We start from the raw sequence: 57238 nt of genomic DNA, 5'->3' as shown, positions 1-57238 counted from the left end.
CACCGGTCCCACTCCGCTTCGAGCGCAGCCCGCGCGCCGGCGGACACACGAAGACGATACGTGTACCGGGCATGCCCCGCATCCCCATCCGTCATCGCGTCCGTCGCCATGAACCCGAATCCATCCGGGAGGACCGACAGTTGAGAGCTCCTGATCAAAGCGGGCCTGCTCACCCCGCCCCGTGGTCGACGGCCAATCACCCCGGCGGCGATTGCCCTTTCCCCGCCCTGCTCCGCAGGAGCCCGATTCCTCCCCGACCTGAAGGCCGGGGAGGAATCGGAGGAACCCGGTGAATCCCTACGGCCGGTTCGAGCTGGACATGAACAGACGCCTCGACCTGGACCTGACGGCCCGGGACGCCGTGCCCGGGCCGCGCGCCCCCCAGGGCAGACCGGCGGCGGCCCTGGGGTGAAGAGCTGGGCTCCGATCGCCTACGAACAGCATCTGGTCACCAGTACCCTCGCCGCATAACGACACGAATAGGTGTCCGCTTCACGGGGGCAAGGCCCGACCCGAACTTCATGGTTCCGCGCCTTACTGCGTCCATGGCGGATACCTCAGGTGATCAGACCGGCGCTGGTCAGCCAGATGTGTTCGCAGGTCGAAGATGCCTTTTGCAACTCCTCGCGGGACTCTTGCGAGGCGTGGTAGAAGGTCCGCTCGATCATCCAGCACAGGGCGCGTGCCATCGCTGTGGCCTGTTCTGGTTCGGTGCCGGCCTGGATGCCGGCGCGTTCCAGGACGGCGGTGATGGCCGTGATGAACAAGTCGGCCGTGTGGTTCCACAGTTCGCCGATCTCCGGCACGGTCAACGACAGGTCGATCGCTGTGCGCATGACCAGGCCGTGTTCGTTCCACAGCTCGACCGTGCGCTGCATGGCTGCTGCGATGGCCTGGCGTGGCTCGTCGGTCTGCGCGGTGGCCCGGGACCGCTCCCACAGGTGCTCGACGGTCCGGGCCACGAGCGCCGTGACCACTTCTTGCTTGGAGCCGAAGTAGAAGTAGAGAGCGCCACGTGTGATGCCGGCGCCCTGCGCGATGTCGCCAACGGTCATGGCGTCGTAGCCCTGTTGCGCTAGCAGAGCTTCGCAGGTGTCGAGGATGGCCCGCTCCCGGACATCACCCTTGCGTTCGGTGGTGCGTCGGCTCCGCGCGGGGTGGTGGCCGGGCATCAGAGCTGAGCGCCCTCGGCGAAGTCGGTGGTACGGGAGAGGGGCTCCCATGCGCGGATGTCCTCGTCCACGGCCGTGCGGGCGGCGGTGACCAGTCGCAGCGCGTCCGAGCCCAGGACGAGGTGGGCCGGCGGCTGGTCGACCGACGCGATGTGCACGAGGGCGTCGCCGGCTTTGGCCGGATTGCCCAGCTGATTGCCGCTGGCCTTCTGGCGCGCTTCGCGGATGGGGGTGAACAGCTCGTCGTAGTCGTCGACGGTCCGTGCGGCACGTGTCATGGACCGTCCGGCCCAGTCGGTGCGGAAGGAACCGGGCTCGATCGCCGTCACGTGGATTCCGAACTGCGCGACTTCCTTGCCCAGTGCCTCGAGGATGCCTTCCAGGGCGAACTTGCTGCCGCAGTAGGCGGACATGCCGGGCACGGCCATGAGCCCGCCCATGGAGGTGACGGCCATCAGGTGTCCGCGGCGGCGCTGGCGCATGTGGGGCAGCGCCGCCTGCAGGGTGGCCACTGCACCGAACACGTTGACTTCGAACTGCCGTCGCACATCGGCCAGCGGGGTTTCCTCGAAGGTGCCCTCCAGGCCGTAGCCCGCGTTGGCGACAACGACATCCAGGGGGCCGACGCTCTGCTCCACCTCCGTGATGACACTCGAGACGGCGGCGTCGTCGGTCACATCCAGGATGCGGCCGTGCGCGTCCCCGGGCTTGAGCCCTTCGAAGGCCCGCAGGTCCTCCTCGGAGCGGACCGTGCCGACGACGGTGTGCCCGGCGGTCAGGGCGGCTTGGGCGAAGGCACGTCCAAGGCCCGTGCTGACGCCGGTGACGAGCCACTTCTGCTGCTGCACTGCTCCTCCAGAGAGGTCTCGCGAGGAGCCGGGTCGCTCCTCCAGCAAAAGTCTACACAGTGTCGATTTTTATCGTTACCACGTCGATTCTGGTAGTGCTCACGGGATGGAGTCCTGAAGGTCATCGGCGTGCCGCGCATCGCCCGGATCGGCGCCGTCGGGGCCCAGCAGCCAGGCCGTCGACCAGAGCCGCACCCCGATCATCACAGGGGCACCCAGCGAGGCCTGAGAGAAGATGCGGGGCTTGACCACCGGCAAGCTGCCATTCGCCTGTCGTCAAACGAACGAATGACGACAGGCGCGGCGGGCGCCCAATGGACCCGGGTATTGGGCGACTCGGAACGACACGAGGGTGATGTGGAAGCCGGGCGTGAAGGCCATCTGCTGCCGGGCGGGCAACAGTTGGGACGGATCGCCGCACTCCGCGCCGGGTGCTCGCCGCTCGGGCATTCGAGGCCAACACCGCCCTGCTCGCCCTGCTGACGGGCCAACTGGCCCCGGCCGTCATCCGTCGTCTCGACACGGGGCGGTTGGACATCGGGCTGCGTCAGTGCTGCGCGGCCTCCCCTTCGGCCGGCCGGGGGACGGTGTCGCCGATGACGCCGGCGAGGCGCTCGAGCTGCGCGGCGAGTTCGCGGCGTTCCTGAGGGGTGAAGTGCGACAGCGCCTTGGACTGGCGCGCCCGCAGTTCCGCCCGCATCGACGCGAGCCGGTCGGCGCCGTCCTCGGTGAGGCGGATGAGGACCTGACGCTCGTCGTGCGGGGAGCGCTGCCGCGTGACCACGCCCACCGCTTCGAGCTGCTTGAGCATGCGGGTGGCGGTGGGGACGCTGACCTCGGCGGTGACGGCGAGCCTGCCGACCGGTAGGCCCTCACTCCGAGCGTCCGCAGCGAGGGGCTCCAGCAGGGTGAGCTGCGCCATGGAGAGCCCTGCCCCGGAGCGGCCCATCGTGGCCGCCCGAGAGCGGCGCATGGCATAGAACAGCCGGTCGGCGGCCTGCGCCAGCTCCGGGATGCCCGCCTCGTCTCCGGCTGAGTCCTGGAGGTCGTTCTCTTCGTGCTTGCTCGACTCTCGCATGACTGTTAGCTTACTAAGAGACTTCGTTAGCAAGCTAAACTTTAGGAGGCTTGGAGTCGTGGATTTCCCCGCACGCATCGATGTTCACCAGCACATCGTCCCGCCGGTCTGGGCCGACACCCTGGCCGCGCGCGGCCTGAACTCCGGCGGCTGGGCCATCCCCGCCTGGAGCCCGCAGAGCGCGATCGCGATGATGGACCAGCAGGGCATCGCCACCGGCGTCATGTCCGTCACCTCGCCCGGCGTCCACCTCGGCGACGACGCGGCCGCCCGCGATCTGGCCCGCGCCGTCAATGAGCAGGGCGCCGAGGTCGTCAAGGACAATCCGGACCGGTTCGGTCACTTCGCCAGCATCCCCCTGCCCGACGTCGACGCTGCCGTCGCCGAGGCCGTCCATGCCCTCGACGTCCTCGGGGCCGACGGCGTTGTCCTGATGTCCAACGCCCACGGCAAGTACCTCGGCGACCCGGACTTCGAGCCCCTGTGGGCCGAGCTGGACCGCCGCGCCGCGAACGTCTTCGTCCACCCCGCGCAGCCGCCGATGACACTGCTGCCCGGCACTCCCGCCCCGCTCGCGGACTACGTCTTCGACACTACCCGCACCGCCCTGAACATGGTGCTGAACGGCGTCATGGACCGGTACCGCGACGTGCAGGTGATCCTCTCCCACGGCGGCGGCTTCCTGCCGTATGCCGCCTACCGCATCTCCGGCCTGACCTCCACCGTCGTGGACCGGGACCGCAAGGCGGACGACATTCTGCGCGACCTGAAGCGGTTCTACTTCGACACCGCCCTGTCCGCGAGCCCCTCCGCCCTGCCGGCCCTGCTCGCCTTCGCCGAACCCGGCCACGTCCTCTACGGCAGCGACTGGCCCTTCGCCCCGCAGGAGGCCGGCACCTACTACAACGACTTCCTGGAGACCTACCCCGACTTCACCACGGGCCAGGCCGAAGCCATCGACCGCGGCAACGCCGAGGCACTCTTCCCCCGCCTCGCCCGCTAATCGCCCCGTCCTCGCGCACGCGCCACATCAGCGCAGTGCCACGATGCCCCGCACCGACGGTGCGGGGCATCGGCGCGGCGCACGGGCCGGAGCGGCGTTTGGTGCACCCGCCCGTGTCAGGACAGGCGCGTGAAGTCCTCTGTGGCGAGCGTGAGGTCGGGCCGGCGGGCCATGCGACCGGCGAGGCGCAGGCCCTCGAACGCCTGCGGGCTCAAGCCTGCCGGAACAGGCCGGTGGGGAAGGTGAAGGTGCCGGGGTGGACTCGGTCGAGCTCGCGGCGGACGGTCGGCCAGGTCGCGCCGGCGGTGTCTCGAAGATGCAGACCAGGAGGAGGGCACCGGCCGTGATCGGGGTGCGGCATGTGATGCGCAGTCTCACGTTGTGTCCTTTTGGGTAAACGGTGCGAGGCAGGGCCGGTCTACGTCTCCGCACTTCCGCCCGCGCAACGGCCCGATGAGACGCAGAAGCGCTTTTGCTTTGACTGGCTTTCAGGTGCTTGCGCAGTGTGTTGCTGGACGGCGCCATGACGTCCCTGGAGTCTTCCCCTCACCAGATAGGCGACGGTCTCTCATGGCTGCCACCGGGTTCAGGCGCTGTCACCACGTTCAGCCGGCAGGATTCGGAGTACAGAGCAGCATCGCAGCCAAGTCGCTGGTGGCTTCGCACACGGCCGCCTGGCTCCTCCGGGAGCTGCCGTCGCGCAGTCGGTCATGGAACGAACGCGGTTCCCGTTCGCCTACCGCCAGCCAGAGCCGGTACGGGTGGGGCCGATGGGGCGTGGTAACGCCAGCATGCGCTCATTCTCTACGGCAGGTGCGGGGCGATATGGTCGGCGATTGTCTGGAGGATGCGCGTGTTGTAGTCGACGCCGAGTTGGTTCGGGATGGTCAGGAGGAGGGTGTCCGCGGCGGCGACGGCCGCGTCGGCGGCGAGTTCCTTCGCGATGACGTCTGGCGGGCCGATGTAGCTGCGGCCGAACCGGGATATCGCTCCGTTGAGGATTCCGACCTGGTCGCGGTTGTTCGCTGTGCGGCCGTCCCCGAAGTACAGGCGGTCCTCGTCACTGGTGATGGGCAGGACACTGCGGCTGACGGACACGCGCGGGGTGTGTTTGTGGCCCGCCGAGTGCCATGTCTCGCGGTAGATGTCGATCTGCTCGCGCTGGAGTTCGTCGAAGGGCGTTCCGGTGTCCTCGGACAGCAGTGTGCTGCTCATGAGGTTCATGCCCTGCTCGGCAGTCCAGACGGCGCTTGCGCGCGTCGAGGAGCCCCACCAGATGCGTTCGGCGAGGCCCGGCGAGTGGGGTTCAACTGGAAGTCCGATGGAAGGGCCTGCGGCCGGGTCGGTCGATGCGATGGGGTGTCCGGCGATGGCGAGGCGGAACTGGGCGGTGTAATTGCGCGCCATGTCGGCGTCGCTCGTCCCCTCTGCGGGGACGTGCCCGAATGCCTCGTATCCGCGGAGCGCCACCTCCTGTGATCCGCGGCTGAGTCCCAGTTGCAGTCGTCCTCCGCTGATGAGGTCTGCCGCCGCGGCTTGCTCGGCCATGGCGTAGGGGCTCTCGTAGCGCATGTCGATGACGGCCGTGCCGATCTCGATCCGGTGTGTGCGTGCGGCGATGGCGGCGAGCAAGGGAAAGGGGGTGGACGCTTGGCGGGCGAAATGGTGTACGCGCACGCCCGCCATGCCGATCCCGATCTCCTCGGCGGCGATCGCCAGCTCGATGGTCTGAGTCAACGCGTCGCGGGCGGTGCGGGTGTGTGAGCCCGGTACGGGCTGGTAGTGGCCGAAGGAAAGGAAACCGAGAGTCTTCATCGTGGTGTCCCGTGGTTGTTTTGGGTTGCAGAGGACCGGCGCCCTCGCCGTGTGTCTGGTGGGTTGACGGTGAGGGCGCCGGGGCGCTCAAGCGCCGGCCGTCTGTGCGTGCCGGCGTGCGTTGAGGCCGAGGGCGGCGATTGCGCTGGCGAGGGCGAGCGCGGTGGCGGTCCACCAGGAGATGGCGTAGCCGTGGTGCGGGTCGGAGTTGGGCAGAGCGAGGAAGATGACGAGAAGGCTCACACCGAGGACCGAGCCGATCTGGCTGCCCATGTTGACCACGGCGCTGCCGGTGGCTGCTTGGTGCGGGGGAAGGTCGCGGGTCGCGGAGGAGAACATGGTGGGCAGCGCCAGACCCATTCCGAAGCCTCCGATGAGCCAGCCGGGGAGGATACCGGAGGCGTAATGGATGGCGTGCCCGCCGGTGGAGACGGTGATCAGGGCGATGCCGGCACCCGAGAGCAGGGCGCCGACTGCGGCGATGGTGCCGACGGGCAGCCGGTGGGCAAGTCGCGCGGCCAGCAGGGAGGCAACGAACACCATGCCTGGTCCGGGTGCCACCGCGAACCCCGTCTTGACCACCGACCAGTCGCCCTGCTGCTCCAGCCACTGGATGACGCCCAGCAGTTGGAGTGTGAACGAGGCGTAGAACAGGACGACCGCCGCATTCGCCGAGGAGAACACCACGTTCCGGAAGATGCTGAGTTCCACAATCGGCACGTGCGCGCGGGACGAGCGGACGACGAACGCCATGAGCGACACCGCGGCCAGGATCAGGCTGCCGAGCGTGGACGCCGCACCCCAGCCCCAATCCGGGGCCTTCACCAGCCCGACGGCGAGGGCTCCGACGGCGAGGATGATCAGCAATCCGCCAAGCAGGTCAGGGATGCGGGTGGCAAGGTCGTGGCGGACGTTGGGGATCAGGGGGATCGCCATGGCGATGGCGGCCACGCAGAGGGGGATGTTGATGAGGAAGATCCACTGCCAGGCCGCGTTCGCCAGGAGACCCCCGGCCGCGGGGCCGGCCGCGGCGGCGAGTGACCCGCTGGCCGCCCAGATCTGAACGTACTTGTGCACCTTCGCAGGCGGGGCCGTCGCAAGGACCAAGCCAAGGCTGGCGGGGGTGAGCACCGCCGCCCCGGCGGCCTGGATGACGCGGAACACAACGAGGAGCCATAGATTCCCCGACAGCGCCGCACCCAGGCTGGCGGCGGCGAACAAGCCGAGGCCGAGGATGAAGGCGCCCTTGCGCCCGTAGCGGTCTGCCAGTCGGCCCGCGGGGACCAGCAACGCAGCGAAGACGATGGCGTATGCGTTCAGGATCCAGCTCAGGTCCGACAGGTCGCGTGTGCCGATCCCACGCCCGATCGGGTCGAGGGCGACGTTGACGATCAGCAGGTCGAGCGAGGCAAGGAAGGTCGCCGTCGCCAGCAGCGCCAGGACGAGCCCAGGCCTGCCAACGCTCGGTCCCGGTGCGCCAGAGGGGGCCGCGGAGGTTGTGTCCTGGCCTGGAGGGGAATGGACGAGGGTCTGGTCGGGCGGAAGGCCGTCAGGCATGGCTCCTCTTTTCACCGGGTCTGTGGTGGGTGCTCGACATCCGTGGCGTCGACACACGGGGCATAAGTAAACGGAAACGTTTACCTAGGGAGCGTAGCACGCCACACCCGGCTAAGTGGCCGCGCGCGTATACTTACGGCATGATTCAGGAGCCGGAGGTCCGTCGCCGGGGCAGGGCGGCACGCGAGCGCATCCTTACGGCGGCGGCGACGCTGTTCGAGAGACAGGGGATCAACCCCACCGGCATGGAGCAGGTCGCGGCGGCAGCGCCCGTGTCCAAGCGAACCCTGTACAGCCATTTCCCGACCAAGGACGACCTCGTCGTGGGCTACCTCAGGCACCTCGAAGAAGCCGGGCTGACTCTCGAAAGCATCCTCGAACGCCAGGACCTCTCACCGCGGGACCGACTGCTCGCGCTGTTCTCCGCCCCCGTCGAGGTGAGCGGCCCGATCCGGGGCTGTCCCTTCATCGACGCCGCCGCCGAGTTCCCTGACCCCAGCAGCCCTGTCCACAGGTACGCGAGCGAACGGAAGGCGCGTCTCGCGCAGCGCCTCGCCGAACTGGCACGAGAAGCCGGGGCCGTCAACGCCGACATCCTTGGTGAACAACTCGCCATCCTTTCGGACGGCGCCTCGAGCCGGGCGATGGTCCTCAACGACGCCCGGTGCACGAGCTACGCCAGAATCGCGGCCGAAGCACTACTCGACGCGGCCACCACCGTGTCGGCACCCACCTAGCCAAGAGCCATCACGTAATGCGGGTCGGGGCCTACTGCCCCGCCAGGGGTGCCTGTTTACGGGATGTCGATCTTGAGGTTGTGGAGTGCGGCGACGCCAGCGACGGCGTGGTTGACCGCCTCACCCCGGCGCCTGCATTGGCGACCCGCGGGCGGCTCGCCATGGGTGAGCCGGACTGGGACACCCTGACCGTCGACCATCCGGACAGCGACCTTTCGCGCGCCTACACCCGGTGCGTCACAGACAAAGTCGTCCGCAACTCCCGCCCCGCCGTCAGCAGGACGCCGCCACCCCGTATGCCGCGATGCCCAGTCAGCGGCGGTGACGTAGCCGAGTCGTAGTTGCCAGTCCGGCGACGACAACCCGCCGGGCACAGCTCCCGGCGGGCACGGACAGTGACCAACCCCGCTTGCACTCATCCCGAACTCGCGACACCTGAATACGCGCGCCCACCAGTATCAACCCCTGCTACTGCGGTCCTGTGAGATAGAACGTTCTGCCTTGACAGGGTCAGTCGGATACCTCTAATTGAGACCAAACGTTCTCCCTTGGATGGTTTGACATGCGTATCTGTATCCCGCCTCGCGTCCGACAGGAGAAAGAACCGACGGCTGCGATCGAGACCCGAAGGCACACCCCATGGATACCGTCGCCACCGGACTGACCTTCCGCGACGCCACTGACCCCGACGTCGACACCCTGGTGGCGCTGATCAACTCGGCCTACCGAGGGGAAGCCAGCCGGGCCGGGCGGACCAGCGAGGCGGGCATCCTCGAAGGGCAGCGGACGGATCCGGAGGGCGTGCTGGCCGTGATCAAGTCGCCCGACAGCAGGCTGCTGACGGTGGAGCGGGACGGTCGCGTGGTCGCCTGCTGCCAGCTCGAGCACCGCGGCGACCACGCCTACTTCGGCATGTTCGCGGTCAATCCCGCCCTGCAGGGCGGGGGTCTCGGCAAGCTGATCATCGCGGAGGCGGAGCGGCAGGCCCGCGAGACCTGGGGCGTCAAGGAGATGCACATGACGGTGATCTCCGTACGCGAGGACCTGATCGCCTGGTACGAGCGCCGCGACTACCGCCGTACGGGAAGCATGACTCCCTTCCCGTACGGCGACGAGCGCTTCGGCATCCCGCAGCGAGACGACCTGCAGCTCGAGCTGCTGGTCAAGGAGCTCGCGTAGGCGGCACGCTTCCCCCTCGGAGCGGGGAAGCAGCGGACGGCCCGCGCACAGTGTGCGCGCCGAGGAACGCGACCTGTCCACCAGCAGCACGCTGACGTTCAGGTCCCATCCGACCAGATCACGCCGCCGATCAGGCCCTGGCCGACCCGGTCGGCGACCCGAAAGCAGTTGGCCCACCATGAAAGGAAGCCCTCCCATGACAGCCGCACCCATCGTGCTCGCCGCGACCCGCTCACCGGTCACGTCCGGCCGGTCCTGAACCTCGCCCGTCACCTCGTCGCCGCCGGACGTCGGGTCAGGGTCGTCAGCAGCAGCCGGTTCGCGCCGCAGGCCGAAGCGGCGGGGGCAGCGTTCGTCCCGCTGGCCGGAACGGCCGACTTCGACGACCGCCGCCTCGGTGAGCTGCAGCCGTGGCTGCACGAGCTGGCACCGGGCCCGGCGTTCCTGCAGACCATGTTCGGCTGGTTCACCGATATGGCGCCGGCGCAGAACGCCGTGCTGCAGGAGGTGTTGGCGGAGCAGCCGGACGCCGCCGTCGTCCACGAGGCCGCCTTCTACGGGACGTGGCCGCAGTTGCTGGGCGCGACCGGGATCCGACGGCGGCGCACCGTCGGCCTCGGGGTGTTCCCCCTGACCCTCAGCGGGGCCGAGCTGACCATGATGGGGCCTCCTCCCCCGCGCGCCGGGCTCGACGTGCGGGGAGCGGCTGCGGCGTTCAACGCCGAACTCGCGACGCAGCTCGCCGGCGCCACCGCGCACGCCCAGCAGGTCATGGCGGAGCTGGGCGCGACGGCCACGCTGCCGGTGATCAGCGACGCTCAGGTCCTGCTTCCCGACGTGTTCGCTCAGCTCACCGTGCCGTCCTTCGAGTACCGCGTATGACGACGCCCTCATGGAGTCGACGATCGGCCTGTACAAGCAATGCCGCGGAGTTAAGTCGTCCCGCATCACGTCAAGTTGATTAGCTTCCGGTCCAAGGCGACCACGAAGAACGGGACCTCTGTTACAGAGGTGAAGCCGACCAAGGTCTTCACTGCTCCGAGCGGAGGTCCCGTTGCCCGACCAGTCTGCCACCACGACGGTGACGCAGAGCATCACCGTCGCCTCGGGCATCTTCGCGCCCGGACATCTGGGGGAGCTCACGCAGCTTCTTCCCTTCGAACTGATCGACGATGTGCTGGAACACACCAGGGCGGTGCAGCGCAGGTTGCGCCTCATCCCCTCCCGCGTTGGGGTGTACTTCGTCCTGGCGATGTGCCTCTTCCCGGAAGCCGGATACCTGCGCGTCTGGAGCAACCTGATTGCCGGGGTGCGGACCCTGGCCTCGAGGGTCCCCTCGGAGAAGGCACTGCGCGAGGTACGCAGACGTCTGGGGACGGCTCCGTTCCAGGAGTTGTTCGAGACGGTGGCCGGCCCGCTCGCCCGCCCTTCGATGCCCGGAGTGAGCTACCGGCGATGGCGTACGGTCGCCTTCGACGGATGCAGCTCGCTGCAGGCTCCCGACACCTTCCGGATCCGTGAGGTGCTGGGAAAGACCCGCCGCCACCGAGGCGTGGAGGGATACCCACACGTCCGGCTGATGGCTCTGTGTGAGACCGGCACCCGCGGTCTGCTCGGGGCCGTGTTCGGGCCGACGAGCACGGGTGAGCCCGGATACGCCAGACGTCTGCTACCACTGCTGGACGAAAGCATGCTGTTGCTCACCGACCGGAACTTCTCCGGCGACGAGTTCTTGAACGAGGTCGCCGACACCGGCGCCCAGCTCCTGGCATGACTTACCTACCGCCGTCGCCCGGCTGTGATCTCCGTACTGCCGGACGGTTCCTACCTGACCCGGCTGCGCGGCCGCACCTTCCGGATCATCGAGGCCGAGGTGACGGCGAACTGCGCCGACGGGAGCCGCGCCACGGACCGATACCGGCTGGCGACGACGCTCCTGGACCACCAGACGGACCCGCCCGACCGACTGGTCGCGCTCTACCACGAGCGCTGGGGTGCGACACGAAGTCGCACGAGATTGAGTGAACTGCCTGACAGAGGATCGACTTGATGTCGACAGCGTAGTTCCGGGCCAGTGCTCAAGGCCCGTCCCCACTTCGACATGCGTCGCCGGTAACGGCGGGGTGTGAAGCTCGGAGGAGAAGCCCAAGGACTCTCGTTCCATCCGGGAGTTACAGGCAAAGGGGAAGACCGGACGGGTGAACGCAAGTGAACCCCTGATGATGCTTCGTAATCGTGACCCCCGCCGATGGGTTGTTCCAGCGGGGTGCAGGACTGGCCGTTGAGAAGCGGCAGGCGCCGGCTGAATCCCCATCGTCAGCCGGGAGAGCATCGCCGTCCCGGAGTTTAGGGGGCACCCACCCCGGTCGTATCTCACTCGTGTGGAACGTGGAAACCCCGTTGGGGTCCGGTGCCGGAGGGCGCCGGTCAGCCGACCGCAAGGAAGGCCCAACTCCCCAGCGGGAACAGGATGACCCAAGAAGCGAACGCCGGTGGCCGAAAGGCAACGGGAACCCGCGGCAGATGATCAGCACCTCTGCTGGTCGCCCCGGACAACCGGCCGGATACGGGCACTGCCCGGACCCGAAAGGGCGCTGACGTGGGCCAGGTGGGCCTGTGAGGAATCGATGACCATCAGCACCGGAACCGAAGGGCAAGTTGGACACCATGACGATACGAACAGTCGAGGCGCGAACCGCTTCGGATGTCGACGGCGTGGTGAACGGACCGGAGGGCGACTCCACCGATTGGCAGTCGATTGACTGGCAGCGCGCGGAGGAGGAAGTACGGCGGCTGAGGCAGCGGATCTTCACGGCGTCACAGGCAGGGGACCTCAAAAGGGTCCGTAATCTCCAGAAACTGATGCTCCGTTCCCGTTCCAACACGCTGGTGAGCGTGCGGCGGGTGACGGAGGTCAACGCTGGCCGCAAGACGGCAGGTGTCGATGGGCGGGTTGTCCTGCTGCCCCAGGGGAAGGCCGAGCTGGCCGACTGGTTGCAGCACCGGGTGACCCCCTGGAAGCCCTTGCCTGTCAGGCGGGTGTTCATCGACAAGGCCGATGGCCGCCAGCGCGGTCTGGGAATTCCCGTGATCATCGACCGGTGTCTTCAAGCCGTGTCGCTGAATGCGTTGGAGCCAGAATGGGAGGCACGGTTCGAGCCGAGATCCTATGGATTTCGGCCCGGCCGAGGCTGCCACGACGCGATAGGAGCGATCTTTCTGGCCGCCAAGGGCAAGGACCCGAAGCGGCAGTGGATCCTCGACGCGGACCTGGCAGCGGCGTTCGACCGAATCGACCATGATCGCCTACTGGCCGCCATCGGACAGTTCCCCGCCAGGGGACTGGTCGAGCAGTGGCTCAAGGCCGGAGTGATCGATCGCGGCTGCTTCGCCCCGACCGAGGAGGGGGTCCCGCAAGGCGGGATCATCTCCCCCGCGCTGATGAACGTGGCCTTGCACGGAATGGAAGAGGCCGCCGGAGTCCGCTACCGACCCACCGGTCCGCGTGCCGGTGAACTGGCAGTAGGCTCACCGACCTTGATCAGGTACGCCGACGACCTGGTGGTGCTCTGTCACAGTCATGTGGAAGCCCAACAGGTCAAGGAACGGCTCGCCGTGTGGCTGGCGCCCAGGGGGCTGGCCTTCAACGAGGACAAAACGCGCATCGCGCACCTCGCCGAAGGCTGCGACTTCCTGGGGTTCACCGTCCGCCGCTTCAACGGCAAGCTGCTGATCAAGCCGAGCAAGACGGCCGTGCGACGAATCCGGGCACGGCTCACCGCCGAAGTGCTGGCCCTTCGGGGACAGAACGCGGCAGCGGTGATCGCCAAGCTCAACCCGATCATCCGGGGTTGGGCTGCCTACTATCGGGGCGTAGTCTCCAGCAAGGTGTTCACCTCGCTGGACAACCACGTGTGGAAGCTGGTCTACAAGTGGGCCAGGCACACGCACCCGAACAAGCCGAGGGGCTGGGTGACAGCCCGGTACTTCGGCCGGTTCAACACCTCCAGGCAGGATCGGTGGGTATTCGGCGACCGGGAGACCGGCCGCTATCTCGCCAAGTTCGCCTGGACAAAGATCGTCAGGCATCAGCTGGTCATCAAGGGGGCGTCCGTGGACGACCCGGCGCTGACCGAGTACTGGGCCTCGCGGCGACGCAGGAACAAGCCCCCGCTGAGCCCGTCCTGGTTGCACCTGCTTCAGGGGCAGCACGGGCGGTGCCCTCTATGCGGAAGCCTTCTCCTGCATGCCGACCAGGAGCCGCAAAGCCCCCAGGAATGGGAGCAGTGGCTACGGGCGACCCGGACGGCGGTGCGCGGCAACGCGCTCACCCTCATCCCGGACGCAGGCCAGCCGGACGATCGTGTCGCCTTCCGACTGATTCACGTCCACTGCCACCGCTGGCGCGGTAGCCGTGGACCGGCAAATCTGGCTGCCCGTGGGCCTTCAGGGCCTGCTTGAGCCGGATGCGGTTAACGCCGCCCGTCCGGTTCTGAGGGGGGTGCGGCGCAGCAATGCGCCGCACCTACCTGACAGATCGAGGTGTCCTTCCTTGCGCTCAAGGACACACTGTTCGCCGGCCGGGTTCTGCGCTCGGGCGACCCGGTGGGCCTGCAGCAGGAACTGTGGGCGCTGCTGGTCGTCTACCAGAGCCTTCGTCGTGCCATGGTGGACGCGGTCGAGTTCCGGCCGGGCACCGACCCGGACCGCGCCAGCTTTACCGTTGCCCTCCGCGCGGCGGCAGAACAGGTGATCACCGCGCGGGCGGTTCTCGAATCCGCCGATGGCCATGGCGGCATCGCGCAGGCCGTACTCGATGCGCTGCTACCGCCGCGTCGGGCGCGCACCAGCGCCCGGCTCGTGAAATGCCCGATCTCGCAGTACACCGTGGTCTCCCAGGAACGTCCCAGGAAGAGCCAGCTGATCACCTCAATGCAGGTTGCCGTCCACCGGCGTGACGAGACCGAGCCCGATGACCTGGGCTTCAGGGAGCGCACCCTCCGTCTCTTGCGCACGGATCCCGGACGAGCGTGGCGCACCGTCGAGATCAGTAGGGCCCTCGGCATCACGGTGAGGGCGAAATACCGCAGTCTGTGCACACAGATCAACCAGTGGGCCGAGCAGACCATGCTGATCCGGGAAGGGCGAGGGAGATACCGGATCGCCCCCGAATGACTCGCCCCTGCCAACTGAAACTGATCAACTTGACGTGATGCGGGACGACTTAACTCCGCGGCATTGCCTGTACAAGACCGAGGTCATCAAACCGATGCGGCCCTGGAAGACGCTCTCACACGTCGAACTCGCCACCGCCGAGTGGGCCGACTGGTACAACCACCGCCGCCTCCACGGTGAGATACGGCACATCCCACCCGCCGAATAGGCGCCAACTACTACCGAGCAAGCACGAAACCCCAGCTCACAGCCACCAACTGAGGTCTCCAAAGAACCCGGGGCGCTTCGCTTTCGGTCCGGGTGGCTTCGTGTGGTTCTCCGAGGGCGGGAAGATGGAGCACGAGGCGACGGCTGACCAAGACGTCACCTTCGTCTTCACCCTCAACAATCCTTCGGCATCGAATTCTGTGCCGACCCACCCTCTAGGCTGGACGCCCCACACCGCCACCACCGAGGGCTACCCCGCCGTTTCGTGTGATCACCAGGAAGGTGCCCCACCGTGCCTGACGCCACCAGCCTTCCGCCCGCCGACCGCGAGGTCGCCCGCGTGGGCGGAGTGTTCTACGGCGACACCGGCGGCACGGGCGACGGCTCCGGCATGCCAGTGGTGCTACTGCACGGCTTCCTGTTCGACCAGAGCATGTGGCGTGCTCAGGTCGCGGCGTTGAGCGCGCGCGGTCATCGGGTCATCACCGTCGACCTCCCCGGCTTCGGCGCCAGCGCCGTACCAGAGGAGCCGGCGACGATGTCGACCTACAGCACCGCGGTCGCGGCGATCATCGACCAACTGGCGCTGCCGCCGGTCGCCCTGGTCGGCTACTCCATGGGAGGCCAGGTCACGCTGGACACGTACGCCGCCCGCCCCGATCTGGTCGCACGCGTGGTCCTGGTCGACACCGTGGCGCACACCGACCTGCCCGAGGTCGCCCAGGGGCGCCGGGATCTGGCGGCCCGGCTCGAGCGTGAGGGCGTCCGCCAGTACGCCGAGGAGTTCCTGCCGCAGCTACTGCGCCTCGACGGCGCTTCCGCGGCGACGGTCAGCCACGCGCGCACCATGATGCAGGCCGCCAACCCGGTCGGGGCCGCCCGAGCGTTGCGTGCCCGCGCCGACCGCCCGGACTACGGACCGGTCCTCGACGCCTGCCCCTTCCCGGTGCTCATCGTGGTCGGCGAACACGACCACTTCGACCAGGGACGCTTCGGTGCCGGGATGGCCGAACGGGCGCCCTACGGCACGCTCGAGGTGGTCGCTGGTGTCGGCCACACGCCGCCCCTCGAAGCGCCCGACGTCTTCACCGGCCTGCTCGCGCGCTTCCTCGGCAACTGAGGCGGCGCCACCAGCGACACAAGGCCGCTCAGTCGGCGACCGTCGCCTGGCCACGAACGCGCCACTCCCGCTCCAGCACGAGGCTCACCGCCGCTCCGACCAGCAGCCCCCAGAACGCTGCACCGATGTGCCACACGGTGATGTCAGAGACCGTGACAAGGAACGTTACCAGCGCCCCGGTGGTGTAGGAGCCGACGAACGCCGCCTGGAACGCTCCTTGGAGCGGCTTGAGCATCGCCAGGCCACCCAGCGCCGCGACGTACGCCGCGGGCATGGTCGTGATGACCCGGACCATGCCAGGGGCGAGGAGACCGAACCCGATCGCGAGCACCCCGCACCAGATCGCCGCCGCGTAGTGGCGACGTGGCTCGCCCGAGGCGGTGACGAGAGCATTGGTCGGCCCTGCCAGACACGTCGAGGCGCCGCCGAACGGCGCGCTGAGGAGTGATGTCACGCCGCAGACGGCGGTGACCTGGTTCATCCGCGGCTCGTGTCCGACACCGCGCAGCACCGCCATCCCCTGCCCGTTCTGCACCAGAAGGACGGTGACCAGCAGCGGAATGGTGAGCTCGACGAAGGCCGAGCCGGTGAACCTCGGAGTCGTCCAGACCGGGTGCACCAGCCAGCGGCCGGAGAGACCGACGCCCGTGTGATCGCCGAGCAAGACGGCGACGGCACCGACCGCCAGCGCCACCAGGACAGCGGGCAGCCACCGAGCCAGACGCGGCACCGCGCTGACCACGATGAAGGCGATCACCATCGGCCCGGCCACAGCGAGGTCGGTGTCGACGGCCCGGACCAGATCAGTGCCGAAGCTCAGGAAGACCCCCGCCACCATTGCCATCACGATCGGCATCGGCAGCAGCCGCATCACGCGGTCGACCTGACCGCTCAGCCCCAGCAGCACGAGCAGCACCGCCGCCATACAGAAGCCGCCGACGACCTCGGGCCACGTCGTACCGGCGGACATCGCCTGCCCGACCACCACGGTGCCCGGAATGGTCCAGAAGTACACCAACGGCTGCCGGCTCCACCGCGACGCGACGATGGTGAGGACGCCGTTGAGACAGAACACAGCGCTCACCCAGGAGGCGACGACGGCGGCCGAGAGGCCGGCCGACTGGCCGACCGCCAGGATCACGGCCACCGGGCCGGTACAGGAGAAGAGGAACCCGACGAAGCCGTTGGCGAGCTCGAGGCGTCCGAAGGCACGCGGATGAGCCGCGACCGCGGCGGGCTGGAGGCGGGTGGTCACCGATGAGGCTCCTGGTGTTCGGCGGCGCGGGCCGCGAGCTCGGTCCGGCTGCGCAGGCCGTACTTCGCGTAGATACGGGTCAGGTGGAATTGCACGGTCTTCGGCGAGATGAACAGCCGCGCCGCAACCTCGCGGTTGGACAGCCCCGAGGCGACCATCTGGGCGACGGTCTCCTCCTGCGGAGTCAGCTCCCCGGGCGTCCGCGGGCCCTGTGGCGCGCGGACTCCGCCAGCTCGCAGCTCACGATCCGCGGCCTCGACGCGCGTCCGTGCACCGAGTGCATCCCAAAGGTCGCGGGCGGTGGCGAGCATGACCTCGGCATCGCGGCGCTGGCCGGCTCGCCGCAGAGTCTGCCCGTAGACGAAGGTGACGCGGGCCTGCTCGTAGCGCAGCGGCAATCCGTCGAGCTGGGCCAGGGCGGCGTCGAAGGATCCTCGGGCCTGGTCGAGCTCCCCTCGCGCCCCGTGCCACCGGCCGCGCGCAGCGGCAAGACGGGCTTGTGCGGAGTGGTGACTCTCCTCAGCCGCGCGCCGCTCATGCGGGGCGAGGAGCTGGTCCGCCTCGTCGAGACGCCCATCGGCGATGAGCGCTCCCGCCAGCGTGTCAGCCCACGGCCAGATGCCCGGCTCGGCGAGCGAGCTGCCGGGCCCGGCCTGGGCGAACGGCGCCAGGATGCGGCGTACGCCGGCGTAGTCGCTGCGTGCCTCAGCCAGGTGGGCGCGGGCCAGCAGCGTCGGCACCCGCATGATCTCGTACCCCTGAGCCTCGGCCTCGGCGGCACGGGCAGCCTCGGAAGCGGACTCCCACTCGCCCCGCAGCACATGGATCTCGGCAGCGGTCCACTCCAGCAGGGGCGTGACCAGCACGATCCCCGACCCCGCGGCCAGTAGGCGTCCGCGGGCGACCGAGGCCATGGCCAGGTCCCACTCGCCGGTCAGGAACTGCACTCGGGCGAGCCAGCCCAGAGCCCACAGCGAGATCCGTGTCGAGCCACCGAGAACCCACGGATCGGTGACGCCCTCAAGACGGCTGCGAGCCTCGTCCGGATCATCGATCAGGACGCCGAGCCAGCCGTGGCCCATCTGCACCCGCTGCGCCTGGGCGCCGTGACGTACCATGCTCGCCACGGCGCTGTATGCCGCCTGCGCCTCGGCGAACCGGCCGGACACGGCGAAGCCGAGCCCTCGGATGGCGGCCGCCTCGATGCCCGCGCCCGAGTCGGGCCCGGCCAGCTCGATGGCGCGATCGGCCCAGTCGATCAGGTCGGCGCCTCGGCATTGAGCCAGCGAGTGCAGCACATGTCGTTGCGCGATCAGCGCCGCGGTGGCCGGGTCCCGTGTCGCGTTGACGATCTCCCACGCCCGCCTGAGTCGCACCTCGGCCTCGTTGGCTCGACCCCGCACGATCGCGAGATACGCCAGCGCCGCATTACGCAGCGGGGTCTCCCGCATGCCTTCCACCGTCGAGACGAGTGCGCCCGCACCGGCACAGTCGCCTGCGGCAACGAGCGCGTCGACCGATCGGATCAGCCGTTCGTCCCTGGGCGCCGGGTCCGAGGTGAGTCTGCTGGCATCCCGGAACAGGTCCGCGGCCTGCGCCCAGGCTCCGTCCTCGCCACGCTGGATCGCCAGCACGGTGATCCGCTCGGCCAGATGGTCGTCGGGGACCGGCGTCGCGGCGGCCAGATGGCGCATCTGGGCGACCGGGTCGGTCACGATCTGCGCGGCACGTCGATGCGCCTCGGCCGCGTCACGCGCCCCCATGGTCTCCAGCACCGCCGTCGCGATCAAAGGTGTGCGCCACCGAGGCTCGTGGATCGGCCGGGGATCGATCAGGCCACTGCTGCGCAGGTCGTCGAGCGCGGCGAGCGGATCCTCGAGGGCACCCAGCGCCGCGGCGTGTCCGAGCTCCGCGCCCGGGCCCAGGACGGCGAGCGCCTCGGCGAGCGCGCGTCCCGCAGGCCCCGCATCAGCCAGGGCGCGCGTCACCTCGACACGGACGTACCCAGGCGCCGGCAGCTCCCGGTCGGGGCGGATCCACCGCGCCGGCGGCAGCTCGTCGAGCAGCGCGAGCGCGTCCCGTGGGTTCCCGTCGGTGTGACGCGTGAGCGCGGCCGCCATGCTCGGGGGGAGCACACGCCCACGCAGCGCGGCGAGCTCGACGATGGCCGACGCCTCCAGCCCTTCGATGCGGAGCGCGTCGTCGGCCAGGTCACTCAGCCGTGGCGCACCGTGCGTGGCCGAGAGCACGATCAGCACCGGTATCTCGGGGTGGCGGTGCCGTACCGAGCGGAGGGCATCGACCGAGAGGTCGTCGGCCACCTCGGCATCGTCGACAACGATCAGCGTGGGCTGCTCCACCAGCCCGGCTGCCAGGCGGTCGGCAGCGTGGCTGGGGTGGAGCGGGGGCTCCCGGCGCAGAAGCTGCCGCAGGACGGCACCCGCCTCGTGCCGTTCCCAGGCCACGGCCTGGGCATGGCGGGTCGGAGCGCCGGTCGTGCTGACGAACGCCCGGAGCAGCGCTGTCTTGCCGATCCCCCGGTCACCGAGGACGAGCACCGCTGCCGCTCCCGATGTGCGGGTGGCGACCAGTCGCTGCTCGAGCTCGGCGAGCTCGTGCTCGCGTCCGACACATCCGGCTCGTTCGATGATCACTGTCACCCTCTGGACGCAATGCCGTTGTTTTATGCCGTGTCCTTGGGATCAGACGATGAAGTCGCGGCTCATCCGAGGTCACCGCCCGCGACCGGCAGCACGGTCCCGGTGATGTAGGCGGCCTCGTCCGAGGCGAGGAAGCAGATCGCCGCGGCCTGCTCGTCCAGTGTCCCGTAGCGGTGCAGAAGCGACGACTCCAGGGTCTGGTCGATGTGAGCCTGGAACCACGCCTGCTCCACTGCGTTCGTGGGCTGAGGGGTGCCCCGGGAGATCCGTCGCGGCGGGGCGTCAGTGCCGCCGGGCGCCGTTGCCACGACGCGCACCCCCGCGTCGGCGTACTCCATGGCGAGCGAGGCGGTGATCGCGTTGATGCCGCCCTTCGCCGCGGAGTACGGGATCCGGTGGATGCCTCGGGTGGCCGCCGAGGAGACGTTGACGATCACGCCGTGGCCCGCTGCGACCATGGCGGGGAGCGCCGCGCGACAGGCGTAGAGCGTGGTCATCAGGGAGCGGGTGACCTCGGCATCGATCTCGGGGGCGGTGAACTCGACGAACGGCTTGAAGTTGATCGCGCCGCCGACGTTGTTGATCAGCACGTCGATCCGCCCGTACGCCGCCAGCGTCTCGCGCACCAGAGCGGCCGCACCGTCGTACTGCTCGAGGTCAGCGCAGACCGCGCGAGCAGGGACCCCCGTGGCGGCGAGGTCGGCGGTGACCTCGCGGACCAGCTCCGAGCGATCGACCAGCACCACCTGTCCGCCCTCGGCGCCGATCCGCCGGGCGACCGCCTCGCCGATTCCCTGGGCGGCGCCGGTCACGATGACAACCCTGCCTCTGAAGCGGCCGGGGGCGATGAACCGCGGCGTGGTGCTCGCGACGCGGTCGGACATCGCGCGGCGCATGGTCTGCTTGGACCGCTCGGCGTGCGCGGCGATCAGCGTCCGGGCCTGCCCGCGGTCGCCGGCCTCGAAGGCCGCGACGATGTCCAGGTGGTCCTGGGCACAACGGGGGTGGCACCAGGTCGCGTCGCGCAGCACCTCCTCCATCCGGGCCTTCACCCCCAGCGCCTGGTAGGCCTGCAGCAGATGGGCGTTGCCGGTCAGGGCGAGCAGGTAGTCGTGGAAAGCGGCGTTCGTCTCGGTGTAGCGGTGCGGGTCGGTGAACCGCGCACGCGCTGCGTCGACGTACGGCACCGTCGACTCGGCCAGGAGCCGGTAACCGGCCAGCTGCTGTGAGGTGAGCCGGCCGATGGTGAGTTCGAGCGCGCCGAGCTCCAGCGCCTCGCGCGCCTCGAAGAGGGCGTCGGAAGCCTGGATGTCGGGGTGCTCCTCCCCGATCTGGTAGCCGTCCTCGGCGATGGTGGTCGGGGCCTGCTCCTCGATCGCGGCGAAGACCTGCTGACCGGCCACCGTCCGCGCGTCCGCGTCCGGCAGGAGCGCGCCGTCGACGTCGAGCGCCGTCCGCGCCTGGTCCGCCGCGGCCCTGGCCGACGGCGGTGCGACCAACTGGCCGGCGATCCGCCGGACCGTGTCGTCAGGGCCGTCGGCAGGCACCGCCCCTGAGGCGCCGGTGGCCGCAAGGGGCGCCAGCGCCGTCGCCGTCGCCGGAAGGATCTCCTGGCCGGCGTGGCCGCGGGCGTCGGGCGAGAGCATCAGCTGCTCGCAGGGCGCGACGCCCACCGGCTCCGCGGCGCGCGGCGGGCTCGTCGCGGCGGTCGTGGCCGTCGCGGCCAGCGCGAACTTCTCGTAGTAGAAGCCGGACGGCTCGATGCCGGCCTCGGCCACGTGAGTACGCACCGACTCCACCATCGGGGGCGGGCCGCACAGATAGACGGCCGCGGCACCGTCGTGCAGATGATTAGGGCTGAGCAGCGCGGTCACATAGCCCTGGTTGCGGGCGGTGGTGGCCGGATCGGAGACGCAGTGGTCCCAGGTAAAGTGGGGCAGCGCGGCGGCCAGTTCGCGGAGCTCGTCGAGCTTGACCACGTCGGTGTCGGTGGACACGCCGTAGATGAGGTGGAGCGGGCGGGGCGAGTCCTCGAGGCGGAGCTTGCGCAGCATGGAGAGGATCGGCGCCAGGCCGGTGCCACCTGCAAGGAGCACCGCGGGACGGTCCGCCTCCCGCAGGAAGAACGAGCCGTGCGGACCGGTCAGGCTGAGCTGGTCGCCGACGGCGGCACGCTGGTCGAGCCATTCGGACATGACGCCGCCCGGGGTGAGCTTGACCAGGAAGGTCAGCCGCTCCTCGCTCGGCGCGTTGCTGAAGGAGTAGGACCGTGTGACGTCCGTGCCGGGCACGGCCACGTTGACGTACTGCCCGGGAAGAAAGGCGAGATCGGCCCGGTTCAGGAGGTCCACCGAGAGCTCGACCGTGGTGGCGCTGAGCCGGTCGATGCCCACGACGGTGCCGGTGTAGGCGGCGGCGCTGGTCTTGGCCACCTCGCTGGTGCTGTTGATCTGCAGCACGAGGTCGGTGCTCGGTCGCAGCTGGCACGGCAGCACATAGCGCTGTGCGGCCTCGTCGGCCGACAGAGCGTCGTCGATGTAGGTGCCGTGCTCGTACTCACCTGATTCGCAGAACGCCTTGCACGTTCCACAGGCACCGTCGCGGCAGTCGAGCGGGATGTTGATGCGCTGGCGGTACGACGCGTCCGCGACCGTCTGGTCCGCGCGACAGGTGATGAACCGGGTGACCCCGTCCTCGAAAGCGAGCGCGACCTGATGGGTCGCCGCCTCGCGGGATGCCTCGAGCCTGGTGGACGTCATGGGGACCTCAGAAGTGATACACGTCGACGACGTGGTGGATGTAGTCGTTCTTCAAGATCACGGTCTTGCGACGGATCAGCGGCTGCTCGCCGGAGAAGTCGATGGTGTAGAACGACGTGCCGTAGTACGGGTCGACGGTGTTGTAGCGGAAGTACATCGTGTGCCAGTTGAAGCGCACGTCGACCAAATCGCCGCGGCGCTCGATCACCTCGACGTTGCTGATGTTGTGCGAGGTCCGCGGCTCGGGGAGCGACGTCGCCGACGAGCGCTCGGTGCGGATGCGGAAGACCCGGTCCTCCAGACCGCCCTTGTTGGCGTAGTAGATCAGCGACATCTCGGTCTGCGGATCCTCGGTGAGCCGGTCGTCGTCGGCCCAGCAGGGCATCCAGTAGACGACGTCGTCGGCGTAGCAGGCCAGCCACTTCTCGAACTCGCGGTCGTCGAGGTAGCGGGCCTCGCGGTAGAGGAACTGCTCGATGGCGTTCTGCGTGATCAGCCTGGCCTCGGCGGGTGCGGATCCGGTCGTTGCGGTGGTCATCTCAGTTCTCCTCCTCGGCGGCGACGGCGGCGCGCATCGTCTCGAGCCAGTAGCTGTGCTGAACCGGGTAGAGGCCCTCGTCCTCGTTGCGCTTGCCGGCCGAGACGACGCCCGGCATGTCGAGCGCGGTCGCGACCTCGTCGGGGCCCGAGACCCAGTGCTCGGCGCCGCGGCTCATGTCGTTCCACGGGGCTGCGGTGGCGCGGAAGGTCAGCTGGCAGGAGCGGAACTCCTCGAGATCGTCCGGGGTCGCCATGCCGGAGGCGTTGAAGAAGTCCTCGTACTGCCGGATCCGCCAGGCCCGCGACTCGGCGCTCTCCCCCTTCGGGGCGATGCAGTAGATGGTGACCTCGGTCTTGTCCGGCGCGATCGGCCGGAAGTGGCGGATCTGGGTGGAGAACTGGTCCATCAGATACACGTTGGGATAGACGCAGAGGTTGCGGGAGCCCTTCACCATGAACTCGCCCTTGGCCTCGCCGTAGGTCTGCTTCAGCTCCTCCATCCGGTCCCACAGAGGTCGGTCCTGGGGGTTGGCCGCCCAGGTCCACAGGCACAGGTGGCCGTTCGGGTAGGACCAGTAGCCGCCTCCGGACTTGCCCCAGCTGCCGGCGTCCAGGGTCTTGGTGGCGTTCGTCGACTCGCCCGTGTTGCGGCGCGAGGTGGTGGCCGCGTAGTTCCAGTGCGTGGCGGTGACGTGGTAGCCGTCGGCACCGTTCTCGGCCTGGACCTTCCAGTTGCCGTCGTAGGTGTAGGTGGAGGAGCCCCGGAGCACCTCCAGGCCGTCCGGCGACTGGTCGACCAGCATGTCGATGACCTTCGTCGCGTCGCCCAGGTGCTCGGAGAGCTCCGCGACGTCGGGGTTGAGGCTGCCGAACAGGAAGCCCCGGTAGGAGTCGAAGCGGGCGACCTTGGTGAGGTTGTGCGAGCCGTCGGTGTCGAAGCTGTCCGGGTAGCCGGCGCCGTCCGGGTCCTTGACCTTGAGCAGGGTGCCGTCGTTGCGGAACGTCCAGCCGTGGAAGGGACAGGTCAGCGTGGTGCGGTTGTCGGTCTTCCTGCGGCACAGCATGGCGCCGCGGTGCGCACAGGCGTTGATCAGCAGGTGCAGCCGGCTGTCCTTGTCACGGGTGATCACGACGGGCTGCCGGCCCATGTACGTCGTGAAGTAGTCGCCCGGCTCGGGGACCTGGCTCTCGTGCGCGAGGTAGATCCAGTTGCCCTCGAAGATGTGCTTCATCTCCAGCTCGAAGAGCTCGTCATCGGTGAAGATCTGCCGGTTGGCGCGGATGACACCCGCCTCCCGGTCATCGACGACAGCCTGGTCCAACAACTCGCTGACGCGGCGGTACGGGCCGATGCGACGCTCCAGCATCTCGGTCATGGTGACCTCCAGGAAAATAGGTGGCATCGACTGGGTTGAAATCGACCGTCGCATCACTAGGGCGAGCGTCGTACCCGGTAAATGCCTAGTCCTGACCTAGCACTCGATTAATAAGCAGCCACTCTTAATCGAGTCGAAACATGTCTTTGCCCCCTATGGATTGCCCGACCTAGTGTGACGGGCACGACTTGGCGTCACTGGGACTCCAGCCGATCTGCCGACCTGAGGACGGGCGTCATGGACCTGCGGCACCTGCGCTACTTCACCGCCGTGGCCGAGACCTGCCACTTCGGGCGTGCCGCAGAGCGCCTCCACGTCGCCCAGCCCGCGCTCTCGCAGGCGATCCGTCAGCTGGAGGCCGAGCTCGGCGTCACGCTGTTCAACCGCACCACGCGACAGGTCTCGCTCACCCCTGCCGGTGAGTTCCTCCAGACCGAGGCGGCCCGCATCCTGGGCGCCCTGGACGACAGCCTGCGCGGCGTACGGCGGATCGCGGCCGGACGGCACGGCCTGCTGCGTCTGGGCCTGACCGGCACGTCGTCGTTCTCGCATCTGCCCCGGATCGCCCGGCTGCTCAAGCGCGAGCTGCCCGGTGTGGCGCTGGAGATCCACGCCGACCTGCTCACCTCCGAGCAGTGTGACGCGCTGCGCGCCGGCACGATCGACCTCGGCCTGCTCCGGCCGCCCGCGGCGGGTGAGGGCATCGAGCTGAGCCTGCTCGACGAAGAGCCGCTGGTCCTGGCCGTGCCCGCCGATCACCGTCTCGTGGCCGAGCCCATCATCGCGATGGCCGACCTGCGCACCGAGCCGTTCATCCTCTACGACGCTCGCCAGTCGGTGGTCAACGACGCGGTCACGCGCGCCTGCCGTACCGCCGGGTTCGTGCCCCACCGCGAGCACGCGGCACCCGGCACCTCCGTCCTGTTGGCGCTGGTGGCCGCCGGCCTCGGGGTCTCACTCGCCCCGGCCGGCGTCCGCTCCCTCCCCCTGGACGGCGTCGTCTTCCGCGATGTCGCAGACGCGGGCTCGGTGGGCCTCGCGCTGGGGCGCCGCGCCGACGAGGACAACCCGCTCGTCAACGCCGTCGTCGCACTGCTGACCGCCACGTCCGGCGCGGCCTCCGTCCCTACCGAGGAGCCTGCATGAAGATCGTCCGGGTCGAGGCGATCCCGTTCTCCATCCCCTACCTCAAGCCGCTGAAGTTCGCCTCCGGCGAGGTGCACGCGGCCGAGCACGTGCTCGTCCGGGTCCACACCGACGACGGGATCGTCGGCGTCGCCGAGGCGCCACCCCGGCCCTTCACCTACGGCGAGACCCAGCAGGGCATCGTGGCGGTCATCGAGAACGTCTTCGCCCCGCAGATCGTCGGCCTGACGCTCCTCCAGCGCGAGGTCGCCCACCAGCGGATGCGCCGCACGATCGGCAACCCCACCGCGAAGTCGGCGATCGACATGGCCATCTGGGACGCGCTCGGTCAGACCCTGGGCCAGTCGGTCAGCGACCTGCTCGGCGGCTACACCGACCGGATGCGGGTCAGCCACATGCTCGGCTTCGAGGAGCCGCAGAAGATGGTGGCCGAGGCCGAGCGGATGCGCTCCACGTACGGCATCACCACCTTCAAGGTGAAGGTGGGACGGCACCCGGTATCGCTCGACACCGCGGTGGTGCGCGCGCTGCGGGAGCGCTTCGGTGCCGAGGCGGAGCTGTACGTCGACGGCAACCGCGGCTGGTCGCCGGCGGAGTCGGCCGCAGCGATGCGCGAGATGGCCGACCTCGACCTGCTCTTCGCCGAGGAGCTCTGCCCCGCCGACGACGTCCTGGGCCGCCGCTGGCTGGTCGCTCGGACCGCGGTGCCCACGATCGCCGACGAGTCCGCGACCACGCCCGCCGAGGTCACCCGGGAGATCCTCGGGGGATCGGCGACGGCCGTCTCGATCAAGACGGCACGCACCGGGTTCACCGTCTCTCAGCGCGTGCACCACCTGGCCGAGGGGCTCGGCATCGAGGCCGTCATCGGCAACCAGATCGACGGCCAGCTCGGCACCGCGTGCGCAGTCACGTTCGCGGCGGCCTACCGACTGACTTCGCGCCGCGCCGGGGAGCTGTCCAACTTCCTCGACATGAGCGATGACCTGCTCGCCGAGCCGTTCCAGATCCGTGACGGCCACCTGAGCGTGCCGTCCGGCCCCGGCCTCGGCGTCACGATCGACCCCGACAAGCTCGCTCGCTACCGCACCGACGGTCGGGCCTGATCCACCACCGCCCCCCTGGGGCCGAGAAGAACAAGCGACAGGAGAAGCACCATGACCTCTGAGGTTGCTAGCGCCGCCGCCTCCGGCGCCAACGCCACCGCACGCTTCCAGAACGACAAGTCTCCCTACGAGGCGGTCAAGGACGTGCCGAAGGAGCGCGTCGACAAGCTCGCGCGCCGCGTGCTCGAGGCCGTCCACGCCACCATCCGCGAGGAGAACGTCACCTACGCCGAGTACAACGCTCTCAAGGCGTGGCTGATCCAGGTCGGGCTCGACGGCGAGTGGCCGCTCTTCCTGGACGTCTGGGTCGAGCACGTGGTCGAGGAGGTCGCCACCTCCGACCGCCAGGGCAACAAGGGCACCATCGAGGGCCCGTACTACGTCCCGAACTCGCCGGTGATCTCCGACGAGAAGGGTGTCGGCACCGTCCCGATGCGCGAGGGCGAGGGGGGCACGCCGCTCACCTGGACCGGCACCGTCACCGCGGTCGACGGCACCGCCCTGTCCGACGCGAAGGTCGAGATCTGGCACGCCGACGACGACGGCTTCTACAGCCTGTTCGCCCCCAACCTGCCGGAGTGGAACCTGCGTGGCACGAACCACGTCGGCCCCGACGGCTCCTTCGAGATCCACACCGTCCAGCCCGCGCCGTACCAGATTCCGACCGATGGTGCCTGCGGTGCGCTCATCGAGGCGGCCGGGTGGCACGCCTGGCGCCCGGCCCACATCCACGTCAAGGTCTCCGCTCCGGGCTACCAGCTGCTCACCGCGCAGCTCTACTTCCCCGGCGACGCCCACAACGACGACGACATCGCCTCGGCGGTGAAGCCGGAACTGCTGCTCGACCCGCAGCAGCAGGCCGGCGGCTCGGCGACCGTGGCGTACTCCTTCGTCCTCGACCCGGAGGCCTGAGTGCTCTTCCACGTGCGGATGGACGTGCAGATCCCGCACGACCTCGACCCCGAAGTCCGGGCTGCGACCGTCGACCGGGAGAAGGCGTACTCGCAGGAACTGCAGCGGGCCGGCAAGTGGCCCCACATATGGCGGATCGTCGGCGAGTACTCGAACTACTCGATCTTCGAGGTCGAGTCGGGCGACGAGCTCCACCAGATCCTGTCCGACCTGCCGCTGTTCCCCTACATGGACATCGCGGTGACGCCGCTGGCGACACACCCGTCCGACATCAACGGATAGCCGTCTGCCACCACGGGGCTGCTCGACCGGAACGACCCGGTCGAGCAGCCCCGCTCCCTTCCCCCACCTCTCCCTGAGCCTCGGACGAAAGACACTCTGCATGAGCACCGCCACTCGCTCCACGACACCTCGGATCGCCATCGTCGGCGCCGGCATCGGCGGGCTGACCCTCGCCCTGGAGCTACGCCGCAAGGGGTGGGAGGTACACCTCTACGAACAGGCCGAGGAGCTGCGCGAAGTCGGCGCCGCCGTCGCGCTCTCGGCCAATTCGGTGCGCCATCTGCAAGCGCGACTCAACCTCACCGAGCCGCTCGCCGCGGCGGCGGCCGACGTGGACGGCCTGGTCTTCCGCTCCGGACGCACCGGCGACGTGGTCGGCCGGGTGCTCTCGCGTGCCGACTACCACCAGCGCTGTGGAGCGCCGTACTACGGCATCCACCGAGCCGACCTTCAGGCGATCCTGCTCGGCGCGCTCGCCGGCCCAGACGCAGGGTGCGGGGTGGAGGGTCTGCACCTCAAGAAGCGGCTTGTCGACATCGACGACTCCGGCGCGCAGGCCCGTCTCCACTTCGCCGACGGCTCCTCGGCCGAAGCCGATCTCGTGATCGGAGCCGACGGCGCCCGCTCGACCGTACGCCGCCTCCTGCTCGGCTACGACGACGCGCTGTACTCCGGCTCGTCGGCCTGGCGTGGCATCGTGCCGGCCGACAAGCTCGATCTGCTGCCCGACCCGGAGGCGATCCAGTTCTGGATGGGGCCCGGTGGCCACCTGTTGCACTACCCGATCGGCAACGGTGACCAGAACTTCTTCCTCGTCCAGCGCACACCGGAGCCCTGGTCCGCCTCCAGCTGGGTGACACCGGTCGAGCGCGAGGGCGAACACCTCACGATGTTCGCCGAGTGGCACCCGGCGATCGTACAGATGATCAGTGCCGTCCCGGTCACCGAGCGCTGGGCGCTCTTTCACCGTCCGCCCTTGGAATCGTGGTCGAAGGGCCGGGTGACCCTGCTCGGCGATGCCGCGCATGCGATGGTCCCCCACCACGGTCAGGGTGCGAACCAGTCGATCGAGGACGCCATCGTCCTCGCCGACTGTCTCCTGGCCGACAGCGACTGGGAGGAGGCCCGCGCACGCTATGAACAGCTACGACATGCCCGGACCCGCCGCGTGCAGACGGCATCGATCACCACAGGCGACGTCCTGCATCTGCCCGACGGTGAGGCGCAGCGCCGGCGCGACGCGCGGCTGGCCGCCCCGGACGCGTTCGACCGGCACCTCGCCTGGATCCATGCTTTCCACGCCGCTGGAGAGGCATGAGGGGCTCCCCGCGCTCGCCCCGGCCCGGCAGGTCAAGCCGCTGCTGCGCCGGGGCGCGGTACCCAGCACCCGCTGGACAGATCTCGGGCATGAAACCCCTGGAGTACGTCTGGAAGGCCGCCGAGGACCTGCACCCCACCCTGCCTGCCCGCCAGACGCACGTCGCAGACATGGCCCGCACCATCTGGAAGGCCACGCCAGCCGCGTCGTGGCTGACCTGAACGCCCATGCCCGGGCCCACGGCCTCCATGAGGAGAGCCAGACCGCTCAACTGCCCAGCCTGCAACGCGCCATCGCCTATACGAAGTCGCGGTCCTTGAGGTCGCGCTGCTGGAAGACGGTGTGGTCGTCCTACCACTGCTTCGTCAGCCGCGTCACGGACGTCGACGACAGGCCGGCCGAGCCGCCGAGGAACTGCTCCAGCGCGGGCACGAAGTCCCCCGAGGGCAGTCCATGCAGGTAAAGCAGGGGAAGCACGTCGGACATCTTCGGCGACTTGCGGCACCACGGGGCCAGGATTCTGGAGGAGAACCGCTTGCGCTCGCCGGTGGCCTCGTCGACGCGCCGGTCGTTCACCCGAGGCGCAGTGACCTCCACGGGCCCTGCCGCGGTGACGACAGTGCGGGGCCGGTGGTGGCCGTTGCGAACCACCAGGCGGTGCCCGCGCTCGCCTCGCTCAGCCGCCAACTCGGCCATGTATTGGTCGACTTCCGCCTCCAGCGCGGCAGCGAGGATCCGCCGGGCTCCCTCGCGGACGATCTCGTCGATCAGGGAACCGGACTCCGTCGTGCCGTCCTCGTTGACCACGCTGAGCATGGGCGTACCTTCCCAACCGACGGTGCAACGTCGGTCCACTCGGTGACCTATCGATCACTCGGGAAGGTACGCCCTCCCACGTCCCAACCCGAGGCCGATCCACAGATCTTGAGCATTGCTCATCGCCGGCGACGCGGCTCCCGATCCCGCATCCGGCGCCGTGCCGGCTGCTGTCGGGTGACCACCGAAGTGCTCGTTCGTCGCTGACGACCCGGGCACACATCCCGGCCGAGTGATCAGCTCAGAGGGTGGGGTCGCCGGCGGGAATGCCGATGACGGTGCGACCGGCCAGCTCGTAGTTGGCCGCCGACAGGACGGCATGCTGCGCTGCGGCGTGGCCGTCGCGGAACAGCCTGCCCAACCGGCTCGACTCGTACAGGGCGGTCGAGCTGCCCAGCTCGTACATCGAGGTGAGCACGGCGCGCGCGGTCTCGCCCGCGTGGGCAAGCGCGCCCCGTACGGCACCGCGCTCCGCTTCCGTCGTGGGGCGGCCGGCGGTCGCGGCGGCATCCAGATCGCCAAGCGTGGTCAGCAACAACGCCAATGCGGCATCGACCCGCGCGCCGGCCGGCCCATGGCAGCCTGGATCCGTGGGCCACGGGCCTGGCCAGCGGCGGGGAGCAGACGCCAGACCAGGCCCGTGGGGTTGGGGAAGGGGCATGTTCCTCGCCGGCATGCTTGAGTCGCAGCACCCAGACGAGGAAGAAAGTGCCGCCGAGGACGAGGTCTCCGGCCAGGCCTGTCCGGAGACGTCGTCCTTGCTTGCATGAAGAAGCACGATGGAGAACGTTCGCTCGAAGCATGCCCGGGACGCGCGCTCCTGAAGTCAATACCGAACGTTCTACCTCCACGCGGTGAGGCAGCCCATCAAGGATCCAGCGAGAGGACGCCCCGCTTTGAGTGGGGTGGGGAATCGCCACTCCCCCGATTCCGTTGTGGCCGAGCAGGCAGTACCCGCTACCGGCAATCGCGGCGGTACGGCCACGGGGTGACCGCGACACGGTCGCCCCCGCGGAGTTCGGTGACCTCCGGGCCGCTGGCGCCCACTTCGCCTCCGGACTCGTGGCAGAACACGATCGGCAGCTTTGACGCGAACTCCTCTGCGGGATGGGCAGATCGGTGTCTCATCGCCCGCAGAAGGACAAGTGGACCACGACCTGGTTGGAGCCGAGCGGGATCGGGGACGGAGGCGGAGACAGCTGCCTTGCCGACCGAGGGCTTCGGCGCAGTGCGCTGACGTCCAGTGGTTGACAGGGTGACTCACCACCCACGCCCGCACACGCCCTCTCGGCCTCAACCGCGCTTGACCCTGGGCGTCGGCGTTCACCACCACCTGGCAGCGAGCCGTCCGGCCCCCGGCCCTCGCCTGACGGCCGGCCGGCACCCCTCAAGCGATAACGGCTTCGGACCGGGCCCCTCACTTCGCAACCACCCGCGAACTTCCGACTCAGGACGCCGGAGGTCCACGGCAGTTGAGGCCGCCCCCCTGCGGACCGCCACCTGGTCGCGACGATCGAAGACTGAACACGGGTCGGCAAGTCCAGACGGCGTGGTGAGCAGGCAGACAGGTCCTCACCTGGGCGGCCCATGACACGGCCGTCCGGCATGCCGAATGACACAGAAGCTGTCGGCCTCCGGCATGGAAGTCGACCTTGATAGCGTCACACATTCTTGTATAGTGAGCGCTACATACACAGAGGGGAGGATTGAAGTGCCGAACATGATGGATGTCAGGGACGCTCAGTTGGCTTATACCGAGGTCGGTTCGGGCGACCCGGTCCTGTGGCTGCACGGCTCGGGGCCGGGAGCCACGGGTATGAGCAATTTCGGCGGCAATCTGGCGGCCTTCGAGGACTACCGGAACATCGTCGTGGACCTCCCCGGCTGGGGAAGCTCCCCGCGGCCCTCGACCGACGAACCGCTGATCTTCCACGCGGCGGAACGTGTATGCCGCGCGATGAGGGCTCTCGGGATCGAACGCGCCCACCTGGTGGGCAACTCCTACGGGGGAGCCGTCGCGATGCGCATGGCGATGCGCTATCCCGACCGCGTGGACCGGCTGGTTCTCATGGCCCCGGGCGGAGTTCTCCCAGCGGACGCGCCACCGTGGCCTGTCGGGCTTGACCGCCTTTTCGCCTACATGGCAGCCCAGAAGCCTTCCCGTGAGGCAATGACCGAGTTCGTGCGGCTGATGGTGTTCGACGAGACACTGGCCACCGAGTCCCTCATCGACGAACGGTACGAGTCGAGCCTGAAGGCGCACCCCGAACTGCCGATTCCCCCGAACTTCGGGGATCTGACCCCCGACCTGCCCCTCATCGCCGCCCCCACCTTGCTCGTCTGGGGGCGGGAGGACCAAACCGTTCCGCTTACCTGGGCGCCCAAGATCCTTGAGGGCATACCCAACGCGGAACTCCGCGTGCTGCCGCACTGTCGGCATTGGGTGCAGTACGAGCGGGCGCCTGAGTTCAACCACATTGTTCGCGAGTTTCTGCAGGGCGGCGTGACCGCCGGGGCGGAGGGATGAAACTGTGGGTATACGCAAGCTGGGTTATGTCGGGCTGAACGTCACGGATGTCCATGCTTGGACCGACCTGCTCAGGCGCACGCTGGGGATCGGTGTCACCACGGCGACGTTCGGTACGGATGAGGTCGCGCTCGTCGAGCTGGACGAGTTCAAGTACCGCGTGGCTTTGTATCCGTCCGCGGAGGACAGTCCACGGGAACTGGGCTGGATCGTTGACACGCCGCGCGAGCTGGACCGGCTCAGCCAAAGGCTCACCGATGCGGGTTTCACGGTTGAGGACGGCTCGGCGCAGGAGATGGAGCTGCGCGGCGCCACCCGCCTGCGGTGGTTCACCGACCCGGTCGGATACCGGGTGGAGCTGGCGGTCGGTGAGGCCAAGGCGCGTACTGCTGCCGCCCGGCTCGGCGGGGCACGTGCTGGTACTACGGGTCTGGGGCACTTCGTGCTGGCCAGCCCCAAGTTCGCCGAGCTTCGCGAACTGTATGAGTCCGTGCTGGAGTTCAAGCTGACCGACTACCGTGCTCCCGGCTTGTTCTTCTTCCGCTGCAATACGGCCCACCACAACATCGCGCTGGCTCATGCGGACACGACGGCGATTCACCACCTGGAGTTCGAGCACGGCTCGATCGACGACGTCGGGCGGTCTTACGACCGGGCCAAGGCCGATGGTGCGCCGATTTCGATCAGCCTGGGACGGCACATGAACGACAAGGCGATCTCGTTCTATGTGCGAAACCCCAGCGGTTTTCATCTTGAGATCGGCTGTGGCGGGATCGAGGTGAGCGAGGACTGGGTGCCGCACGACTTCGGTGTCTCGGATGTGTGGGGACACCATCACGCCAACGCCAATCCGTTCGCATCGTCGAAGTCATGAACGGCCCTCTTCAGGGTCCTGCCCCCGCCGCCGCGCGATCGTCACCAGCGCGGCGAGCGGGATCAGCCAGGCCGTGGCGACCCGGTTGTCCTCGCGCAGCCGACTGCTGTTCAGGCTCTCGCCCACCGGTTCCGCACCACGCGGTCTCGGCAGCGTCAGCCGTCGCAACGTGCCCGTAGCTGCCGTGGCAGTCATGGCTGCCTGAAGCGGTGTCGGCGTGCTCATCAACTACGTGGCGTGGCAGACGGCGGTGCGCAGGCTCTGCCCTCGCGTGGCCCGAGTGGATCGCCGCGCCGTCCGTCCGCGCACTGCCTGCAGAAACTGGCCGCGTATCTCGAGCAGGGCCCGGCCGCACACGGCTGGGTGGAGGACCAGGTGTGGACCGCCGCCCGGGTGGCCACGTTGATCGGCAGGAAGTTCCACGTCTCCTACAGCGTCTCCAGGGCGGCTGCTCAGGGTCCGGTCCCGCATGTCGTCCTTGACCCGCCGGATCAGTTTCTGGTCACCGTGTTGCCGGGCCAGGATCAGACACGGACCGGGATCCTGTCCCCGGTGACGGTCACCCCGATCACGATCCGCGGCAGGTCGCGCGGAAGTCCTTCGGCTTCCCGAAGGTGCGGAACCCGTCTGGTCAGGGGCACATCCGCTGCCGTCCGCATCGGCCGGAGCCTCCTCCCGTCGGGCAGGAGGCAGCCCTTCTCGTCCCGGGCGACGGGTTCGTCCGGCTCCGCCAGTTCGACGTAGGTACTGGTGGTGTCAAAGAACAGCAGGTCGACCTCGAGGTCGAGGAGGTTCGCGACCTCGTCGAACACCCGCTTCTCCAGATCGTCCTGGGAAACCGGCAACCCAGGAAGTCGACCTCTCGCCGCGACCGCAGCTACGGCATCAGCGCCGCCCGCTCGGAGCCGGTCTGCGGCTTCCTCCGGCTCCGTGAAGCGACGCGCGGGCCTCACTTGCCGGACCCGGCGGTATCAGCGCGCCGGGTCGGCGCATTCCTGGGTGCCGGCAGTGGTGAGGAGGTCCAGCATGCCCGCGCCGTCGGTGCCGACCGCAGGGGTGAACCAGAGCAGTCGCTGTCGGTCTTCCTCGCTGAACAGGTTGAAGCAGTCGACCTCGATCGGGCCGAGTGTGGGTGGACGAGGCGTTTGCGGTCACCGTGCCGAATTGCCACGTCGTGGTGGACCCACAGCTCGGCGAATTCGGGAGAGAGGCGGAGCAGGGACGCGATCAGTGAGTTGACTTCGGCGTCCTTTGCCGCTCACCGGGCGACGGTCACCCTGAGATCGGCGACCAACGCGCGGGACTCGTTCTGATGGTCCGCTTCGGAGTACAGACGCCGGGCGGATCCCAAGGCCGACCGACTGGTGACCGTCAAGGTCCTCACCAGCCCCGTGCTCGAGTCCTGGAACTGGAGTGCTGGGCGGCCTGCATGCACTCTTGAAGGCTCCCCTCCCTGAAGGGAGGGGATTCTCCACCCTCCAGGGCTGCGTGGGGATTCACGGCTCAGGCCGCCACCGGAGCCGGCGGCTCAGGTGGTCTTACGCCCTCGGCACCGTCCGGGTTCCAACCTGCCCGGACCAGCATCACGCGGGCGGAGTTCTTGTCCCTGGGCGAGACGGCTCCGCACACGGTGCAGGCATAGGTTCTCATCGAGAGAGGTAGTGCGTGCTTGGTTCTCGCTCCGCACTGCGCACAGTCCATCGTGGTGTGCGCCGGGTGCACGAGGCGGACGTCCCGTGCGTGCTTGCGCCCCATCTCGACCAGAGCGCGTTTGGTGGCGGCGATGGCGGCATCGGCCGCCTTGCGGGCCATCGTGGTTTTCGCGAGGAACTTCGGGCGGAAGTCCTCCACCGCCACCCCGTCATGATCACGCATCACGGACTTGGCCCACTTGCGGCCGGTGTCCTCCCGCTGCCCCGCGACCTTCTTGTGCAGCTTCGCGGCCTGTGCCTGCGCCTTCCGGTAGCCCTTGGATGCGGGCGGCCCTTCGGACGCCGGCGCCGGGCCATCATCCGCTGGTAGCGGGCGAGCCCCTGCGCGGCCCGCTTGCCGTGCTCGGCATGCGGGAGATCGTAGGCGTCATCCGTGGTGGTGGCCGTCTCCTTCACACCCCAGTCCACCCCGAGCACCCGCCCCGTGAGGGCAAGCGGTTCGGTCCGCGCAGGGGCGACGAAGGACACATACCAGTGCCCGAGCGTGTCCTGGTACACGCGCACACTCGACGGGTCGGCCGGAAGAGCCCGCGACCACACCACGCTCAGCACGATCTGGCCCGCAAGGTGCAGACGACCGTCCTTCAGACGGAAACCCCGCCGGGTGTAGTTCAGGCTCGGGCGGCTGTCCCGCTTGCGCTTGAAGCGGGGCATCCCGGCCCGGCGGTGCACCGGAAGCCGGTCCTTGATGTCCTTCAGCGCCTTCGCCCGCGACTTGGCGAAGTCCCGAATCACCTGCTGCTGCGGCACCGAGGCACCCTCGGCCAGCCACGGCGTCAACCCGACGCGCCTCGGTCAGCATCCTGTCGAGCTGCGCCGGACCACACGTCAGCTTCTCTCCGGACTCCTTGCTCTGCTGGTGGACCTGCTTGGACTTGGCGACGCATTCATTCCAGAGCCACCGGCAGCGGTCCCACTCCGCTTCAAGTGCGCGCCGCGCGGTAGCCGACAGGCGCACACGGAAGGAGTACCGGGCATGCCCGGCCCCCTCCGTGGTCGCGTCTGTCGTCATGCATCCGAACCTACCCGGGGGGACTGACAGTTGAGGCCTCTTGATCGCCACGGGCTTGCTCACCTCGTCGCGGGTGGACGGTCTTTCGCCCTGGAGGCGAAACCCCTATTTCCTGTCCTGCTCCGCAGGAGTCCGATTCCTCCCCGGCCTGAAGGCCGGGGCATCCTCGGAGGAACCCGGTGAACAACACAGACACCGGCACCTTCGGGAGAGGGAACAATAACTTGATCCACTGCGGTTTATCGACTGCGCGCGACGGCCCCACGACGTCGCCCCGGTCGACGGCCTCGGCGAGTTGCTCGCCAAGCGCCGCATCACCAACCACAGGAGTGTCAGAACGTATGGACGGAACTGCGGACGACTCGTGGGCGGCAACGGGTCTGGATCCACTAACCGGGCGGGTGTTGGAGCACCTGGTGGCCGTGCCGTCAGCGGACGTCACCGAAGTGGCGGCGACGCTCGGGGCGTCCCGCGCGGAAACCGAACAAGCACTACGTCACCTCGCGGACTCCTCACTGGTGCTGCAGATCGACGGCTCGGCAACGCGATGGGCGGCCGGCCCCCCGCGGTCCTCGCTCGGCGCCTTGCTGGCCCGGCGACGGGGCGAACTGGCCCGCCTCGAGGGGCTCGTGGAGCGCCTTCACGAGGTGTACGAGGCGGTGACCGGCCCGCGCGCTTCGCACCTGGTGGAGGTTCTGGAGCGCGAGGATGAGGTGTCGGCGCGCTATGGTCAGCTGCTGAAGGGGAGTTCGGTCGAGATACTGCACCTGGCGAAGCCACCGTATGTGACGGGTCCACAGGCATCCGCCGGGGAGTTTGGAGTGGCGCACGGAGTGCGGATGCGGTCGGTGTACGAGACGGAGGACTTTACCGACGCACTGTCCCTCAAGACGGCGCTGCGCGGGACGGGCCGGGGCGGAGAACTGCGGCTGGCGTCACGGCTGCCGGTGAAGTTGGTGGTGTTCGACCGGGCGGCGGCTCTGCTGCCGGTGCGCGGGGACCGCCCGGCGGCGGGTTCACTGGTGGTGCACTCCCCCGCGCTGGTGGTGGCGCTGGTGGCGCTGTTCGAGAGCGTGTGGGAGCGCGCCAAGCCGGTGTCGCTGGCAAGCCGACACGATGGGCCGATCCTAAAGCGCAGCCTGACGACCGTGGGGCCGGACCAGCGAACACGGGAAATCCTGCATCTGATGGCAACCGGGATGAAGGACGAGACGATCGCCCGCGTGCTCAAGGTGAGCCGCCGTACCGTGCAGAAACACATCAGCGATGCGGGTACTCTGCTCGGCGCCCGGACCCGGTTCCAGATCGCGCTGCTGGCGGTGGAGCGGGGGTGGCTGAAGGAGCAGGCCTGACGGCTTGCAGCCGTGCGCCGGCGTGGCCGTGTTCCCAGGTTGTGCGCCGCTACGAGCGGTCACCATCGCGTCCCAAGCGGTGGGGCGCTCATTGGCTCTGTGGCCTTGAGCGTGGGATTCTTGCGGGTGACCCGGCCGCCGTGCACCCGTAGGGCACGCATGAGTGTGCCGGCCCGGGAGGCTCACCAGTGGGATGAGCGAAGCGTAGTGAACCTGTGGCAGGGTGCTGCGCGCACGCCCGGCGCCCAGGCGACGTCGGGCACCCTCCTCCGTCGGGTCTTGCGGCCCGGTCGACCAGCGTCCGCAGGGACGTGCCACGCGGACTGGCGGCTCCTGTCGTTCAGTACCAGGGCACGAAGGCGATTGGCTCCCAAGACTGAGCAACGCTCAGGCTCGCTAAGCCAATTAGAGACGCTTGTTGAAGTGCGCGGCCCCGCGTCAGGGCTGACGGCCACCGCATGGTGTTCCAGGGGCCACAGCCCCTGGTGACCATGCGGTGGCCGTTACGCTCTCCACCGGGCCGGACGCCGGTTACGACCGTTGGGCGGGCCTCAGAAGGTCAGGCTCCAGCGCTGGAGATGACCCGGGTCCAGGTCGTAGAAGCCCGGGGTGCCGTCGGTGACACGCAGCTTCCAGGTGCCGACCGTGGTGACCGCCGAGGCGTCGACCGTGTAGGTCTCGTGCAACTCGGGCGTGATCACCCAGGGTCCCCAGGGCTTGACGTGGATGACGGTGCCGTCGGGGGCGATCAGGTCGATCACCATGGCATTGCTGAACTCGTGGTCGAGGTCGACCGTGACCTTGAGGTCACTGGGGGCGTTGCCCGGCTTCCCCCGGTAGACCAGCGGGGACTCGACCACGCCCCACTTGGGGATCACATACGTGGTGGGGTTGACGAAGAAGTGTCCGCCGGATTCAAGAGCGGTCCAGGTGAACGAGAGGTTCCGGGTGTCCCCGGCCGCATCCGTGATGACGATGACCGAGCTGTAGTCACCGGCCTTGTCGGGCGTACCGGTGATCAGGCCGGTGGTGTGGTCGATCGACAGGCCATGGGGCAGCGACTTGGCCGAGTAGGTCAGCGCGCCGGGACGGCTGCTGGACGCGGTGATCTGGCGGCTGACCGGCTGGCCGACCGCCACCGGCTCGGTCGGCGGCGGCTCCACGGCGATGTGATTGACGAAACGTGTCCCGACGTTGACGGCCGCCCAGGCGTTGGCCACGGCCTCGTAGGCGTCGCTGTCCGCACCGTAGAGGTCGGTGGCGGCCTGGAGCGTCGCAGTTCGGGCGCCCGCGTAGTCGGTGGTGCTGGTCATGTAGACGGTGAGCGCGCGGTACACCACATCGGCGGCGTCGGTCCGACCGATGCCCGCCACCGGGAGCCCGTCGTACGTGGGGCTGTCGTAGTCCACGCCGTTGATGGTCTTCTGCCCGCTGCCCTCGGCAAGCAGGTAGAAGAAGTGGTCACCCACCCCGGCCACCATATGCGGTTCGTCCCACTTCGCCTGCGGCGTCCAGTAGTCCAGGGGAGCGTAGCCGACGGAGCTGATGCCGGCCTTGGAGGGACGGTCCATGTAGCGGATGGGCTTGCCGTCGCCGTGCAGGTCGTCCAACTCGGCCATCGTGTAGTCGGGCACGTCGTTGGGGTTGTCGGCGTAGAACTCGACGGCGGCGGCCATCATGTCGCTGATCGCCTCGTTGAGGCCCGGCGATTCGCCGTTGTTGCCCAGCCCGGCGGTGGCGGAGGTGACTCCGTGCGTCATCTCGTGCGCGGCGATGTCCAGGGACGTCACCGGGTGCTGTCCGTCCGCGCCGTCGCCGTAGCTCATGCAGAAGCAGCCGTCCTGCCAGTTGGCGTTGGCGAGGGGGACCCCTTGCACGGATTCGTAGTGGACTCGGGAGGTGCTGCCGCGGCCGTCGTTGGCTATGCCGTTGCGGCCGAAGCTGTCCTTGTAGAAGTCCCACGTCGTCTGCGCGCCGTACGCCGCGTCCACCGCCGCGGTCTGGGGGTTCGCCGCCGTTCCGTCGCCCCAGACGTCGTCATCGTCGGTGAGCAGGACCCCGTTGGAGTTGACGCTCGAGTCGAGCGTCCGGTGATTACCGTGCGCGGGGTCGATCAGGGCGTACGTGCCGTCGTCCTGGCGGGTGGAGCCGATCGTGACCTGTCCGCTGTAGAGGCTGTTGCCCTGGGCGGACTCCACGTGTTCGGAGTTTTCCAGGGTGGCGCCGCCCGCGGCGTCGGTCACGACGTGGCGTTCGCTGGGGGACCCGTCCTGTTGTACGCCGGTGACGACCGTCTCCCAGGCCAGCTGGGGCTTGTCGTTCATCATCCAGACGACCTGGCGGGGGGCGGTGCGCGCGTCCCCCTTGCGGGTGCCCTTGGCCGCGGCTTTGCTCAGGGCCGACTTCTTCGCGTCGTCCGCCGACACCTTGGCCTTGGCCGTCGGTAGGGTCAGCTTCGCCTTGGAGGCGTAGGTGACGGTGCGGGCCCCGCGTCGCTGATGGACCACCAGGTCGCCGCCGATCACGGGCAGTCCGGCGTAGGTGCGCTCGTAGCGGGTGTGGACCGTTCCGTCGGCGTCCTGGATCACGTCCTTCGGGATCAGCTTCTCGTGGGGGCCGAGGTTCAGTGAACGGGCGGTGTCCGGCGCCGCGTTGGTCGCCTGGTCGAGCAGTTGTCGACGCTGTCCGGGCGACAGGTGAACGCTCCCTGCCCCCGGTCTGGCCGTCGCCTTGATCTGCGGGAGCGCTCCCACCTTGCGGGTGCCCCCGGACGCGTCCGAAATGGAGGCGGCGCCCGCCGAGGCGGGCAGGGCGGAGAAGGCGAGTGCTGCGGCCGTGATCACCACGGTCGCGGCCAGGCGCCGCCGGGGCCGGTGCGAACCCTGTGGGGACGCAGCCCTGTTACTGGAGGAGTTCAATCTGCGGGACCTTCCGTTTTCGGCGGTGTGTCGATGTCGAAAGCCGCGCACGACGCGACTCGAGCCCTGTCTCGTGACTGCTGGTCAGCGCGCCCGCGGCTCGCACTGCACCTTCGCCGCCACACGGGCACCATGACAAGGAGAAGTCGGAGGGGACTACGTGCAGTTGCACAGGTGTGAAACCGGCGCCCGCGGCCAGGACACTCCGAGCGAACACCGGTCGGCTGCTCCGCCCCCGGCCACGTACGGGCACACGCCGAACAGCGGGGCCGGCTGCCGCAGCGTGAGGTCGGTCCGCCAGGAGGCGGCGACAAGGGCGCCGTCGAGTCGATCACCTTGATCCTCACCCGGGAATTGCGCGGGCGGGACATCACCGTGAACACCGTTGCCCCCAGGCCCACGGCGACAGAACTGTTCCTGAATGGCAAGACGGGCAAAGGGACCGACCGGATTGCCAAGATCCCGCCTCTGGAGAGGCTCGACACGCCGGAGGACATCGCCCGTGGGATCGCCTTCCTCACCAGCGAGCAGGGCCACTGGATGAACGGCCAGGTCCTGCGGGTCAACGGGGGCATGGTGTGACGCTGCCGCCGCTGGACCGCCGGATGTGGGCGGGGAGCGAGACAGTGCGCGTCGTGAGCCGGGCGGAAGACGCGCCGTACGAGACTTTCCTCGTCAGGAGACCAGGGCGGTGCCCAGATCCTCCGTCGCGAGATAGGGGTTGAGCAAGGGGTGGCGGCTGCCCACCGCGACATCCCGCCAGTAACGCTGCAGAGCGTTCGTCGTGCGGAAACCACTGGCGCCGTGCAGGTCGAGCAGCCGCTCGACAGCTTCCCGGCAGTCCCTCGCGGCGCCCGTCAGGCTCATCTGCAGCCGAGCGCGCTCGAGTTCGGTGAGACCGGCCCGCGAGCTGTCATGGGCGACGGCAAGCATGGTCTGCTCGGCCCGGTCCACGAGCCGCGCGGCCTCGGCGAGCCAGTGCCGCGCGCCGGGAGACTCGCCCATGCGCGCGTAGCCTGTCATGAAGGGCTTGCGAGGGGACGCGAACATGTCCTCGACCACATTCAGTGCACCCTGCGTCGCGCCGACCACCGTTGCCAGTGTGCACACCGCGAAGAACAGCCGGTCCTGCGGTCGCGGCGGGGCCGCAGGGGCAGTCTGACGAGCCGGCACCAACAGGCCGTCGGCGACAAGGCGCTGGCTTCCCGTGCCACGCATACCGGCCATGTGCCAGTTCTGTTCGATGACCAGGTCAGCGACGGACACCACCATGACGTGGTACGCACCGTCGATCATCAGCGCGAGCTGCGCCCAGTCGGCGTCCTCGCAGCCGGAGACGGAGTCCCACCGACCGGTGACACGCACACCGCCCGCTTCGCGGACTCCCTGAGCGGTGGGAGCTCCGCTGCCGCAGACCAGCACGTCAGGATCGGCAAAATACTCCTTCTGTATCGGTTCGTCAAAATTCTGGGCGAAGAGAGTCTTGGCGGTGGCGCAGGTGCCGGCAATCCACGCGGCGGACGGACAGGCCCTGCCGATCTCTGTCAGCCGGACGGCGCTGTCCGTCGCGTCGGCCCAGGCGCCGCCGTACTGGACGGGCGTACGCCGGGCCAGTGCCCCGCTGCGCCGCAGCGCCTCGACGCTCGCCGCTGCCAGGCGGTCCTGCCGCTCGGTCTGCTCCGCATGCGCAAGCAGGACCTGGTCGTGCTCATTGTTCGCTGTTGCCTTGATCATCACCTTGCCAAGCCAACCAGCGGTCCCGCCGGGTGGCCATGGCCGCGTGATGCGTCAGCATACGAATCCGTGCGGAGTGACTGTTGTTACCCTTCCACGATCGCGTGCCGCGCGGTCAGCGACGTCACCATGCCGTCCGCATCGGTGACCTCGACACCCCGGTCGGAGGCGATCCGCCCCTGACCGCGATACAGCGCGATCCCGACGGAGTCGAGCCTGGAAACCTGCCCGTCGTCATTCCAGTGCGAGGAGAAGGAGTCACGCCGGCGCAGCACGGCCGCGACGTCCAGGTCCCCGGCCACCGCCTCACGCGCTCCCGGCACCTGCCGGGCCGCCCGCAGCGCGGCCGTGCTGCGCAGCAGTGCCTTGGTCGGCATACACGCCCAGTAGGAGCACTCACCACCGACCAGCTCCCGCTCGACGACGGCGACTCTCAGCCCGCCCTGCACCACCCGGTCGGCGACGTTCTCCCCGACCGGACCCGCGCCGATCACAACAACGTCATACGTGTGGGCGGTTACGTCAGTGGCGTGGTCAGTCATGTCAGTCCTCCTTCGCGGCGCGGCCCAGGCGCAGGGCCGAGATGAGGAAGAAGATGCCGCCCGGGACGGCGTAGCCGATCGCGCTGGTGAGCGCGGGGTCGCCCGCGCCGGCCGACGCGACGAACGAGCCTCCGGCCAGGACCGAGATGGCGCCGCTGAGGATCATCGGCCACTGGCCCCCCAGCTTGCGGCGGGGAACAGCCACGATGAGCTGGACGAGCCCGGACACGATCGCCCAAGCCCCCCACACCCGCAGCACCGCCGGAATTCCCGACGCACAGGCAACACCCACGCCCACGGCCGCGACCAGACTGGCCGCCATGTTCACATAGAGCAGGGTCGGCGATGATCCGGTAGTGCGCGACGACCTCGCGTCGACGACGGCCGCACCCACGTCGAACAGCGGATACAGCACCAGTAGCACAGTCCCGACCGGAGTGATCTCGTCCGCCATCGTGAGCATCACGAGAGCCCACACGATGGCGAACGCGAACCGCACGAAATACAGCCGACGCAAAACAGACGCCGTCCCGGCGATGGCGGACGGCGCAGCAACGGTGCTCACAATGATCCCTTTCGGTGGATGTGTTGAGGAGAAGTCAGTTCGGCGTGTGCCGCGGTGGGGTGGCGCCACGGGTCAGCGGTGGCCACTCTCGCGGGACCGAACGTTCTATCTCGTATTTTTCGAAGAGCCCTATGAGACGCCGCACATGCGAAAGCCGGCCGTCCCAGGGTGGTCCCGGCCGCTCGGCACGACCGGCCGGGTGCGCTACGCAGAAGGGATTTGCGCCTTTGGCGTCAGCCTCGTCCGTTCGGTCGGCCCACCCGGACGCCGACGTAGTCATCATCTTCATCTTCTTTCCGGCAGCCCGGTTACGGGGCTGCCGCTTTCGAAGCGGCGCTCCCGCGTGCCTCGCCACCGGGCCCGGACTCACCGGATTTTGGAGGGCGTGCGATGTCCCGTCCGGTCGGCCCTGCGGCCGGGAAGGTTCGCCGGGTGGGGTGATCTACAGGTTGTTCGAGTAGAAGCTGGCAAGCCGGTCGACGGCGGCGTCGACGTACGCGGGTTCGTCGTACATCTCGTAGTGGCCGGCGCCGTCGATCACCATGAGGTCGACGGGGTTGGGGGCCAGCTCCCACAGCCGCATGCCTGACTCGTAGGACCCGGTGTTGCCGATGCGTCCGGCGAGGATGACCTGCAGCGGCTGGGTCATGAGCTGGTCGACCAGGTGGTACGCGTCATAGCCCAGCAGCAGCGAGTCGCCGCGGGAGAGGCGGCGGTTGGTGGAGCGCTCATGGCCGCCCCGCTCGGTGCGGTAGTAGGTGATCGCCTGGGTCGTGTCGATGTCGGTCATCCCCGCTGCCGCCGCTTCCTCCAAGGTGTCGGGCAGCCAGTTCACGCGGGCCGGCTCGCCGGAGCGGGACTCTTCGGTGCGCGCCTCGGCCATGCGCTCGAGTGCGGCGGCGGGGCCGTCCGGTTGGAAGCTGCGGAACGAGGTGCCCATGTTGCCGGGGACGACCGCGCCGACCGCCTTGATGCGGTGATCCGTGCGGGCGGTGTGCACGGCGTAGCCGCCGCCGGCACAGATACCCAGGACGCCGATGCGCTGCGGGTCGATGCCCGGGGTCGTGGTGAGTGCGTCGATGGCGTAGGAGATGTCCTCACCGCGGCGGTAGGGGTCCTCGAGGTCGCGGGGCTCGCCGCCGCTCTGACCCTGATGGGCGGGGTCGAACACGAGTGCCGCGATACCCCGTGCGGCAAGGCGGGACGCATAGTTCGCGCCGATCTGTTCCTTCACGCTGCTGCCGGGGGTGGAGAGCACCACGGTGCGCGTCGAAGCCGCATGGTCGGCACTGTCGGGCAGGTAGAGGTCCGCCGCGAGTTCGATCGGGCCGCGCGGGATCGTCATGTGCCGAAGCATGGGAGGGCACCTTCCGTGAGAGGCTCATACCGTTCTGAGCGCTGACGACACGCGTGATGTCCTCCACCCGCCGCTCAAGCGCATCGGCGAGGCGGCAGAGAGCGTCCGCCCGCCGCGCCGGCTGCCAGGCAGCCCATCCGCCGGGATCGTCGAAGGCGGCACGGGCAGCCGCCACGGCCGCGTCCATGTCCTTGTCGCTGCCCGCCGGGACGCTGCCGAGAACCTCCTCGGTGCTCGAACCAAGCACCGTGATCTTCTCTTCGGACGCGGGTGCAACCCACCGGCCCCCGATGAAAAACGAGTTGTGGTGCGGATTCACGCTGTCTCCTACAGCGGATGATCTCATGCCCAAGCCCGGTAGTGGTCGACCGGAAGGGGGTGGTTGACGGGCACGACACGGGAGTTGACCGCTGTCAGGCAGCCTGGACAGAACAACTGCCGGAAGACGACCTCCGCGTCGACGTACTCCGACGGGTCGTGCCAGATGTGGGGGCCGGCTTCGGTCGGTGCCGAGTCGCGGAGAGCCAGCCCCTCGACGAACGCGCCCTCGGCCAGTGGCCCGATCTCGGTGCTGCAGTGGACGCACACCACCGTCGCGCCATCGGACGATTCAAGGACGGCGAGATTGTCGTCGAGCCGGCGTGCCTCGCTCAGGTCGTGCGTACCGATCGGCGTGAGCCGGGTGCCGGACAGTCCGACACCGGAAGCGCGGCGGTGCCGCAGCTCATCGCGGACCTCGTCAGTGGCGGTCACGTCCACTCGGCCGTCCTCGCCAAGCACGACGCCGTAGACATCCCGGGCGGCGTCTGCCGACACGCGTACCTGCAGCACGTCCTCGCGGACACTTTCGGCCGGGCGGAGCAGAGGGTCGCCGTATCCTCCTCCCGCCTGCCAGTGCAGATAGAGAGCGTCACCGGAGCCGAGATTCGATTCCCCCTCGCAGGGCAGCACCTCGACGTCGCCGCCGAGTTCGTCCAGGTCGGCGGGAATCGCCGTCGCACCGGCGAGCTGGGGCACGTCGATACCGCGCACCACCAGGTCGAGCTGGGAGTTGCCCGGGTACCCTCCGGCCAAGCCGACGTTCTGGTTCGCGACCTTGCCGGTACCCGAGACGACCAGTGACATCGTTCCGGTCTGGTCCGGGTGCTGCACGTAGCAGACCGAGCCGCTCATGCCGCCCCGCTGCCGGCCCGGACCGCCGGAGTCGGTCTGCTCCCGGCGCCACAGGGCGACCAGGGGGTAGAGGTACTCGGTCATCTCGACGTCAGGTGCCCGTGCGGAGGGGATGATGAGCCGTCCGCCGGTGTCGACGCCATCGTGATGCACCTGGGCTCCATAGCCGCCGGCCATGACGTCGAAGATGGGGGACACGAAGCCCTTGCGACCGCCTCCGCGGACATCGACGCCGGACACCACGCACAGGTCGGTGGTGCCGTTGCAGATCGACTGCACATCGGTGCGGTGGTCGGGTTCGGCGTCCAGCATCTTGGCGATGACCTCGGCGACGAGGTTGCCCGAGCCCCAAGCCGGTCCGAAGGGCCCCTTGCCTACGGCCGCCGGGAACGAGGCGTTGGTGATGGTGTCCTCGTCGGTGATGATCTCGAAGCAGCGCATGAGGCCGCCTGCCGCCCATGGGATGTTCCCAGCCAGCAAGGGCAGCATGGTGAAGACGATCCCGGCCCGCAGTCCCGGGTAGGGGCAGTTGATGATGCCTGTCTGCCCGGCCGTTCCGCGGAAGTCGAAGACGAGCCGGTCGGCTTCCTTGGTCATCGCGACCTTGATGGCGTGCAGATCGCGGTCACCGGTCTGCGACTGCTCCTGGTAGCCGACCGCGGTCCACGTCCCGTCAGGCAGGGTCTTCAGCTTGGCCCGCAGCCGTCGTTCGGCGTCGTCCATCATCCGGCGCATCACGGCCTTGACGGTGTCGGCGCCGTACTTGGTGATGAGCCGGAGGATCTGCTCGGCGGCGTTCTTGTTGGCGGCGATCTTGGCACGGAGATCGAGACCCACCAGGTGCGGAAGCCGTGACCTGCGGACCCAGGCGTCGGCCACGTCGCGCTGCAGCACCCCGCCCCGGACCACCTTCATCGGCGGAGTGGGAACCGCCTCACCGAACACGTCCTGGGCCGACGGGCTGAACGAGCCCGGCCGCTGCCCACCGAGGTCGACCTGGTGGGCGATGGCCGTCGTCCAGCCGAACAGCTTGCCGTCGTGGAAGATCGGGGCCAGGATCGCGGCGTCGTTCTGGTGCAGCCCGCCGCCGATCCACGGGTCGTTGCAGAGGAACATGTCGCCCTCTTCGATGCCCGGGTTGTCACTGCGGTTACGCAGCGTCCAGACGATGGCCAGATCCATCGAGCCGATGAGACCCACGTTGTACGCGCCGACCTGGACCTGCTCGCCGAGTTCGTCACAAATGGAGAAATTGAAGTCGTTGGACTCGGTGACGACGTGCGAACCCGACATCCGCCGCAGCGTCTCGCCCATCTCCTGGGTGATGGCCCACAGCCGGTGCCGCACCACCTCGTAGGTCAGGGCGTCGACCCGGTCGGCCGTGCCTTCGTCGATCTGGTGCAGCGGAAGGGTGGGCGAGATCTGCCGGAGCAGTTCCTCGCGCGGCAGGGGGCGGCTGGTGAACTCGTCCGCCCCGGGGATCTTGGATGTCATGGAAGCTGTCCTCACTGGTAGCGCAGCACGAGGTTGCCGAGATGGTCGACGCGGCCGGTGACCCCGGCGGGGACCACGACCACCGTGGTCGGGACGTCGACGATCGCCGGACCGACAAGCTCATGGCCTGCCCGCAGCCGGGCATAGTCGTAGACGGGGGTGGGCACGTAGCCGATCTGTGAGTCGAGGCAGACGTGGCGCTCGCCGATCAGGGCCTCCGCCGGATCGGGGCTGTCGGCCTCGGAAGCAACGGGCAGCGTGACCGGAAAGCCGAGGCTGGCCTTGGCCCGCACGCGATAGGTGATCGCCTGTACGCCGGCCTCGCGGTAGCCGGCGCCGCTGCCGTTGATGCGCTCGTACTGCTCCTCGAAGCGCTCCAGGATCTCGGCACCGGTGTGCTCGGTGAACTCCGTGTCCGGGACGGTCGTCGAGAGCTCGGTGACCTGCATCGAGTAGCGCAGGTCGATCTCACGCTGGAGTGTCACGTCGTGGAACTTCACCTTCTGCCGGTCGAGTGCACGCTGGAGATCGGCTTCCAGCCGGGCGTAGTGAGATTCGAGCACTGTGTGATCGACCGGGAAGGAGGACGGGTCGGAGAGTTCGGCACTCATGACGATGTCCGAAGCCGCGAGCCCGTAGGCCGAGAAGGCGGAGGCGACGGGCCCGAGTGGTACGACGACTTCGCTCACTCCCAGGTCCTGGCAGTAGCCGGCACAGTGGGCGGGGCCGGCACCACCGAAGGCGTAGGCGACGAAATCGCGGGGGTCGTAGCCGGCCTGCACGACGGCCCGGCGCAGGAGGTCTCCCGCCTGCGCGTTCTGCACCTCGTAAATCGCGATCGCGGCTTCCTCGACGGTGAGGCCGAGCGGCTCCGCCACATGTTCACGGATCGCCTCGCGCGCCAGATCCATCCTGAGCGGCTTCCTGCCGCCGAGCAGCCCATGCGGGCTGAGGATGCCGAGGACCAGGTTCGCGTCGGTGTTCGTGGGGCGGGTGCCGCCGTTGCCATAGCAGGCGGGGCCGGGGACGGCCTCGGCGCTCTGCGGGCCAAGCCTCAGATTGCCGCCGGCGTCCACGAAGGCGAGTGCCCCACCGCCCGAACCGATGGTGTGAACGCGGATGGTCGCCGCGTTGATCGGGAACTGGTTCACGATGGAGCCCGGTGCCATGACCGGCTCCCCGTCGACAATCAGTCCGGCCAGGAAGGTCGTGCCGCCGACGTCGGTGGTGATGACATTACGGTGCCCCAGTTGCTCGGCCAGGCGCATCCCGCCGATGACGCCGCCGGACAGAACGGACCCGACCGTGGTGATGGCGTGCTCCGGTGCCCGGTCAGCGGTGATGGTCCCGCCCTCACTCTGCATGACCAGCAGAGGCCCTTTGAGCCCACCCTCCTCCAACTGCTTCTGCAAAGGCAGGAGGTAAGTCCGCAACCGCGGGCCCACCTGGGCATTCATGATCGTCGTGGAGGTCCGCGCGAACTCGCGAATGCGCGGACTGACCTCGGAGGAGAGCGTGACGTACATGTCAGGGGCGATCTCGTGGATCAGCTCTCGGACGCGCTTCTCGTGGGCCCCGTTCTTGAACGACCACAACAGGCAGACCGCGATCGCCTCGACACCCTGGTCCACAAGGGAGCGTGCGACGCTGCGGACCTCGTCCTCGTCCAGAGGGACCAGTACCTTCCCGGCGTGGTCGATCCGCTCGGTCACCTCGAGCGCCCGGTACTTCGGGATCAGCGGCGCGGGCTTGCGCTGCCGAAGCGTGTCCTGGATCTCATGGGCCGACCGGCCAAGAGTGCGGCCCTCGGCATTCATGATGTAAATCGCGTCCCGGTGGCCCTTGGTGGCGATGAGTCCCACATCGGCCACCTGGCCCTGGACGAGAGCGTTGATCGACGCGGTCGTGCCATGGGCGATGTAGTCGGTCTGCGTGAGCAGTTCACCGATGCCGATACCCAGCTCGCTCGCGATGTCCTCGATCGCGCGCATGACACCGACCTCGCGATTCGGCGGCGTCGTCGGCGTCTTGGCCGATACCATCCGCCCCGCACCGTCCGAGGCGACGGCGTCGGTGAACGTGCCGCCCACGTCGATGCCCAATGCGTATGACATGTACCTTCTCCTGGTGATCTCTACCGCTGGTGGACGGCAACGCGCCCGGTGACTGTGTGCAGGAGTTCCTCCGGATGAGCATCCGCCCCGCCCATCCAGGCGACGTGCTGGTCAGGACGCACGAGCAGCAGCTCCGTGGGGTAGCGGTCAGGCCAGCGTCCAGGCAGGTCGACCACGGCCAGGGGAATCCCGAGTTCACGAGCCGCCGAGGTCCAGGGCGTCACGCTGACGCCTGGGTCCGTCCGCAGCAGGGTGAAGCCGGAACCGAGCTCGTCGAGCACGGACCGGTCGTCGTCGAGCCAGACGTGCGGCAGCCGGAAACCGGGCTGCGCTCGTTCCAGGTAGTCGCCCATAGTGATCGCAGTCTGGTCCTCGCCCCCGACCACCAGAGGTGAGCCCGCGTAGTGGTAGCCGAAGCTGAAGCCATCGGGTGAATATCGGGGCGGCTCCGTGAGCGCGAGGCGACTGGCGAACTCCGCGCGAGCCCGCTCGCCGTCCGGACCCGGCAGGTGGATGTCCGGCGAGAATTCCGCGAACGATCTGCGGGCCGCCGACCCCACCGCGCCGGCGAACTGCTCCCCCACCGGCTTGCGCTCCAGTTCGTACGCGTCGAGCAACGACGCTGGCGCCCAGCCGTGATGGACCGCCGCCAGCATCCAGCTCAGCGTGGCCGCGTCCTGGATCCCTGCGTTCATGCCGAATCCCCCGACGGGAATCCAGATGTGGGCGGCATCGCCGGCCAGGAATACCCGCCCCGCGCGGTACCGCTGGGCGACGAGCCGGCGTCCGGTCCAGCGCACCACGCCGAGCACCTCGTGCTCGACGGGTCCTCCCACCGCCTCCCGCAAGAGCTCTTCTGGATCCTCACCCTCGGTGTCGTGGTCAGGGGCGAAGGCCACATGGTTGAGCCACAGCGAGGCACCGTCGATCGCGATCAACGAAGCGATCCGGCGGCCGTAGGTCCAATACGTCCAAGCCCGGTCCCGTGCGGCCAGCCGCCCTAGCTCGGGTGAGCGGAGGAAGGTCGACACGAACTGCTGGATCGCGTCGACACCCTCGTAGCGGATGCCCAGCTGGCGTCGGACGGTGCTGTGGGCGCCGTCGCAGCCGACCACGTACGCGCAGTGCAGTGTGCGACGCGCCCCAGAGGTCTCCAGGACCGCTTCGACGTGGTCGTCGTACTGCCGGAACTCGACCAACCGGGTGCCACGCTCGAGGGTAAGCCCCGGAGCCGTGCTCGCATTCTGCTCCAGGATGGGCTCGAGAAACAGTTGTGAGATCCGGTGCTGCGGCTCCGGCGTGGGCCAGCCGCCCTTGCCGACACCGTCCAGCACGTCGCGAGCCGCCGGCAGGTCCAGGCGGAAGATCTCCTCACCGCTCAAGGTCGTGCGGTACTGGACCGACGTGGGATAGTCCTCGGGCAGCCCAGCCCGCCGGATGTCGTCCGCGAGTCCAAGCCGCCGGAAGATCTCCATCGAGCGCGCGGACGTGGTGTTGCAGCGGGGATTGATGCCCCGTTCTTCGGTCTCCTCCACGACGTGACAGGCCACGCCGCGCCGAGCCAGGTCGATGGCGAGGGTCAGGCCTGCGGGGCCGGCGCCGACAATCAAGACCTCAACTCGGTTCTCACTGCTGCTCATTGGGGGTGTCATGCGCTTAGGAACTCTCCTACCAGGCTGCAGAACTCATCCGGCCGGTCGACGTGGATCCAATGCCCGGCCCCCGCCACCACCTCGAGACGGGCGTCGGGCAAGGCGCCGACGAGGCGCTCGGAGACCTCGACCGGCGAGACGCGGTCGCACTCCCCATGCAGGGCGAGGACCGGATTGACGATCTTCGTGAGATCAATGGGAGGGGGGCCGCCTGTGACATCGGCGAACATCGACCGGAACGCCGACTCCGCACCAGGACTCAGAGCTTGTCGCATACGGATATCGGCGAGTTCGTCGAGGAGTTCGTCGTGGACACTCTCGTCGGCGACCAGCCGGCTGAGGGCGGCCCGCATGGAGCTTTTGGTCGGGTCGTCATAGAAGGGAATCGCAGGGGGCAGCGGCCCGGTACCCGCTCCCCCCATGACGACCGCGCGCTCTATCCGGTCAGGCGCCACGGACAGGAGGGCCAGCGCCGCGGCTCCGCCGGCCGCCGAGTTGCCGACGAGGTGCACGCGTGCCAAGCCGTGGCGATCAAGGATGTCCAAGACTTGCCGTGCTCGGGCCATCGCCCATGCCCGCGGCCCCTTGATCCCGGCGGATCCAGCGATCTGCGTGCCGAACCCGAGAAGATCTGGGGCCAGGCAGCGGAACTCGTCCGAAAATCGGGAGCGTACGCTTTCCCAGTTACTCCCAGCGTCGACGCCTGGTCCGCCTCCGTGGAGCAGGACGAGAGCAGGACTCACGCCTGCAAGGGCGGCATCCTCTGATGTGGCCGACACCTACACAGCCTCCTAAGTGGATCGTACGTCTGGTCGGTCCTCATGGCAGCCGAGAGAGGAGCGCGTCGGCGCCGGCCAACTGCGATGAGGTCAGGGACATCACCCGCTACGCGGCCAGGCACATCTCTGCGGCGGACATAAGGCCGGCCCCCAAAGTCCGAGTAGTCACAGGACGTGCAAGTGTCCGAGATCGCCACGGAGCGGAAACCACGTCCCAAGACGCCGCGGCAGGTCCGATAACGCAGCACTCAGTCGTCATTCCGGCGAGGACCAGCGTTTCCACACCGAGCCCACGCAGGATGATTCCAGCTCCGTGGCGTAGAAGCAGTTGTAGCGGTGCTTCTTGATCACGGGCTCGCCCGGACGCGACGCGAGTCCGGATGGATCTCCGCCCCGCGCTCGTCGTCGACCGGGGCGACCGGGGCCTCCCCGGCTGCCACGGTCGGGTACAAATCATGGTGGATCCGCATGTCCGCTCCGCGAGGACGGTGGACATGCGCAGCGTGGATGACCGCAGGCTCACGGCTACCGGCGGCATCGAGCACCGTCTGGACAGCGGGAATCACTCGCCGCCCTTCCGGAAACTCCAGCGGCACACCCTCCTCCACGAAGTCGTTCTGCATATCGATGACGAGCAACGCGGTACGGCCCACGTCGATGAGAGAACTGCTCACCTGAACCTCCTGCGGTCTGGATGGCCGGGCGTGCGGATAGGGAGGCTCCGCCCCACACCTTCGACGATTTGGGGTCTGTCTCGCCTTGTCGCCGCGGCCGGCTGCTCCGGGAAGAGGAACCAGCGCTGTAAGCGCGACGGACGCGAGACACGCCGTCGTGTGTATGTAGCGTTCACTCTAAGACTTCGAGGGCGGGTTGGCTACAGTCACGACAGGACAGAGTCTGGACTGGTCCCGCTACCGGCGGATTCCACAGCTAACGATCCGCAGTGGCCTGATCCGGATGAGCCAGAACTTGCGACAGGGGCGCGAGAGCCAGGCGATTCACGGTTGGGGCAGGGCCGCATGGACGCAGATTGCACGGTGTTGGTCCCGCCATCACGTCGCGGTCCAGGGATGTTCGTTCAAGACGGCGGAGATCGGGGCTGCCCTCATGGTGCCGACCCCGCCCGCGATGCCGCGCTGAACTGCCGGGACAGTGTCGGGGCTTCTTCCTCTCCCCCGGCGGCCCGCTGGGCGAGACGACGGACGGGGCCGTCGTCTCGCCTGCCTCGAAGGCGGCCCCGTCCGTCGTCGCGGTCCGCTCCGACGCCTGCCGCGAGTCGGTCACGCTGACGCCGGCGCCGTTGTCGTTGCCCGGCTCGCGATGTCCCTGGAGGTTCGCGGCGACGTGGCTGAGTTCATGGCCGATGATGTCCTTGCGCCCGCGGGCCGTCGGTCCCAGGAAGACGTCCGCGCCGACCGTCAGGGCCTCGACGCCTAGCGCCGTGGCCGCGCGCTGGGCTGTCAGGTCGTCGTGGATGCGGGTGACGGACAGCTTGTCGTTCTTGTAGAACGACCGCGCCTCGCTCAGCAGGGGCCCCGGCAGCGGGCTGCTCGGACCGGCCTTGGCCGCCTCGAGCAGACGGCGCTGTTCCTCTGGACCGGTGTCCTCCGCACCGGTGTGGCCGCATGCGGGTCCGTGCTCGTGCCAGGCCGTTTCGACGGTCCGCGCCACCGCATCGTTCCCCGCCAAGTGCTGCAGGGCCACCATCCGCTGGGCCAGGGGGACTGCCGCAACACCGCGGCGCGAGCTGCCGCCGACTCGGCGGACCGACGGTCCCGCGATCGTGCGCGTGCATGGAACTCCCCTTCGTGACCAGTCGGCCGGCTGCCCAGCATGACCGTCCCCGCCGGATACCCACAGGGGCGTAGGAGCAGAAATGAGGGCGTCACTGCCCGCCCGCAGTACCAAACTGCCTTCACCTCAACCGCGTCCGACAACCCCGACGCGGGGTTCGTAAGGGGGAGGAGTCCGGCTCCGGCCCGGCTTCGCCTTATTGTCCGGCCGGGTCAACGAGCGGTGCTTGCACCGGGTGACGCCGCGGATGTCACGACGGATGGGCCAACTACTTCCGGCATGCCGTCGCAAAGCATCAACCCCGCCTGGCGGCGGGTCATCACGCTGCCGCAAGAGTGGCATCACTGCAACTGTACGGACGTCCGCAGACGGCTCACCACCCCCGAACACCTCATCCAGGCCGTCCGGAGCGGCCCACGGCACATCCAGTACCGCAGCCACCTCATCGACGGCTGCCTCGCCGAGACCGGTCTGACCATCAAGCCCGTCTGAGACGCAGAACGGACATCACGAGTTCAACCTCAGTAACCCACCGTCCACGAAACCCGGGGCTTCACACTCCAGGTGTCCGAAAGCAAGGGGAAGCTCCATCGCAAGCCCGCTCCGCATCTTCCCCCGACCTATTGCGCGCTATATGGGAGATGCGACGGTTTTCAGTGGCCGCGGCCGCCCTTGACCGCTTTCACTTCGCTGCGCCGCCACGCTGAGCCGCCAGACCACGGATCAGGGAAACGAACGCGGCAACGTGCGAGCTGTAGGTAACGTTGTCGAAGCTGTTCGTGACCGACAAGCCGTCCGTCAAAGCTCGCCCGAGGACCGCCAACTCCTCGACGAGAGCTTTGTCGTCTTCGCCGCCGTTCGGCGCGAAGATCGGAGTGAGCGCTTCCACCCAGGATGCGTAGGCATAGTCACGGACGCGACGCACGATCCGCTGAACCGCCTCAGCGTCCTTGTGCGGGCCGACACTCATCGCGACCAAGAGGCGAAGGTAGTCAGGCCGCCGGTCAAGGCAATCGCACACCGTGGAGAACCACGCTTCGAGACGTTCAATCGGCGCAAGGTCGTCGAACGAGGACGGATTCGGGAACAAAGCATGCAGTTCCTCGAAGGTGCGTTCGAGCAGTGCCGCCAGCACGCCGAACTTGTTCCCGAAATGATAGTAGATGGAGCTGGGCGGAAGCCCGGACTGCGCGGACAGGTCCGAGATGGCCATGCCGTCGTAGCCCTTTTCGCCGACGAGCGAGCGAGCCGCGTTCAAGATGACCTCGCGGCTGCTCGAGCCAACAGCAGCCGACGCCGGGCCGGAATCCCTCACCATGCTGCCATCATAGATCCCGGCACCGCTCCCCCACTGCGCCACCCGGCGCTCGACGCTTCACCTCGCGGTCGGGTCATTGACCGGCAGCTACGACACCCCGGGCCCAAGCTCAGTGAAAGTCAGCGAGCGCTGCATGGAGTGCGTTGCACACACAGTGGCCTCAGCGGAGCATGTGTCTCCTCGTGTTGGTTCTGCGTAGCCGCGGTGGATGTCTCTCAATTCAGGGAAGCGCCTGCCGGGATCGAGAACAGTCCGCTCAGGCACTCAGGTTGAACTCGTGGAGTCCGGCGGCCTGGTCTCGTTGAGGTCGAAGGTCAGGCCGGCGGGCCGGTGGCAGCCGGCGAGCAAGTAGGTCCAGCACTGGATCTTCTTGAACTTGCGCTCGCTCACGCGGGCGAGGTGGAGCAAGTTCGCGGCGGCGAAGTCGGCCAAGTGTCGCTTCAGCAGTGACCAGATACCCTCGGCCGGGCTCGACTCCGGTGCACAGTACGGCATCTGGAAGATCCGCAGCCACTCCTGGTGCTCCTCGGCGAAGTCGGACAGCTCCTCGACCGGGGAAGTGACCGCCCGTCTGTCCTCCGAAGGCTACTTCGCGGGCATGCTGATCACGGCGGTGATCGTGGTTGAGTTTCGCCGACCCCCGTTCTCGCTCATCACGCCCAACAGCTGAGAACGCTCGATCCCTGCACCGGGTAAGCCTGCCGTCCCGGAAGCCGAAGCCGCTGTGTGTACTCGAACTTCGGGGTCTTCTGGGTCTTCGAAGTTGAGCGGTGCGGTAGCGCTGAGTGCCTGACCTTCTGTCACTCCGCGTGAGGTTCGGGGGCTGAGGAACATCTGTGTCAGGTCGTGCGTCAAGCGTTCTCCCGGCTGATTGGCGCTTTGCCTCCTGCGGCCGGTCGGGGCTCCGCGTGGCGGGTCAGAACTGGTTCTCGCCGCCGTTGACGTGCAGGGTGGTGCCGAGCATGAAGCTGCTGTCCGTGGAGGCGAGGAAGGCGACGGCGGCGGCGACCTCCTCCGGGCGTCCCCTCCGGCCGATCGGAACTCCCGCGGCGAGTTCCGCCTTGACGGCGGCTGCGTTCTCCTCGCCGATGGCGATGTCGACTCCGGGGGTGTCGATCGCGCCCGGCGCGACCGTGTTGACGCGGATGCCCCTGCCCTTCAGCTCGTTGGCCCAGGTCCGGGCGAGGGACCGGATCGCGGCCTTCGACGCCGCGTACAGGCCGAAGGCCTCCCGGCCGTCGTCGGCGCGGATGGAGTCGTTAAAGATCACCGAGGCGCCGTCGTTGAGCAGCGGCAGCGCCTTCTGCACGGTGAGCAGTGTGCCCCGGACGTTGACGCCGAAGATCTGATCGAACTGTTCCTCGGTGACCTGCGCCAGCGGTGCGAGTGTGCCCATGCCCGCGTTGGCGAAGAGCACGTCCAGGCCACGGCCGCGGTCACGGATCGCGTCGTACCGCCGGTCCAGGTCGGTCGGCTTCGATATGTCGCCCGGCACCGCGGTGACCGCGGAACCGATCGACTCGACGGCCCTGTCGAGCGCGTCCTTGCGCCGGCCGGTGATGAACACATGGGCACCCTCGGACGCCAGCCGCGCGGCGGTGGCCAGGCCGATTCCGGTGCTGCCGCCGGTGACGACGGCGGTCTTGCCTTCCAGCTGTCCCATTGCCTGAGCTCCCGAAATTTAGATACCGATCGGTGCAGAACGAGACTGTAGCATTTCTGCACCGATCGGTATCGAGGCGGTAGGGTGGAGCCGTGGAGATCACCCGGAAAGCGCCGATCGGTCGGCCGAGAAGCTTCGACGCCGACGAGGCCCTGGAGCGGGCGATGATGGTCTTCTGGGAGCAGGGCTATGAAGGCGCCAGCCTGAACGACCTGACCAGCGCCATGGGCATCACCCGCAAGAGCATGTACGCGGCCTTCGGCAACAAGGAGGAGCTGTTCCGCAAGGCTCTGGAGCGCTACACCGAAGGCCCCGCCGCCTATGCGGCCCGCGCGCTGGAGAAGCCGAGCGCCCGGGAGGTGGCCATGGCGTTCCTCGTCGGCTCGGTCAGCACGACCACCCGCCCCGGCTGCCCCGCCGGATGCCTGGGCGTGCAGGGCTCGCTGGCCGCCGGCGTCTCCGGACGGGCCGCCCAGGACGCCCTGATCGCCTGGCGCGACGACGGCCGTGCTCGCCTCCGCCACCGGTTCCAGCGGGCCGTCGACGAGGGTGATCTGCCCCCAGGTGCGGACCCGGAACTGCTCGCCCGATACGTTA

The 57238-nt window shown here is 68.6% G+C and carries 48 protein-coding genes and 11 pseudogenes (2 of these 59 running past the window's edge); 25 read left to right on the top strand and 34 right to left on the bottom strand.

The genetic code is table 11. The features are described 5' to 3' along the window. Nucleotides 1-110 (bottom strand): annotated as a pseudogene (locus tag ACQEXA_RS53285) (RNA-guided endonuclease TnpB family protein); its annotated part reaches 292 nt to the left of the window's first position; the annotation flags it as partial. A 179-nt stretch (nt 111-289) separates the two neighbouring features. Between ACQEXA_RS53285 and ACQEXA_RS53280 the strand changes: the two are divergent. After that, nucleotides 290-412 (top strand): hypothetical protein, encoded by a 123-nt coding sequence (locus ACQEXA_RS53280; protein WP_432921811.1) that lies wholly within the window; start codon nt 290-292, stop codon nt 410-412. Nucleotides 413-557: 145 nt separating this feature from the next. Here the strand turns inward: ACQEXA_RS53280 and ACQEXA_RS53275 are convergent, their stop codons facing one another. From ACQEXA_RS53275 to ACQEXA_RS53260, 4 genes are all read right to left on the bottom strand, one after another. Next, nucleotides 558-1172, bottom strand: a complete 615-nt coding sequence (locus ACQEXA_RS53275) for a TetR/AcrR family transcriptional regulator (RefSeq protein WP_432921814.1) — start codon at nt 1170-1172, stop codon at nt 558-560. After that, nucleotides 1172-2020, bottom strand: a complete 849-nt coding sequence (locus ACQEXA_RS53270; protein ID WP_432921817.1) for an oxidoreductase — start codon at nt 2018-2020, stop codon at nt 1172-1174. The genes ACQEXA_RS53275 and ACQEXA_RS53270 overlap by 1 nt, the downstream gene beginning before the upstream one ends. 99 nt (nt 2021-2119) lie before the next feature. Next, nucleotides 2120-2272, bottom strand: a complete 153-nt coding sequence (locus ACQEXA_RS53265) for a hypothetical protein (RefSeq protein ID WP_432921820.1) — start codon at nt 2270-2272, stop codon at nt 2120-2122. Nucleotides 2273-2567: 295 nt separating this feature from the next. Beyond that, entirely contained in the window at nt 2568-3098 is a 531-nt protein-coding gene (locus tag ACQEXA_RS53260; RefSeq protein ID WP_432921823.1) for a MarR family winged helix-turn-helix transcriptional regulator, read from the bottom strand. Nucleotides 3099-3156: 58 nt separating this feature from the next. On the opposite strand from ACQEXA_RS53260, the gene ACQEXA_RS53255 reads away from it, so the two are divergent. Further along, nucleotides 3157-4101 (top strand): amidohydrolase family protein, encoded by a 945-nt coding sequence (locus ACQEXA_RS53255; protein WP_432921826.1) that lies wholly within the window; start codon nt 3157-3159, stop codon nt 4099-4101. Nucleotides 4102-4905: 804 nt separating this feature from the next. Here the strand turns inward: ACQEXA_RS53255 and ACQEXA_RS53250 are convergent. Both ACQEXA_RS53250 and ACQEXA_RS53245 read right to left on the bottom strand, forming a co-directional pair. Next, complete coding sequence (locus ACQEXA_RS53250) at nt 4906-5916, bottom strand: LLM class flavin-dependent oxidoreductase (RefSeq protein WP_432921829.1); 1011 nt, start codon at nt 5914-5916, stop codon at nt 4906-4908. Between the two features lie 87 nt (nt 5917-6003). Further along, nucleotides 6004-7473: an MFS transporter gene (locus tag ACQEXA_RS53245; protein WP_361830599.1), complete on the bottom strand. Its 1470-nt coding sequence runs from the start codon at nt 7471-7473 to the stop codon at nt 6004-6006. 140 nt (nt 7474-7613) lie between these two features. Here ACQEXA_RS53245 and ACQEXA_RS53240 point away from each other — a divergent pair, with 140 nt between their 5' ends. The 9 genes and pseudogenes from ACQEXA_RS53240 (at nt 7614) to ACQEXA_RS53200 (ending at nt 15891) form a co-directional block, all read left to right on the top strand. Beyond that, nucleotides 7614-8210 carry a TetR/AcrR family transcriptional regulator gene (locus ACQEXA_RS53240; protein ID WP_432921833.1) on the top strand — a complete coding sequence of 199 codons (597 nt, stop codon included), beginning with the start codon at nt 7614-7616 and terminating at the stop codon, nt 8208-8210. A gap of 149 nt (nt 8211-8359) precedes the next feature. Next, a pseudogene (locus ACQEXA_RS53235) lies at nt 8360-8471 on the top strand (methyltransferase domain-containing protein); the annotation flags it as partial. 378 nt (nt 8472-8849) lie between these two features. After that, nucleotides 8850-9389, top strand: coding sequence for a GNAT family N-acetyltransferase (locus ACQEXA_RS53230; protein WP_432921836.1), 540 nt, complete (start codon nt 8850-8852; stop codon nt 9387-9389). A gap of 168 nt (nt 9390-9557) precedes the next feature. Next, on the top strand, nt 9558-10271 hold the full coding sequence (locus ACQEXA_RS53225; protein ID WP_432921839.1) for a hypothetical protein: 714 nt from the start codon (nt 9558-9560) through the stop codon (nt 10269-10271). 172 nt (nt 10272-10443) lie between these two features. Beyond that, a pseudogene (locus ACQEXA_RS53220) lies at nt 10444-11382 on the top strand (transposase domain-containing protein); the annotation flags it as partial. A 674-nt stretch (nt 11383-12056) separates the two neighbouring features. Further along, the gene (gene ltrA, locus ACQEXA_RS53215; protein WP_433133686.1) at nt 12057-13850 is read left to right on the top strand and encodes a group II intron reverse transcriptase/maturase; all 1794 of its coding nucleotides are present in this window, start codon (nt 12057-12059) and stop codon (nt 13848-13850) included. A 144-nt stretch (nt 13851-13994) separates the two neighbouring features. After that, nucleotides 13995-14564, top strand: a complete 570-nt coding sequence (locus ACQEXA_RS53210) for a hypothetical protein (protein WP_432921851.1) — start codon at nt 13995-13997, stop codon at nt 14562-14564. A 37-nt stretch (nt 14565-14601) separates the two neighbouring features. Further along, nucleotides 14602-14772, top strand: coding sequence for an integrase core domain-containing protein (locus ACQEXA_RS53205; protein ID WP_432921854.1), 171 nt, complete (start codon nt 14602-14604; stop codon nt 14770-14772). Nucleotides 14773-15063: 291 nt separating this feature from the next. Continuing rightward, entirely contained in the window at nt 15064-15891 is an 828-nt protein-coding gene (locus ACQEXA_RS53200) for an alpha/beta fold hydrolase (protein ID WP_433133684.1), read from the top strand. A gap of 28 nt (nt 15892-15919) precedes the next feature. Here the strand turns inward: ACQEXA_RS53200 and ACQEXA_RS53195 are convergent, their stop codons facing one another. The 5 genes from ACQEXA_RS53195 to benA form a co-directional block, all read right to left on the bottom strand. Then, nucleotides 15920-17146 (bottom strand): benzoate/H(+) symporter BenE family transporter, encoded by a 1227-nt coding sequence (locus ACQEXA_RS53195; RefSeq protein WP_433133682.1) that lies wholly within the window; start codon nt 17144-17146, stop codon nt 15920-15922. Then, the gene (locus tag ACQEXA_RS53190; protein ID WP_433133680.1) at nt 17143-19806 is read right to left on the bottom strand and encodes a LuxR C-terminal-related transcriptional regulator; all 2664 of its coding nucleotides are present in this window, start codon (nt 19804-19806) and stop codon (nt 17143-17145) included. Before ACQEXA_RS53190 ends, ACQEXA_RS53195 begins: the two co-directional genes overlap by 4 nt. A 62-nt stretch (nt 19807-19868) precedes the next feature. Continuing rightward, on the bottom strand, nt 19869-22565 hold the full coding sequence (gene benC / locus ACQEXA_RS53185) for a benzoate 1,2-dioxygenase electron transfer component BenC (RefSeq protein WP_432921865.1): 2697 nt from the start codon (nt 22563-22565) through the stop codon (nt 19869-19871). A 7-nt stretch (nt 22566-22572) separates the two neighbouring features. Continuing rightward, entirely contained in the window at nt 22573-23103 is a 531-nt protein-coding gene (gene benB / locus ACQEXA_RS53180; RefSeq protein ID WP_432921868.1) for a benzoate 1,2-dioxygenase small subunit, read from the bottom strand. Between the two features lies 1 nt (nt 23104). Then, nucleotides 23105-24481, bottom strand: coding sequence for a benzoate 1,2-dioxygenase large subunit (gene benA, locus ACQEXA_RS53175; RefSeq protein ID WP_432921871.1), 1377 nt, complete (start codon nt 24479-24481; stop codon nt 23105-23107). Nucleotides 24482-24718: 237 nt separating this feature from the next. Between benA and ACQEXA_RS53170 the strand changes: the two genes are divergently transcribed. The 6 genes from ACQEXA_RS53170 to ACQEXA_RS53145 all read left to right on the top strand — a co-directional run bounded on the left by ACQEXA_RS53170 (nt 24719) and on the right by ACQEXA_RS53145 (nt 29466). Next, complete coding sequence (locus tag ACQEXA_RS53170) at nt 24719-25627, top strand: LysR substrate-binding domain-containing protein (protein ID WP_432921874.1); 909 nt, start codon at nt 24719-24721, stop codon at nt 25625-25627. Continuing rightward, nucleotides 25624-26733, top strand: coding sequence for a mandelate racemase/muconate lactonizing enzyme family protein (locus tag ACQEXA_RS53165; protein ID WP_433133678.1), 1110 nt, complete (start codon nt 25624-25626; stop codon nt 26731-26733). Before ACQEXA_RS53170 ends, ACQEXA_RS53165 begins: the two co-directional genes overlap by 4 nt. Nucleotides 26734-26784: 51 nt before the next feature. Beyond that, a complete protein-coding gene (catA, locus tag ACQEXA_RS53160) occupies nt 26785-27645 on the top strand; it encodes a catechol 1,2-dioxygenase (RefSeq protein WP_432921880.1) in 861 nt (286 codons plus the stop codon). Beyond that, nucleotides 27646-27927: a muconolactone Delta-isomerase gene (gene catC / locus ACQEXA_RS53155; RefSeq protein WP_432921883.1), complete on the top strand. Its 282-nt coding sequence runs from the start codon at nt 27646-27648 to the stop codon at nt 27925-27927. 100 nt (nt 27928-28027) lie between these two features. Next, nucleotides 28028-29245: an FAD-dependent monooxygenase gene (locus ACQEXA_RS53150; protein WP_432921886.1), complete on the top strand. Its 1218-nt coding sequence runs from the start codon at nt 28028-28030 to the stop codon at nt 29243-29245. Between the two features lie 89 nt (nt 29246-29334). Further along, nucleotides 29335-29466 carry a hypothetical protein gene (locus tag ACQEXA_RS53145; protein ID WP_432921889.1) on the top strand — a complete coding sequence of 44 codons (132 nt, stop codon included), beginning with the start codon at nt 29335-29337 and terminating at the stop codon, nt 29464-29466. A gap of 133 nt (nt 29467-29599) precedes the next feature. On the opposite strand, the pseudogene ACQEXA_RS53140 reads toward ACQEXA_RS53145, so the two are convergent. The 3 genes and pseudogenes from ACQEXA_RS53140 to ACQEXA_RS53130 all read right to left on the bottom strand — a co-directional run. Further along, nucleotides 29600-30061, bottom strand: a pseudogene (locus ACQEXA_RS53140) (transposase); the annotation flags it as partial. Between the two features lie 241 nt (nt 30062-30302). Next, entirely contained in the window at nt 30303-30722 is a 420-nt protein-coding gene (locus ACQEXA_RS53135) for a hypothetical protein (protein ID WP_433133676.1), read from the bottom strand. Nucleotides 30723-31018: 296 nt separating this feature from the next. Continuing rightward, complete coding sequence (locus ACQEXA_RS53130; protein ID WP_432921894.1) at nt 31019-31189, bottom strand: alcohol dehydrogenase catalytic domain-containing protein; 171 nt, start codon at nt 31187-31189, stop codon at nt 31019-31021. 616 nt (nt 31190-31805) lie between these two features. On the opposite strand from ACQEXA_RS53130, the gene ACQEXA_RS53125 reads away from it, so the two are divergent. Further along, nucleotides 31806-32588, top strand: a complete 783-nt coding sequence (locus tag ACQEXA_RS53125) for an alpha/beta fold hydrolase (RefSeq protein ID WP_432921897.1) — start codon at nt 31806-31808, stop codon at nt 32586-32588. Nucleotides 32589-32592: 4 nt separating this feature from the next. After that, on the top strand, nt 32593-33462 hold the full coding sequence (locus ACQEXA_RS53120; RefSeq protein WP_432921900.1) for a VOC family protein: 870 nt from the start codon (nt 32593-32595) through the stop codon (nt 33460-33462). Here the strand turns inward: ACQEXA_RS53120 and ACQEXA_RS53115 are convergent. Next, entirely contained in the window at nt 33457-33588 is a 132-nt protein-coding gene (locus tag ACQEXA_RS53115; protein ID WP_433133674.1) for a hypothetical protein, read from the bottom strand. The genes ACQEXA_RS53120 and ACQEXA_RS53115 overlap by 6 nt on opposite strands. A 30-nt stretch (nt 33589-33618) precedes the next feature. Here ACQEXA_RS53115 and ACQEXA_RS53110 point away from each other — a divergent pair. Then, nucleotides 33619-33909: pseudogene (locus tag ACQEXA_RS53110) on the top strand (winged helix-turn-helix domain-containing protein); the annotation flags it as partial. Nucleotides 33910-33912: 3 nt separating this feature from the next. On the opposite strand, the pseudogene ACQEXA_RS53105 reads toward ACQEXA_RS53110, so the two are convergent. The 3 genes and pseudogenes from ACQEXA_RS53105 to ACQEXA_RS53095 form a co-directional block, all read right to left on the bottom strand. Beyond that, nucleotides 33913-34301, bottom strand: a pseudogene (locus ACQEXA_RS53105) (IS1634 family transposase); the annotation flags it as partial. A 110-nt stretch (nt 34302-34411) separates the two neighbouring features. Continuing rightward, nucleotides 34412-34681, bottom strand: a complete 270-nt coding sequence (locus ACQEXA_RS53100; RefSeq protein ID WP_433134802.1) for a hypothetical protein — start codon at nt 34679-34681, stop codon at nt 34412-34414. Nucleotides 34682-34965: 284 nt separating this feature from the next. Beyond that, a pseudogene (locus tag ACQEXA_RS53095) lies at nt 34966-36186 on the bottom strand (RNA-guided endonuclease InsQ/TnpB family protein). Between the two features lie 341 nt (nt 36187-36527). Here ACQEXA_RS53095 and ACQEXA_RS53090 point away from each other — a divergent pair. Beyond that, nucleotides 36528-37538, top strand: coding sequence for a LuxR C-terminal-related transcriptional regulator (locus tag ACQEXA_RS53090; protein ID WP_432921906.1), 1011 nt, complete (start codon nt 36528-36530; stop codon nt 37536-37538). A 551-nt stretch (nt 37539-38089) separates the two neighbouring features. Here ACQEXA_RS53090 and ACQEXA_RS53085 read toward each other — a convergent pair. Next, a complete protein-coding gene (locus ACQEXA_RS53085) occupies nt 38090-40384 on the bottom strand; it encodes a M4 family metallopeptidase (RefSeq protein ID WP_432938787.1) in 2295 nt (764 codons plus the stop codon). A gap of 384 nt (nt 40385-40768) precedes the next feature. Between ACQEXA_RS53085 and ACQEXA_RS53080 the strand changes: the two are divergent. Beyond that, nucleotides 40769-41038 (top strand): annotated as a pseudogene (locus tag ACQEXA_RS53080) (SDR family oxidoreductase); the annotation flags it as partial. 93 nt (nt 41039-41131) lie between these two features. On the opposite strand, the gene ACQEXA_RS53075 reads toward ACQEXA_RS53080, so the two are convergent. From ACQEXA_RS53075 to ACQEXA_RS53025, 11 genes and pseudogenes are all read right to left on the bottom strand, one after another. After that, nucleotides 41132-42190 (bottom strand): acyl-CoA dehydrogenase family protein, encoded by a 1059-nt coding sequence (locus tag ACQEXA_RS53075; protein WP_432921909.1) that lies wholly within the window; start codon nt 42188-42190, stop codon nt 41132-41134. 98 nt (nt 42191-42288) lie between these two features. Next, nucleotides 42289-42732 (bottom strand): annotated as a pseudogene (locus tag ACQEXA_RS53070) (FAD-dependent oxidoreductase); the annotation flags it as partial. A 1-nt stretch (nt 42733) separates the two neighbouring features. Continuing rightward, nucleotides 42734-43297, bottom strand: coding sequence for a hypothetical protein (locus ACQEXA_RS53065; protein ID WP_432921912.1), 564 nt, complete (start codon nt 43295-43297; stop codon nt 42734-42736). 442 nt (nt 43298-43739) lie between these two features. Further along, on the bottom strand, nt 43740-44654 hold the full coding sequence (locus ACQEXA_RS53060) for an alpha/beta hydrolase (protein WP_432921915.1): 915 nt from the start codon (nt 44652-44654) through the stop codon (nt 43740-43742). 28 nt (nt 44655-44682) lie between these two features. Further along, nucleotides 44683-45000 (bottom strand): annotated as a pseudogene (locus ACQEXA_RS53055) (aldehyde dehydrogenase family protein); the annotation flags it as partial. Next, on the bottom strand, nt 44997-47321 hold the full coding sequence (locus ACQEXA_RS53050) for a hydantoinase B/oxoprolinase family protein (RefSeq protein WP_432921918.1): 2325 nt from the start codon (nt 47319-47321) through the stop codon (nt 44997-44999). The pseudogene ACQEXA_RS53055 and the gene ACQEXA_RS53050, both read right to left, overlap by 4 nt. 11 nt (nt 47322-47332) lie before the next feature. Further along, complete coding sequence (locus ACQEXA_RS53045; protein ID WP_433133672.1) at nt 47333-49435, bottom strand: hydantoinase/oxoprolinase family protein; 2103 nt, start codon at nt 49433-49435, stop codon at nt 47333-47335. A 20-nt stretch (nt 49436-49455) separates the two neighbouring features. Then, the gene (locus ACQEXA_RS53040; protein ID WP_432921924.1) at nt 49456-51075 is read right to left on the bottom strand and encodes an FAD-dependent monooxygenase; all 1620 of its coding nucleotides are present in this window, start codon (nt 51073-51075) and stop codon (nt 49456-49458) included. An 8-nt stretch (nt 51076-51083) separates the two neighbouring features. Further along, nucleotides 51084-51830, bottom strand: coding sequence for an alpha/beta fold hydrolase (locus ACQEXA_RS53035; protein WP_433133670.1), 747 nt, complete (start codon nt 51828-51830; stop codon nt 51084-51086). Nucleotides 51831-52213: 383 nt separating this feature from the next. Further along, entirely contained in the window at nt 52214-52540 is a 327-nt protein-coding gene (locus ACQEXA_RS53030) for a cysteine hydrolase family protein (RefSeq protein ID WP_432921929.1), read from the bottom strand. A gap of 256 nt (nt 52541-52796) precedes the next feature. Next, on the bottom strand, nt 52797-53537 hold the full coding sequence (locus ACQEXA_RS53025; protein WP_432921932.1) for an eCIS core domain-containing protein: 741 nt from the start codon (nt 53535-53537) through the stop codon (nt 52797-52799). A 498-nt stretch (nt 53538-54035) separates the two neighbouring features. Here ACQEXA_RS53025 and ACQEXA_RS53020 point away from each other — a divergent pair. Then, a pseudogene (locus tag ACQEXA_RS53020) lies at nt 54036-54152 on the top strand (transposase); the annotation flags it as partial. A gap of 190 nt (nt 54153-54342) precedes the next feature. On the opposite strand, the gene ACQEXA_RS53015 reads toward ACQEXA_RS53020, so the two are convergent. Then, nucleotides 54343-54978 carry a TetR/AcrR family transcriptional regulator gene (locus ACQEXA_RS53015; RefSeq protein ID WP_432921935.1) on the bottom strand — a complete coding sequence of 212 codons (636 nt, stop codon included), beginning with the start codon at nt 54976-54978 and terminating at the stop codon, nt 54343-54345. Nucleotides 54979-55242: 264 nt separating this feature from the next. Further along, nucleotides 55243-55368, bottom strand: a complete 126-nt coding sequence (locus ACQEXA_RS53010; RefSeq protein WP_432921938.1) for a hypothetical protein — start codon at nt 55366-55368, stop codon at nt 55243-55245. Between ACQEXA_RS53010 and ACQEXA_RS53005 the strand changes: the two genes are divergently transcribed. Next, entirely contained in the window at nt 55355-55648 is a 294-nt protein-coding gene (locus tag ACQEXA_RS53005) for a hypothetical protein (RefSeq protein ID WP_432921941.1), read from the top strand. The two genes, ACQEXA_RS53010 and ACQEXA_RS53005, sit on opposite strands and share 14 nt — an antisense overlap. A 246-nt stretch (nt 55649-55894) precedes the next feature. Here ACQEXA_RS53005 and ACQEXA_RS53000 read toward each other — a convergent pair whose 3' ends face one another. Continuing rightward, complete coding sequence (locus ACQEXA_RS53000) at nt 55895-56641, bottom strand: SDR family NAD(P)-dependent oxidoreductase (RefSeq protein WP_432921944.1); 747 nt, start codon at nt 56639-56641, stop codon at nt 55895-55897. A gap of 92 nt (nt 56642-56733) precedes the next feature. On the opposite strand from ACQEXA_RS53000, the gene ACQEXA_RS52995 reads away from it, so the two are divergent. Continuing rightward, nucleotides 56734-57238, top strand: the 5' portion of a protein-coding gene (locus ACQEXA_RS52995; RefSeq protein ID WP_432921947.1) for a TetR/AcrR family transcriptional regulator. Its footprint extends 104 nt past the window's final position; the window shows 505 of its 609 coding nt (coding positions 1-505); it begins with the start codon at nt 56734-56736; its stop codon lies beyond the right edge, outside the window.

The sequence above is a fragment of the Streptomyces sp. CA-106110 genome (assembly GCF_050936285.1).
Classification (GTDB): Bacteria; Actinomycetota; Actinomycetes; order Streptomycetales; family Streptomycetaceae; genus Streptomyces.
The sequence above is the reverse complement of the archived record's forward strand: the minus strand, read 5'-3'. Positions and strand labels throughout refer to the sequence as shown.

Coding starts and splice junctions, on each gene's coding strand:
- ACQEXA_RS53145 (WP_432921889.1), top strand. CDS start 29,335: ATGAAACCCCTGGAGTACGTCTGGAAGGCCGCCGAGGACCTGCACCCC.
- ACQEXA_RS53230 (WP_432921836.1), top strand. CDS start 8,850: ATGGATACCGTCGCCACCGGACTGACCTTCCGCGACGCCACTGACCCC.
- ACQEXA_RS53245 (WP_361830599.1), bottom strand. CDS start 7,473: ATGCCTGACGGCCTTCCGCCCGACCAGACCCTCGTCCATTCCCCTCCA.
- benA (WP_432921871.1), bottom strand. CDS start 24,481: ATGACCGAGATGCTGGAGCGTCGCATCGGCCCGTACCGCCGCGTCAGC.
- ACQEXA_RS53150 (WP_432921886.1), top strand. CDS start 28,028: ATGAGCACCGCCACTCGCTCCACGACACCTCGGATCGCCATCGTCGGC.
- ACQEXA_RS53260 (WP_432921823.1), bottom strand. CDS start 3,098: ATGCGAGAGTCGAGCAAGCACGAAGAGAACGACCTCCAGGACTCAGCC.
- catA (WP_432921880.1), top strand. CDS start 26,785: ATGACCTCTGAGGTTGCTAGCGCCGCCGCCTCCGGCGCCAACGCCACC.
- ACQEXA_RS53170 (WP_432921874.1), top strand. CDS start 24,719: ATGGACCTGCGGCACCTGCGCTACTTCACCGCCGTGGCCGAGACCTGC.
- ACQEXA_RS53050 (WP_432921918.1), bottom strand. CDS start 47,321: ATGACATCCAAGATCCCCGGGGCGGACGAGTTCACCAGCCGCCCCCTG.
- ACQEXA_RS53000 (WP_432921944.1), bottom strand. CDS start 56,641: ATGGGACAGCTGGAAGGCAAGACCGCCGTCGTCACCGGCGGCAGCACC.
- ACQEXA_RS53205 (WP_432921854.1), top strand. CDS start 14,602: ATGCGGGACGACTTAACTCCGCGGCATTGCCTGTACAAGACCGAGGTC.
- ltrA (WP_433133686.1), top strand. CDS start 12,057: ATGACGATACGAACAGTCGAGGCGCGAACCGCTTCGGATGTCGACGGC.
- ACQEXA_RS53075 (WP_432921909.1), bottom strand. CDS start 42,190: ATGATCAAGGCAACAGCGAACAATGAGCACGACCAGGTCCTGCTTGCG.
- benC (WP_432921865.1), bottom strand. CDS start 22,565: ATGACGTCCACCAGGCTCGAGGCATCCCGCGAGGCGGCGACCCATCAG.
- ACQEXA_RS53090 (WP_432921906.1), top strand. CDS start 36,528: ATGGACGGAACTGCGGACGACTCGTGGGCGGCAACGGGTCTGGATCCA.
- ACQEXA_RS53275 (WP_432921814.1), bottom strand. CDS start 1,172: ATGCCCGGCCACCACCCCGCGCGGAGCCGACGCACCACCGAACGCAAG.
- ACQEXA_RS53130 (WP_432921894.1), bottom strand. CDS start 31,189: ATGAGACACCGATCTGCCCATCCCGCAGAGGAGTTCGCGTCAAAGCTG.
- ACQEXA_RS53250 (WP_432921829.1), bottom strand. CDS start 5,916: ATGAAGACTCTCGGTTTCCTTTCCTTCGGCCACTACCAGCCCGTACCG.
- ACQEXA_RS53135 (WP_433133676.1), bottom strand. CDS start 30,722: ATGCCCCTTCCCCAACCCCACGGGCCTGGTCTGGCGTCTGCTCCCCGC.
- ACQEXA_RS53045 (WP_433133672.1), bottom strand. CDS start 49,435: ATGTCATACGCATTGGGCATCGACGTGGGCGGCACGTTCACCGACGCC.
- ACQEXA_RS53240 (WP_432921833.1), top strand. CDS start 7,614: ATGATTCAGGAGCCGGAGGTCCGTCGCCGGGGCAGGGCGGCACGCGAG.
- ACQEXA_RS53015 (WP_432921935.1), bottom strand. CDS start 54,978: ATGGTGAGGGATTCCGGCCCGGCGTCGGCTGCTGTTGGCTCGAGCAGC.
- ACQEXA_RS53060 (WP_432921915.1), bottom strand. CDS start 44,654: ATGCTTCGGCACATGACGATCCCGCGCGGCCCGATCGAACTCGCGGCG.
- benB (WP_432921868.1), bottom strand. CDS start 23,103: ATGACCACCGCAACGACCGGATCCGCACCCGCCGAGGCCAGGCTGATC.
- ACQEXA_RS53040 (WP_432921924.1), bottom strand. CDS start 51,075: ATGAGCAGCAGTGAGAACCGAGTTGAGGTCTTGATTGTCGGCGCCGGC.
- ACQEXA_RS53165 (WP_433133678.1), top strand. CDS start 25,624: ATGAAGATCGTCCGGGTCGAGGCGATCCCGTTCTCCATCCCCTACCTC.